At 39.5% G+C, this 57,671-nt stretch carries 51 protein-coding genes, 1 tRNA gene, 1 pseudogene and 1 other annotated feature (1 of these 54 running past the window's edge); of the genes and pseudogenes, 46 read left to right on the top strand and 7 right to left on the bottom strand.

What is annotated here, in order from left to right:
- The 15 genes and pseudogenes from QM917_RS06190 to pyk all read left to right on the top strand — a co-directional run.
- Positions 1 to 335, top strand: partial view of a bifunctional DnaQ family exonuclease/ATP-dependent helicase gene (locus QM917_RS06190; RefSeq protein WP_414285261.1) — the final stretch only. Its footprint begins 2,125 nt before the window's first position; 335 of the gene's 2,460 nt are visible here — the last part of the coding sequence; the start codon falls outside the window, past its left edge; it ends in the stop codon at positions 333 to 335.
- Positions 336 to 362: 27 nt separating this feature from the next.
- Positions 363 to 1,586, top strand: coding sequence for an FtsW/RodA/SpoVE family cell cycle protein (locus QM917_RS06185; protein WP_414285260.1), 1,224 nt, complete (start codon positions 363 to 365; stop codon positions 1,584 to 1,586).
- Positions 1,587 to 1,596: 10 nt separating this feature from the next.
- Positions 1,597 to 2,148 carry a DJ-1 family glyoxalase III gene (locus tag QM917_RS06180; protein WP_414285259.1) on the top strand — a complete coding sequence of 184 codons (552 nt, stop codon included), beginning with the start codon at positions 1,597 to 1,599 and terminating at the stop codon, positions 2,146 to 2,148.
- Positions 2,149 to 2,253: 105 nt separating this feature from the next.
- Complete coding sequence (locus QM917_RS06175; RefSeq protein ID WP_414285258.1) at positions 2,254 to 2,817, top strand: HAD family hydrolase; 564 nt, start codon at positions 2,254 to 2,256, stop codon at positions 2,815 to 2,817.
- A gap of 44 nt (positions 2,818 to 2,861) precedes the next feature.
- Positions 2,862 to 4,808 (top strand): DNA topoisomerase (ATP-hydrolyzing) subunit B, encoded by a 1,947-nt coding sequence (gene gyrB / locus QM917_RS06170; protein ID WP_414285257.1) that lies wholly within the window; start codon positions 2,862 to 2,864, stop codon positions 4,806 to 4,808.
- 81 nt (positions 4,809 to 4,889) lie between these two features.
- Entirely contained in the window at positions 4,890 to 6,617 is a 1,728-nt protein-coding gene (ezrA, locus tag QM917_RS06165; RefSeq protein ID WP_371607437.1) for a septation ring formation regulator EzrA, read from the top strand.
- Between the two features lie 262 nt (positions 6,618 to 6,879).
- Positions 6,880 to 8,271 (top strand): peptidoglycan-N-acetylglucosamine deacetylase PgdA, encoded by a 1,392-nt coding sequence (gene pgdA / locus QM917_RS06160; protein WP_414285256.1) that lies wholly within the window; start codon positions 6,880 to 6,882, stop codon positions 8,269 to 8,271.
- 88 nt (positions 8,272 to 8,359) lie between these two features.
- Positions 8,360 to 8,490, top strand: a sequence feature (ribosomal protein L20 leader region).
- A gap of 15 nt (positions 8,491 to 8,505) precedes the next feature.
- On the top strand, positions 8,506 to 9,036 hold the full coding sequence (gene infC, locus QM917_RS06155) for a translation initiation factor IF-3 (protein ID WP_000848177.1): 531 nt from the start codon (positions 8,506 to 8,508) through the stop codon (positions 9,034 to 9,036).
- A 32-nt stretch (positions 9,037 to 9,068) separates the two neighbouring features.
- Positions 9,069 to 9,269 carry a 50S ribosomal protein L35 gene (gene rpmI / locus QM917_RS06150; protein ID WP_001125942.1) on the top strand — a complete coding sequence of 67 codons (201 nt, stop codon included), beginning with the start codon at positions 9,069 to 9,071 and terminating at the stop codon, positions 9,267 to 9,269.
- Positions 9,270 to 9,320: 51 nt separating this feature from the next.
- Positions 9,321 to 9,680, top strand: coding sequence for a 50S ribosomal protein L20 (gene rplT, locus QM917_RS06145; protein WP_000124830.1), 360 nt, complete (start codon positions 9,321 to 9,323; stop codon positions 9,678 to 9,680).
- Positions 9,681 to 9,736: 56 nt separating this feature from the next.
- Positions 9,737 to 10,123: a VOC family protein gene (locus QM917_RS06140; protein ID WP_075231568.1), complete on the top strand. Its 387-nt coding sequence runs from the start codon at positions 9,737 to 9,739 to the stop codon at positions 10,121 to 10,123.
- A 58-nt stretch (positions 10,124 to 10,181) separates the two neighbouring features.
- Positions 10,182 to 10,700 (top strand): annotated as a pseudogene (locus QM917_RS06135) (B3/4 domain-containing protein); the annotation flags it as partial.
- 117 nt (positions 10,701 to 10,817) lie between these two features.
- The gene (locus QM917_RS06130) at positions 10,818 to 13,919 is read left to right on the top strand and encodes a DNA polymerase III subunit alpha (RefSeq protein WP_414285255.1); all 3,102 of its coding nucleotides are present in this window, start codon (positions 10,818 to 10,820) and stop codon (positions 13,917 to 13,919) included.
- An 81-nt stretch (positions 13,920 to 14,000) separates the two neighbouring features.
- Positions 14,001 to 15,008, top strand: coding sequence for a 6-phosphofructokinase (gene pfkA / locus QM917_RS06125; RefSeq protein WP_000820873.1), 1,008 nt, complete (start codon positions 14,001 to 14,003; stop codon positions 15,006 to 15,008).
- 66 nt (positions 15,009 to 15,074) lie between these two features.
- Positions 15,075 to 16,580: a pyruvate kinase gene (pyk, locus tag QM917_RS06120; RefSeq protein WP_414285254.1), complete on the top strand. Its 1,506-nt coding sequence runs from the start codon at positions 15,075 to 15,077 to the stop codon at positions 16,578 to 16,580.
- A 507-nt stretch (positions 16,581 to 17,087) separates the two neighbouring features.
- On the opposite strand, the gene QM917_RS06115 is transcribed toward pyk, so the two are convergent.
- Both QM917_RS06115 and QM917_RS06110 read right to left on the bottom strand, forming a co-directional pair.
- Positions 17,088 to 17,160: transfer RNA gene (locus QM917_RS06115), tRNA-Thr, on the bottom strand.
- 117 nt (positions 17,161 to 17,277) lie between these two features.
- A complete protein-coding gene (locus QM917_RS06110) occupies positions 17,278 to 18,027 on the bottom strand; it encodes a lysophospholipid acyltransferase family protein (protein WP_414285253.1) in 750 nt (249 codons plus the stop codon).
- Between the two features lie 131 nt (positions 18,028 to 18,158).
- On the opposite strand from QM917_RS06110, the gene QM917_RS06105 reads away from it, so the two are divergent.
- The 6 genes from QM917_RS06105 (at position 18,159) to QM917_RS06080 (ending at position 25,231) form a co-directional block, all read left to right on the top strand.
- Entirely contained in the window at positions 18,159 to 20,495 is a 2,337-nt protein-coding gene (locus tag QM917_RS06105; protein WP_414285252.1) for a cation-translocating P-type ATPase, read from the top strand.
- 100 nt (positions 20,496 to 20,595) lie between these two features.
- Positions 20,596 to 21,273, top strand: coding sequence for a tRNA (adenine(22)-N(1))-methyltransferase (locus QM917_RS06100; protein ID WP_414285251.1), 678 nt, complete (start codon positions 20,596 to 20,598; stop codon positions 21,271 to 21,273).
- A complete protein-coding gene (locus QM917_RS06095; RefSeq protein WP_414285250.1) occupies positions 21,260 to 22,057 on the top strand; it encodes a Nif3-like dinuclear metal center hexameric protein in 798 nt (265 codons plus the stop codon). The genes QM917_RS06100 and QM917_RS06095 overlap by 14 nt, the downstream gene beginning before the upstream one ends.
- A gap of 16 nt (positions 22,058 to 22,073) precedes the next feature.
- Positions 22,074 to 23,177 (top strand): NAD(P)/FAD-dependent oxidoreductase, encoded by a 1,104-nt coding sequence (locus QM917_RS06090; protein WP_414285249.1) that lies wholly within the window; start codon positions 22,074 to 22,076, stop codon positions 23,175 to 23,177.
- Positions 23,178 to 23,277: 100 nt separating this feature from the next.
- Positions 23,278 to 24,297 carry a UDP-glucose 4-epimerase GalE gene (galE, locus tag QM917_RS06085; RefSeq protein ID WP_414285248.1) on the top strand — a complete coding sequence of 340 codons (1,020 nt, stop codon included), beginning with the start codon at positions 23,278 to 23,280 and terminating at the stop codon, positions 24,295 to 24,297.
- The gene (locus tag QM917_RS06080; protein WP_414285247.1) at positions 24,281 to 25,231 is read left to right on the top strand and encodes a glycosyltransferase family 2 protein; all 951 of its coding nucleotides are present in this window, start codon (positions 24,281 to 24,283) and stop codon (positions 25,229 to 25,231) included. Before galE ends, QM917_RS06080 begins: the two co-directional genes overlap by 17 nt.
- A gap of 98 nt (positions 25,232 to 25,329) precedes the next feature.
- On the opposite strand, the gene QM917_RS06075 is transcribed toward QM917_RS06080, so the two are convergent.
- Complete coding sequence (locus tag QM917_RS06075; RefSeq protein WP_311522763.1) at positions 25,330 to 25,533, bottom strand: ferredoxin; 204 nt, start codon at positions 25,531 to 25,533, stop codon at positions 25,330 to 25,332.
- A gap of 45 nt (positions 25,534 to 25,578) precedes the next feature.
- Here QM917_RS06075 and QM917_RS06070 point away from each other — a divergent pair, with 45 nt between their 5' ends.
- The 6 genes from QM917_RS06070 to pdxT all read left to right on the top strand — a co-directional run bounded on the left by QM917_RS06070 (position 25,579) and on the right by pdxT (position 29,446).
- Positions 25,579 to 26,067, top strand: a complete 489-nt coding sequence (locus QM917_RS06070) for an SAG1386/EF1546 family surface-associated protein (protein ID WP_075230402.1) — start codon at positions 25,579 to 25,581, stop codon at positions 26,065 to 26,067.
- An 8-nt stretch (positions 26,068 to 26,075) separates the two neighbouring features.
- Positions 26,076 to 26,747, top strand: coding sequence for a (d)CMP kinase (gene cmk / locus QM917_RS06065; protein ID WP_414285246.1), 672 nt, complete (start codon positions 26,076 to 26,078; stop codon positions 26,745 to 26,747).
- A gap of 138 nt (positions 26,748 to 26,885) precedes the next feature.
- Positions 26,886 to 27,224, top strand: coding sequence for a zinc ribbon domain-containing protein YjdM (locus tag QM917_RS06060; RefSeq protein ID WP_414285245.1), 339 nt, complete (start codon positions 26,886 to 26,888; stop codon positions 27,222 to 27,224).
- Positions 27,225 to 27,226: 2 nt separating this feature from the next.
- Positions 27,227 to 27,859 carry a Pr6Pr family membrane protein gene (locus QM917_RS06055; RefSeq protein ID WP_414285244.1) on the top strand — a complete coding sequence of 211 codons (633 nt, stop codon included), beginning with the start codon at positions 27,227 to 27,229 and terminating at the stop codon, positions 27,857 to 27,859.
- Between the two features lie 138 nt (positions 27,860 to 27,997).
- Positions 27,998 to 28,873, top strand: coding sequence for a pyridoxal 5'-phosphate synthase lyase subunit PdxS (gene pdxS / locus QM917_RS06050; protein ID WP_250307433.1), 876 nt, complete (start codon positions 27,998 to 28,000; stop codon positions 28,871 to 28,873).
- Entirely contained in the window at positions 28,874 to 29,446 is a 573-nt protein-coding gene (gene pdxT, locus QM917_RS06045; protein ID WP_414285243.1) for a pyridoxal 5'-phosphate synthase glutaminase subunit PdxT, read from the top strand.
- Between the two features lie 29 nt (positions 29,447 to 29,475).
- Here the strand turns inward: pdxT and trhA are convergent, their stop codons facing one another.
- Together trhA and QM917_RS06035 are read right to left on the bottom strand one after the other, a co-directional pair.
- Complete coding sequence (gene trhA / locus QM917_RS06040) at positions 29,476 to 30,123, bottom strand: PAQR family membrane homeostasis protein TrhA (protein WP_001097751.1); 648 nt, start codon at positions 30,121 to 30,123, stop codon at positions 29,476 to 29,478.
- Positions 30,113 to 30,568 carry a DUF1836 domain-containing protein gene (locus QM917_RS06035; RefSeq protein WP_414285242.1) on the bottom strand — a complete coding sequence of 152 codons (456 nt, stop codon included), beginning with the start codon at positions 30,566 to 30,568 and terminating at the stop codon, positions 30,113 to 30,115. Before QM917_RS06035 ends, trhA begins: the two co-directional genes overlap by 11 nt.
- Before the next feature lie 134 nt (positions 30,569 to 30,702).
- Between QM917_RS06035 and QM917_RS06030 the strand changes: the two genes are divergently transcribed.
- The 7 genes from QM917_RS06030 to trxB all read left to right on the top strand — a co-directional run bounded on the left by QM917_RS06030 (position 30,703) and on the right by trxB (position 35,057).
- Complete coding sequence (locus tag QM917_RS06030) at positions 30,703 to 31,203, top strand: GNAT family N-acetyltransferase (RefSeq protein ID WP_075231795.1); 501 nt, start codon at positions 30,703 to 30,705, stop codon at positions 31,201 to 31,203.
- Positions 31,196 to 31,708, top strand: a complete 513-nt coding sequence (locus QM917_RS06025) for a methylated-DNA--[protein]-cysteine S-methyltransferase (RefSeq protein ID WP_075231796.1) — start codon at positions 31,196 to 31,198, stop codon at positions 31,706 to 31,708. Before QM917_RS06030 ends, QM917_RS06025 begins: the two co-directional genes overlap by 8 nt.
- 11 nt (positions 31,709 to 31,719) lie before the next feature.
- A complete protein-coding gene (locus QM917_RS06020) occupies positions 31,720 to 32,076 on the top strand; it encodes a Spx/MgsR family RNA polymerase-binding regulatory protein (protein WP_075231797.1) in 357 nt (118 codons plus the stop codon).
- Positions 32,077 to 32,232: 156 nt separating this feature from the next.
- Positions 32,233 to 33,033, top strand: coding sequence for an amino acid ABC transporter permease (locus QM917_RS06015; RefSeq protein ID WP_075231798.1), 801 nt, complete (start codon positions 32,233 to 32,235; stop codon positions 33,031 to 33,033).
- Positions 33,033 to 33,776, top strand: coding sequence for an amino acid ABC transporter ATP-binding protein (locus tag QM917_RS06010; RefSeq protein WP_045762917.1), 744 nt, complete (start codon positions 33,033 to 33,035; stop codon positions 33,774 to 33,776). The genes QM917_RS06015 and QM917_RS06010 overlap by 1 nt, the downstream gene beginning before the upstream one ends.
- 79 nt (positions 33,777 to 33,855) lie before the next feature.
- Positions 33,856 to 34,080 carry a DUF4059 family protein gene (locus tag QM917_RS06005; protein WP_000960970.1) on the top strand — a complete coding sequence of 75 codons (225 nt, stop codon included), beginning with the start codon at positions 33,856 to 33,858 and terminating at the stop codon, positions 34,078 to 34,080.
- 65 nt (positions 34,081 to 34,145) lie between these two features.
- Complete coding sequence (gene trxB, locus QM917_RS06000; protein ID WP_414285241.1) at positions 34,146 to 35,057, top strand: thioredoxin-disulfide reductase; 912 nt, start codon at positions 34,146 to 34,148, stop codon at positions 35,055 to 35,057.
- A 181-nt stretch (positions 35,058 to 35,238) separates the two neighbouring features.
- Here the strand turns inward: trxB and rlmB are convergent, their stop codons facing one another.
- Complete coding sequence (gene rlmB, locus QM917_RS05995) at positions 35,239 to 35,967, bottom strand: 23S rRNA (guanosine(2251)-2'-O)-methyltransferase RlmB (protein ID WP_414285240.1); 729 nt, start codon at positions 35,965 to 35,967, stop codon at positions 35,239 to 35,241.
- Positions 35,968 to 36,011: 44 nt separating this feature from the next.
- Positions 36,012 to 36,623 carry a peptide deformylase gene (gene def, locus QM917_RS05990; RefSeq protein ID WP_281334594.1) on the bottom strand — a complete coding sequence of 204 codons (612 nt, stop codon included), beginning with the start codon at positions 36,621 to 36,623 and terminating at the stop codon, positions 36,012 to 36,014.
- Positions 36,624 to 36,783: 160 nt separating this feature from the next.
- On the opposite strand from def, the gene QM917_RS05985 reads away from it, so the two are divergent.
- The 12 genes from QM917_RS05985 to QM917_RS05930 form a co-directional block, all read left to right on the top strand.
- Positions 36,784 to 38,103, top strand: coding sequence for a CapA family protein (locus tag QM917_RS05985; protein ID WP_414285239.1), 1,320 nt, complete (start codon positions 36,784 to 36,786; stop codon positions 38,101 to 38,103).
- Between the two features lie 24 nt (positions 38,104 to 38,127).
- Positions 38,128 to 38,955, top strand: a complete 828-nt coding sequence (locus QM917_RS05980) for an HAD family hydrolase (RefSeq protein WP_414285238.1) — start codon at positions 38,128 to 38,130, stop codon at positions 38,953 to 38,955.
- A 1-nt stretch (position 38,956) separates the two neighbouring features.
- Entirely contained in the window at positions 38,957 to 39,592 is a 636-nt protein-coding gene (locus QM917_RS05975) for an SGNH/GDSL hydrolase family protein (RefSeq protein WP_075231803.1), read from the top strand.
- Between the two features lie 523 nt (positions 39,593 to 40,115).
- Entirely contained in the window at positions 40,116 to 40,823 is a 708-nt protein-coding gene (locus QM917_RS05970; protein ID WP_049526994.1) for a glucosamine-6-phosphate deaminase, read from the top strand.
- A gap of 69 nt (positions 40,824 to 40,892) precedes the next feature.
- Positions 40,893 to 41,198 carry a hypothetical protein gene (locus QM917_RS05965; protein WP_075231804.1) on the top strand — a complete coding sequence of 102 codons (306 nt, stop codon included), beginning with the start codon at positions 40,893 to 40,895 and terminating at the stop codon, positions 41,196 to 41,198.
- A gap of 129 nt (positions 41,199 to 41,327) precedes the next feature.
- On the top strand, positions 41,328 to 41,504 hold the full coding sequence (gene rpsU, locus QM917_RS05960; RefSeq protein WP_000048054.1) for a 30S ribosomal protein S21: 177 nt from the start codon (positions 41,328 to 41,330) through the stop codon (positions 41,502 to 41,504).
- 129 nt (positions 41,505 to 41,633) lie between these two features.
- Positions 41,634 to 42,569, top strand: coding sequence for an HPr(Ser) kinase/phosphatase (gene hprK, locus QM917_RS05955; protein WP_414285237.1), 936 nt, complete (start codon positions 41,634 to 41,636; stop codon positions 42,567 to 42,569).
- Positions 42,562 to 43,350: a prolipoprotein diacylglyceryl transferase gene (gene lgt, locus QM917_RS05950; RefSeq protein WP_414285236.1), complete on the top strand. Its 789-nt coding sequence runs from the start codon at positions 42,562 to 42,564 to the stop codon at positions 43,348 to 43,350. Before hprK ends, lgt begins: the two co-directional genes overlap by 8 nt.
- Position 43,351: 1 nt before the next feature.
- Positions 43,352 to 43,735, top strand: coding sequence for a DUF948 domain-containing protein (locus tag QM917_RS05945; RefSeq protein WP_414285235.1), 384 nt, complete (start codon positions 43,352 to 43,354; stop codon positions 43,733 to 43,735).
- A gap of 15 nt (positions 43,736 to 43,750) precedes the next feature.
- Positions 43,751 to 44,146 carry a YtxH domain-containing protein gene (locus QM917_RS05940; RefSeq protein ID WP_049548284.1) on the top strand — a complete coding sequence of 132 codons (396 nt, stop codon included), beginning with the start codon at positions 43,751 to 43,753 and terminating at the stop codon, positions 44,144 to 44,146.
- Between the two features lie 469 nt (positions 44,147 to 44,615).
- The gene (locus tag QM917_RS05935) at positions 44,616 to 51,128 is read left to right on the top strand and encodes a G5 domain-containing protein (protein ID WP_414285234.1); all 6,513 of its coding nucleotides are present in this window, start codon (positions 44,616 to 44,618) and stop codon (positions 51,126 to 51,128) included.
- A gap of 518 nt (positions 51,129 to 51,646) precedes the next feature.
- Positions 51,647 to 57,671 (top strand): Rib/alpha-like domain-containing protein (locus QM917_RS05930; RefSeq protein WP_414285233.1); only part of this gene is annotated, 6,025 nt, incomplete at its 3' end.

Genomic DNA, 57,671 nt, shown 5'->3' with positions numbered 1-57,671 from the left:
CTCGAGTGATTGAAGTGGTAACACGCTTGCCCTTCCAAAATCCAGAAGATCCCTTTACGAAAAAAATGAATCAGGAACTTCGCCTTGAAGGGAAAAATCCTTTCTACGACTACCAACTGCCGATGGCTATTATTCGCCTTAAACAAGCGATTGGTAGAACCATGCGTCGTCTTGGACAGCGCTCATCTGTCCTTATCTTGGATAGCCGAATGACAAGCAAGCGATATGGAAAGCAGATTAGCAAGGCTTTGTCACAGACTAGTCGAGTGAGAGAAGTTGGCAAAGAGCAAGTATTTTCAAAAGTTCAAGAATTTTTACACAAAAAAATAAAATAAACATCTGAAAGAATGAAGGAGACCTTTATGAAACGTTCTCTCGACTCTCGAGTCGATTATAGTTTGATTTTACCAGTATTTTGTTTGCTGGTGATTGGAGTTGTGGCTATTTACATTGCTGTCAGTCATGACTATCCACATAATATTTGGCCTATTCTCGGTCAGCAACTAGCATGGATCGTCTTGGGAATTATCATCAGCTTTGTAGTCATGTTTTTTAATACAAAATTTTTATGGCAGGCGACTCCCTATCTCTACGCCCTAGGTCTAGTCCTAATGGTCTTACCCTTGGTTTTCTATAACCCTAGTTTAGTCGCAGCAACAGGGGCTAAAAACTGGGTGTCAATTGGAGGAGTGACACTTTTCCAACCTTCCGAATTCATGAAAATTTCCTATATTTTGATCTTGGCTCGGGTCATTGTTCAATTCACACAGAAACACAAGGAAAGTGAACGAACGATTCCTTTAGACTTCCTCTTGATACTGTGGATGATTATCTTTACACTACCAGTCTTAGGTTTACTGGCCCTGCAGAGTGACTTAGGAACGGCCTTGGTCTTTGTCGCAATCTTTGCGGGACTGGTCTTGCTTTCTGGAGTATCATGGAAAATCATCATTCCAATTTTTGTAACAGCTGTATCGGGAATCGCAGGATTTTTGGCAATTTTCATCACAAAAGATGGGCGTGCTTTCATGCATCAGATTGGGATGCCAACCTATCAGATTAACCGTATCCTTGCCTGGCTCAATCCCTTTGATTATGCTCAAACGACCACCTATCAACAGGCGCAAGGGCAAATCGCCATCGGTAGTGGAGGCTTGTTTGGTCAAGGATTTAATGTATCCAATCTCCTCATTCCCGTTCGTGAGAGTGATATGATTTTTACCGTCATTGCAGAAGATTTTGGTTTTATCGGCTCTGTCCTTGTAATTACACTTTATCTTCTACTTATCTATCGAATGCTAAAAATCACTCTCAAGTCCAATAACCAATTTTATACCTACATTTCAACTGGATTTATTATGATGCTCTTGTTCCATATCTTTGAAAATATCGGTGCAGTGACAGGCCTACTACCTCTGACAGGGATTCCTCTACCATTCATTTCCCAAGGGGGCTCAGCCATTATCAGTAATCTGATTGGTGTCGGTCTGCTTCTATCGATGAGTTATCAAACGCATCTAGCCGATGAAAAGAGCGGTAAGACAAGATTTAAACGGAAAAAAGTTGTTTTGAAAAAAGTTAAATAAGGAGTAAATCATGGTTAAAGTAGCAGTTATCTTAGCAGATGGTTTTGAAGAAATCGAAGCCCTAACAGTTGTGGACGTATTACGTCGTGCCAATATTACTTGTCATATGGTTGGTTTTGAAGCCCGAGTGACGGGATCACATGCCATCCAAGTACAAGCAGATCGTGTGTTTGATGGTGATTTATCTGAGTACGACATGATTGTCTTACCAGGGGGTATGCCAGGATCAACAAATTTACGCGATCATGAACTTTTGATTGCTGAACTTCAAAAATGTGAACAAGTCGGTAAAAAAGTAGCTGCCATCTGTGCAGCACCAATTGTACTGAATCGAGCCGGTCTCCTCAAGGACAAAGAGTTCACCTGCTATGATGGTGTCCAAGAGCAAATTGCTGATGGCCATTATCGCAAGGAAACAGTAGTTGTCGATGGTCACTTGACCACCAGTCGCGGTCCAGCAACTGCCCTTGCCTTTGCTTACAACTTAGTGGAACAACTTGGTGGCGATGCTGATGCTTTGAGAGAAGCCATGCTCTATCGTGATGTGTTTGGATTAGATTAACTAAAACGAGAGGAATCTATCAATGAGGGGATTCTTCTCGTTTTTTACTGTTAAAATAGAAGGAAATCGTCGCTTTTTTGATAAAAAAATGCTATAATGAAGGGTATGAAATATCACGATTACATCTGGGATTTAGGTGGAACTTTACTTGATAATTATGAGACTTCGACCGCTGCTTTTGTGGAAACATTAGCTCAATTTGGAATCGAAGAAGAACATGATAAAGTTTACAATGCTTTGAAAGTGTCAACTGCTTTTGCGATTGACCAATTTGCCCCAACAATAGAGAATTTTTTAGAAAAATACAAGGAAAACGAAGCGCGAGAGCTTGAACATCCTGCCTTGTTTGAGGGAGTACCTGCTTTATTGGAGGAAATCTCAGACCAGGGAGGACGGAACTTTTTAGTTTCGCATCGCAATGACCAAGTTTTGGAAATCCTTGAAAAGACTGGAATTGCTGCCTATTTTACAGAAGTAGTAACAGCTAGTTCTGGCTTCAAGAGAAAACCCAATCCAGAGTCAATGATTTATTTGCGAGATAAGTACAAGATAAGCTCTGGCATCGTTATTGGTGATCGACCTATAGACATTGAAGCTGGACAAGCAGCTGGCTTAGCGACGCATCTCTTTGAAAATATCGTGACATTGAGACAAGTATTAGACATGTAAGAAAAAGGAAAATAAGAAAAAGGAAAATAAGAAAAAGGGAAAAAATGACAGAAGAAATCAAAAACCAACAGGCACAGGATTATGATGCCAGTCAGATTCAAGTTTTGGAAGGTCTGGAAGCCGTTCGTATGCGTCCTGGAATGTATATCGGATCGACTTCAAAAGAAGGTCTTCACCACCTAGTCTGGGAAATCGTTGATAACTCTATCGATGAGGCCTTGGCGGGATTTGCTAGTCATATTCAGGTCTTTATTGAGCCAGATGACTCTATCACGGTTGTTGATGATGGACGTGGTATCCCTGTTGATATTCAAGAAAAGACAGGCCGTCCTGCCGTTGAAACTGTCTTTACCGTTCTTCACGCTGGAGGTAAATTTGGCGGTGGCGGTTACAAGGTTTCAGGTGGACTCCACGGTGTAGGTTCATCAGTTGTAAATGCCCTCTCAACTCAGTTGGATGTTCGTGTTCATAAAAACGGAAAAATCCATTACCAAGAATACCGTCGTGGACATGTTGTTGCTGACCTTGAGGTGATTGGAGATACAGATAAAACAGGTACAACAGTACACTTTATTCCAGACCCAGAGATTTTTACAGAAACAACAACCTTTGATTTCGATAAATTAAACAAACGTATCCAAGAACTCGCCTTTCTGAACCGTGGCCTTCAAATCTCCATCACTGACAAACGTGAGGGACTTGAACAAACAAAACACTACCACTACGAAGGTGGGATTGCGAGTTACGTTGAGTTTATCAATGAAAACAAGGATGTCATTTTTGAAAATCCAATTTACACTGATGGAGAAATGGATGACATCACAGTTGAAGTAGCCATGCAGTACACAACTGGTTACCATGAAAATGTCATGAGTTTCGCCAATAACATTCATACACATGAAGGTGGAACACATGAACAAGGTTTCCGTACAGCCCTAACTCGTGTCATCAATGACTACGCTCGTAAAAACAAACTCCTAAAAGATAACGAAGATAATCTGACAGGTGAGGATGTCCGTGAAGGATTGACCGCCGTTATCTCTGTGAAACATCCAAATCCTCAGTTTGAAGGACAAACGAAAACTAAACTTGGAAATAGTGAAGTTGTCAAGATTACTAATCGCCTCTTTAGTGAAGCATTTTCAGACTTCCTAATGGAAAATCCACAGATTGCTAAGCGTATCGTTGAAAAAGGGATTCTGGCGGCTAAGGCGCGTGTAGCAGCCAAGCGTGCGCGTGAGGTTACTCGGAAGAAATCTGGTTTAGAGATTTCAAACCTTCCAGGGAAATTAGCAGATTGTTCCTCAAACAATCCAGCTGAAACTGAACTTTTCATCGTCGAAGGAGATTCAGCGGGAGGTTCTGCAAAGTCTGGTCGTGACCGTGAATTCCAAGCGATTTTACCGATTCGCGGTAAAATCCTCAACGTTGAAAAGGCCAGCATGGATAAAATCCTTGCCAATGAAGAAATCCGTAGCCTTTTCACAGCTATGGGAACAGGCTTTGGTGCTGAATTTGATGTTAGCAAGGCCCGTTACCAAAAACTCGTTATCATGACGGATGCCGATGTCGATGGAGCTCACATCCGTACCCTCTTGTTAACCTTGATTTATCGTTATATGAAACCCGTTTTAGAAGCAGGTTATGTTTATATCGCTCAACCACCAATTTACGGTGTTAAGGTCGGCAGTGAAATTAAAGAATACATCCAACCAGGAGCAGATCAAGAAATCCGTCTACAGGAAGCCTTAGCTCGCTATAGTGAAGGACGTTCAAAACCAACTATTCAGCGTTATAAAGGTCTTGGAGAAATGGATGACCATCAACTTTGGGAAACAACTATGAACCCAGAACATCGTCTCATGGCGCGTGTATCAGTTGATGATGCTGCAGAAGCAGATAAAATCTTTGATATGCTCATGGGTGACCGCGTAGAACCACGTCGAGAATTTATTGAAGAAAATGCTGTTTACAGTACGCTTGACGTTTAAAAAAATTTGGAAATAGTTCCCATGGTTTGAAAAATATGATATAATCATTACAATTGTTTCAAGTATAAAAAGGAGTTTGATATGTCTGATAATCTGTTGATTATTATTATGATTGTAATCGCGACTCTTCTGATCATTGCTTATGTTGTAGCGATTTTGTTACGCAAACGAAATGAAAAGAGGCTCGCAGTACTAGAAGGAAGAAAGGAAGAGTTGTATAACCTTCCAGTTAACGATGAAGTAGAAGCTGTTAAGAATATGCATCTGATTGGTCAAAGTCAGATTGCATTTAGAGAGTGGAACCAAAAATGGGTAGACCTATCCCTCAACTCATTTGCAGATATTGAGAATAATCTGTTTGAAGCAGAAGGGTACAATAATTCATTTCGCTTCTTGAAAGCTCAACACAAAATTGATCAAATTGAAAGCCAGATTACCCTTATCGAAGAAGATATTGCTTCCATTCGAAATGCTTTGGCAGATCTAGAAAAACAAGAATCAAAAAATAGTGGTCGTGTCTTGCATGCTTTAGATTTATTTGAAAGCTTACAGAAGGCGGTCGCAGAAGATTCTGAGAAATATGGTCAAGCACTTCCTGAAATTGAAAAACAATTGGAGAACATCCAATCTGAATTTTCTCAATTTGTGACGCTAAACTCTTCAGGAGATCCAGTTGAAGCAGCAGGAATTTTGGATAATGCTGAAAACCATATTCTCGCTTTGACACATATCGTAGAGAGAATTCCAGCAATTGTTACTAAACTAACGACAGAACTCCCTGATCAACTTGAAGATCTGGAGGTTGGCTATCGTAAGTTGCTTGATGCCAACTATCACTTTGTAGAAACTGACATTGAATCACGTTTGCAGTTGTTGTATGAAGCATTGAAAAATAACCAAGAAAATATTAAAAAATTGGAATTGGATAATGCTGAATATGAAAACACTCAGATTCAAGAAGAAATCAATGCTCTCTATAATATTTTCACACGAGAGATTGCTTCTCAAAAGGTTGTTGAAAACTTGTTGTCAACACTTCCAACCTATCTTGACCACTTAAAAGACAACAATCAGGTCTTGGTAAAAGATATTGAACGCTTGAGCAAAACTTACTTGATGTCTGAGAGTGATGTCAATCACGTCCGTCGTCTTCAAGTGGATTTGGATTCCCTAGAAGTTACAGTTAGTGATTTGACTTCAGAACAAGAGGAATATTCAGAAGCTTACTCTGTATTGGAAGAACGTTTAGAAAATGTTCAAGCTACATTAAAAGAAATTGAAGATGATCAAGTTTCAGTGAGCGAACGTCTGGTGCAAATTGAAAAAGATGATGTTAATGCTCGTCAAAAGGCAAATGTTTACGTCAATCGCCTCCACACGATCAAGCGCTACATGGAAAAGAGAAATCTTCCAGGAATCCCACAGAGCTTCTTGAAATTGTTCTTTGCAGCTAGCCACAGTACCGAAGACTTGATGGCAGAGTTAGAACAGTCGCAAGTCAACATTGAGTCTGTCAACCGTATTTTAGAAATTGCAACTCACGATATGGAAATTCTGGAAACAGAAACATACAGCATCGTACAACATGCTACCTTGACTGAACAATTACTTCAATACTCTAACCGCTACAGATCATTTGATGAAGGGATTCAACAAGCCTTCCATGAATCTTTAGAAATCTTTGAAAATGCCTTTGATTATCAAGCATCTTTCGAAAAGATTTCTCAAGCTTTGGAAGTTGCTGAGCCAGGTGTAACAAACCGCTTCGTTTCTTCTTATGAAAAAACAAGAGAAATCATTCGATTTTAATTAAGAAAAGGCGGTGGGACAGAAATCGGTAGACAAAGTCTCGATTTCGTAGTCCCAGCCCCGCGAAGATGATTAGGAGTTTTAGGAGTCTAAAAGACGAACAAAAAGTCCAATCAGCTACCGCGTCAAAGTTTGATTGCAAATAAAAAGTGAGGTCGGGATCTTTTGTCCCAACCTCTTTCTTTTACCTTTCTTTTCTTTAAAAATGGACATTTTCCTATTTATCATTGAAATTATAGGCCTGATTTGATATGATAAGACTATGACTAAAAAAAGAACAAATTGTAAAACAAATGACAAGAAGAAAAGAAATTTATGGATTATTGTGGGGCTTCTATTCTTCACAATCCTAACATTAGGTGCAGGTATTGCTTATAAAGTCTTGACCAAGCAAGCTTTTGAGCAAAAAATTGAAGCACTGAAAAAAGAAAAAGATGATGCCTATTCACAAGGAAGTCAGAAAGAGCATTTTCGTAAAGGGCAGGCAGAAATCATTACCTACTATCCTATGACGGGGGACAAGGTCATTACCTCTGTTCAGGATATCATTGTAAAAGATATCACGGATAAGGTAGAAGATAAAGAACATTTGATCTTTTACTACTTTGAAAAAGATTCTTCTTCCATCAAAGGTGTGGAGAGCCATCTTGTAAAAAAACAGGCCTATGACCTGAGTGATTCTACTGTGGTGGAATTAGAAAATACATCGTTAGATCAGCTTTATCTTAAGGAAGATGGGACTCTGTTTACGTTAGATCAGCTCTTTACAGATGCTAGCAAAGCCAAAGAAACATTTCTTGAGAATATCAAGTCAACGCTCCAAGATAAAAAGCTTGAACAAACTCTTGTTGATCAAGTAATAGCCGATTTTTCAGCTACCGATTTATCATCTTGGAAGTTTGCTTACAAAGATAGTCAATTGGTTCTTTATCCAATCAAAGCAACTGATAATGTAGAAGAAATAGCTTTGCCTATTTCAGACTTCTTTGATGTTATCCAATCGTCCTATCTAACTGAAAAGGATGCAGAACTTTATAAGAAGGCTCAGGCTGAGAAAAATAAAAAAGTAGTAGCTCTTACCTTTGATGATGGACCAGATGGAAAGACAACTCCACAAGCTTTAGATATTTTAGCCAAGTATAAAATCAAAGCAACCTTCTTTGTTCAAGGAAAGAATATTGCAGGCAATGAGTCAATCCTTAAACGTATGCAGTCTGAAGGTCATGAAGTTGGAAACCATAGTTGGAATCACCCGGTTTTAACAAAACTGTCATTGGCAGATGCTAAGAAACAAATTACGGATACCGAAGATGCTATTACAAAAGTACTTGGGAAAAGCTCTAAATTGATGCGACCACCATACGGTGCAATCTCAGATGATATTCGCAATAATCTTGATTTAAGCTTTATCATGTGGGATGTGGATAGTTTGGATTGGAAGAGTAAAAATGAAGCAGCAATTTTGACAGAAATTCAGCGTCAGGCAAGCAATGGATCTATCATTTTAATGCACGATATCCATCAGCCGTCAGTAAATTCGCTTCCAAAAGTAATTGAGTATTTACAGGAACAAGGCTATAGCTTTGTTACAGTCTCTGAATTACTAGGGAATCGTGTAAAACCACATGAGATTTACTATTCTCGTAACCAGTAAGGTCATTGTCGGCAACTATTTAGAAAAAATTAAAAAAAGATAGTTTTAATCTTGACAAGTAGGGGAAAACTTGATATCATATAAAAGTTGAGAAAAGCAGAAGTGAGAACTTCTCGCCTTGCGACTAACGTTGTCTGGCCCCTACGGATCAAATTTCAGAAATGAAATACAATCATGTAGTGCGGGTTTGCGTTAGCAAGTCCGCTCTTGTTTTTCTCTAAATTAAAAAAAGAGGTGAAAACCATAGCAAAGCAAGACTTATTCATCAATGATGAAATTCGTGTACGCGAAGTTCGCTTAATCGGTCTTGAAGGTGAGCAATTGGGTATCAAACCACTAAGCGAAGCGCAAGCACTTGCGGACGAAGCTAATGTGGACTTGGTTCTCATTCAACCTCAAGCTAAACCTCCTGTTGCGAAAATTATGGACTACGGTAAGTTCAAATTTGAGTACCAGAAGAAACAAAAAGAGCAACGCAAAAAACAAAGCGTTGTGACCGTGAAAGAAGTTCGTTTGAGCCCGGTTATTGACAAGGGTGACTTCGAAACTAAACTTCGCAATGCTCGCAAATTCCTTGAAAAAGGGAATAAAGTGAAGGTATCCATTCGCTTTAAGGGGCGTATGATCACCCATAAAGAGATTGGTGCAAAAGTTTTAGCCGAGTTCGCTGAAGCAACTCAAGATATTGCTATCATTGAACAACGTGCTAAAATGGATGGACGCCAAATGTTCATGCAATTGGCGCCAGCAACTGACAAAAAATAATTGTCAGAAAGTTAAATAAAGGAGAAAAAATTATGCCAAAACAAAAAACACACCGCGCATCAGCTAAACGTTTCAAACGTACAGGTTCTGGTGGACTTAAACGTTTCCGTGCTTACACATCTCACCGTTTCCACGGAAAAACTAAAAAACAACGTCGTCATCTTCGTAAAGCATCTATGGTGCATTCAGGAGATTTCAAACGTATCAAAGCAATGCTTACTCGCTTGAAATAATCGCGTATTTGTAAGTAAACAATTCTAGGAAATATTTGGAGGAAATAAAACATGGCACGTGTTAAAGGTGGCGTTGTATCACGCAAACGTCGTAAACGTATTCTTAAATTAGCAAAAGGTTACTATGGAGCTAAACACATCTTGTTCCGTACTGCAAAAGAACAAGTAATGAACTCTTACTACTATGCATACCGTGACCGTCGTCAAAAGAAACGTGACTTCCGTAAATTGTGGATCACACGTATCAATGCGGCAGCTCGTTTGAACGGACTTTCATACTCACAATTGATGCATGGTTTGAAATTGGCTGAGATCGAAGTTAACCGTAAAATGCTTGCTGACTTGGCTGTTAACGATGCAGCAGCTTTCACAGCTCTTGCAGATGCAGCTAAAGCAAAACTTGGTAAATAATTATTCATAAGACTGGTGCAAGTTTGTCCCAGTCTTTTTTAAACAAAGGAGAAAAAATGGCTTCAAAAATGCTACACACATGCTTGCGAGTAGAAAATCTTGAAAAATCAATTGCTTTTTATCAAGATGCTTTTGGATTTAAGGAATTGCGTCGTAGAGACTTTCCAGACTATGCTTTCACTATCGTTTATCTTGGACTTGAAGGTGATGATTATGAGTTGGAGTTGACTTACAACTATGATCACGGACCTTATGTTGTCGGTGACGGTTTTGCTCACATTGCCCTAAGCACACCTGACCTTGAGGCTCTTCACAAAGAACATAGCGAAAAAGGCTATGAAGTGACAGCACCTAATGGACTTCCAGGGACTCAACCAAACTATTACTTTATCAAAGATCCAGATGGATACAAGGTAGAAGTGATTCGTGAAAATTCATTATAGTTCTTATCGAGTAGCTTGTATGCTACTCTTTTTTTGAATTTGTAGTAGAATGAAAGAAAAAGAATGGCATCAGGCATTCACTTAATTCAAAACCAAAAAATGTGCTCGTTCTTCTATTGAAGCTTTATTAAAGCGTGTAAGTCAAGGAAGAGAATTTAATCCAATAAATCCTTTGGTAGATATTTATAATAGTGTTTCACTTTCTTACGCTGTTCCTTGTGGGGGAGAGGATTTAGCTAAGATTGTTGGTGACTTATGTCTCGGAAGAGCTCAAGGGAATGAATCCTTCTTTCCACTAGGGGCCGAAAGTGATGCTCCTGCATTAGCCGATGAAATTATTTATTTTGATGAACAAGGTGCGGTTTGTCGGTGTTTAAACTGGCGTGAAGCCCAAAGAACCATGTTAACAGAAGAAACCAAAGATGCTGTTTTAGTCATTGAAGCTATCAATGAAGAACAGGCATCAAGAGCTCGGGAAGCAATGCTAGAATTACATACTAAAATTGAGGAATATTTCGGTGTTAGTGGCAAGATCAGTCACTTGACAGCTACAAATCCTATCCTAGAGGTAGAATAATGAATGGGAATCACGGTTAATTCAACTATGGTTCTTTTTTCTACAAGGGGAGAAAGAAATTGTTTTTCTATTTTCTAAAATGGTATAATATAAGGAGAAAAAGGGAGGTGATAGCGAGTGATTGCACAACTTGATACAAAAACGGTTTATAGTTTCATGGAGAGTATGATTTCCATTCAGAAGTATGTTGACCAGGGGAAAGCATACGGCTACTCAGCACTTGGAATCATGGATATTGACAATCTCTATGGGGCTTATTATTTTATCAAAGAGTGCCAAAAGCAAGGGATCCAGCCCTTATTAGGTCTTGAGGTGACCGTTCATCATAAGGAGGAACTCGTCAACCTCCGATTTTTAGCCTTGTCAAATCGTGGTTATCGAAATCTCATGAAGATTTCGACTCTAAAAATGACAGGTAAAAAGGAATGGACTGATTTTTTCCCCTATCTAGAAGATGTTTGTGTTATTGTTCCCTATTATTCTGCAATTGATTCCTTGGACTTAGGGCATGACTATTATATCGGAGTATATCCAGATACACCTCAGTCGAATTTTTCTCACTCCATTCTCCCACTTTATCGTGTTAATTCCTTCGAATCTGAGGATTTAGAAACGCTTCAAATGCTCAAGGCGATTAAGGAAAATGTGACCTTGCGAGAGGTAGATGTTCAATCGCAACAAGGCTTGTTTTTACCTGCTGACCGTCTAGAACAGATTTTTGTAGAGAAGTTTCCGCAAGCTTTAGAAAATCTTTCTGGACTGATTGGAGCAACTACTTATGAGATTGATAGTAGTCTCAAGCTTCCACGCTTCAATCCAGAGAGACCAGCTGTTGAAGAGTTGCGCGAAAGAGCTATTAAGGGCTTGGAACTGAAAGGCTTACTAGATTCAGTTTATCAGGCTCGTTTAGAAGAAGAGCTATCTGTGATTCATGACATGGGATTCGATGACTATTTCTTGGTTGTCTGGGACCTCTTACGTTTTGGTCGTTCTCAAGGATATTATATGGGTATGGGACGTGGATCTGCAGTTGGAAGTCTAGTGGCCTATGCCTTAGATATCACTGGTATTGATCCTGTGGCTAAGAATCTCATCTTTGAACGCTTTTTGAATCGTGAACGCTATACCATGCCCGATATCGATATTGATATTCCTGATATCTATCGCCCAGAGTTTATTCGCTATGTTCGTGACCGCTATGGCAGTATTCACGCTGCTCAGATTGTCACCTACTCAACCTTTGGTGCTAAACAGGCCGTCAGAGATGTTTTTAAACGCTATGGTGTACCTGAGTATGAATTAACGGCTATTACCAAAAAAATCGGTTTCAAAGACACCTTAACAAGTGCCTATGAAGGTAATCTAGGATTTAGACAACTGATTCAAGGTAAGATTGAGTACCAAAAGGCTTTTGAAATTGCCAAGAAAATAGAAGGAGCACCACGTCAAACCTCCATCCATGCTGCGGGTGTCGTGATTAGTGACAAAAATCTAACGGACTATATTCCTCTTAAGTATGGTGAGGATATGCTCATTACCCAGTATGATGCTCATGGAGTTGAAGGAAATGGCTTGCTCAAGATGGATTTCTTGGGCTTGCGAAACCTAACCTTCGCTCAAAAAATGCAGGAGCTCTTACTTGAAACTCAAGGAATTCAGCTAAGGATTGAGGATATTGACCTTGAGGATAGGGAAACTTTGGCTCTTTTTGCAGCTGGGAAGACCAAGGGAATCTTTCAGTTTGAACAACCTGGTGCTATTCGCTTATTAAAGCGCGTGAAGCCTGAAAGCTTTGAAGAAGTAGTGGCAACGACTTCTCTTAACAGACCTGGAGCAAGCGACTATATCGATAACTTTGTTGCTAGAAAACATGGCAAAGAAAAGGTGACAGTTCTTGATCCTGTGCTAGAAGATATTTTAGCTCCTACCTATGGTATCATGCTCTATCAAGAGCAGGTTATGCAAGTAGCCCAACGCTACGCTGGCTTTAGTCTTGGAAAGGCCGATATTTTACGTCGGGCTATGGGGAAAAAGAATGCTGCGGAAATGCATCAAATGCAAGAGAGCTTCATTCAAGGTGCCCTTGAAAAAGGCCACGGAGCAGAGCAGGCTCAGCAGGTTTTTGCTGTCATGGAAAAATTTGCTGGTTATGGTTTTAACCGTTCCCATGCCTATGCTTATGCAGCTTTAGCCTTTCAGCTTGCCTACTTTAAGACACATTATCCAGCAATCTTCTATCAAGTAATGCTCAATTATGCAAGTGGAGACTATATCCTCGATGCTCTTGAGATGGGCTTTGAACTTGCGCCCTCATCTATCAATACGGTACCTTTTCAGGACAAGCTGGCAGAAAAAACAGTTCATTTGGGCTTAAAGAGTATCAAGGGAATGCCTCGTGATTTTGCCTATTGGATCTTAGACAATCGTCCTTTTACAAGTGTTGAAGATTTTGTCACACGCTTACCTAAAAATTATCAGAAATTAAGTCTATTGACACCTCTGGTCGAGATTGGTTTATTTGATAGTTTTGAAAAAAATCGCCAAAAAATCTTATCCAACTTACCTACTCTGTTCATTTTTGTGGAAGAACTAGGAAGTTTATTTGCTGATAGTAGTTACAATTGGATTGAGACTGAAGATTTTACAGAAGTTGAGAAGTTCCGTAAGGAGCAGGAGTGGCTAGGAGTTGGAATCAGTCAGCATCCTTTGGTACAGTTATCTAAGAATCCTTTATACCCCATTACAAGCTTAAGAGAGCTATCTGAGGGACAAGCGACTACTGTTCTTGTTGAGATCCAATCTATTCGTGTCATTCGGACAAAAAAAGGTGAAAATATGGCCTTCTTACAAGTCAGTGATAGTAAGACTAAGTTAGAAGTTACAGTATTTGCAGATCGATACCGGCAATTCAAAGATTTCCTACACGAAGGAAGCTTCTACTATCTAAATGGAAAAGTTCAGGCTAGAGATGGTCGTCTTCAACTAATCTTAAATAGTCTCAAAGAAGCAGTGAGTGAGCGTTTTTGGATTCAGGTAGCTAATCATGATTATGATTCTGAAATTTATCATATTTTAGATCAATATAAGGGACAAATTCCTGTCATTATTCGCTACGAAAATGAACAAAAAAATATTCTTTTGCCTGGTTATTTAGTTGCAAAAGACGCTGGCTTACAAGAATCTTTAAAACAGATTGTCATGAAAACGATTTATCGTTAAAAATCAATGAAAATAAAAGAATTTTAACTTTAAATATGGTATAATCAGTTAGAATGTTAAAAGAAAAAGGAGCAAAACCAAATGAAACGTATTGCTGTTTTGACTAGTGGTGGGGACGCCCCTGGTATGAATGCTGCCATTCGTGCAGTTGTTCGTCAAGCAATCTCAGAAGGAATGGAAGTTTTTGGTATCTATGATGGATACGCTGGTATGGTTGCTGGTGAAATTTATCCACTTGATGCTGCTTCAGTAGGAGACATCATTTCACGTGGTGGTACTTTCCTTCACTCAGCTCGTTACCCTGAGTTTGCAAAACTCGAAGGTCAACTTAAAGGGATTGAGCAATTGAAAAAACACGGTATCGAAGGTGTCGTGGTTATCGGTGGTGACGGTTCTTATCATGGAGCTATGCGCCTGACTGAGCATGGATTCCCTGCTATTGGACTTCCTGGAACAATCGATAACGATATCGTAGGTACTGACTTTACAATCGGATTTGACACTGCAGTAACAACTGCAATGGATGCAATCGATAAGATTCGTGATACATCATCAAGTCACCGTCGTACTTTCGTTGTTGAAGTAATGGGACGTAACGCAGGTGATATCGCTCTTTGGGCAGGTATTGCAACAGGTGCTGACGAAATCATCATCCCTGAAGAAGGCTTCAAGATGGAAGACATCGTAGCAAGTATCAAAGCTGGATATGAACACGGTAAGAAACACAACATTATCGTTTTGGCAGAAGGTGTTATGTCAGCGGCTGAATTTGGTCAAAAGCTAAAAGAAGCTGGAGATACAAGCGACCTTCGTGTAACTGAACTTGGTCATATCCAACGTGGTGGATCTCCAACTGCTCGTGACCGTGTATTGGCGTCACGTATGGGAGCACACGCTGTTAAACTTCTTAAACAAGGAATCGGTGGTGTCGCTGTTGGTATCCGTAACGAGAAAATGGTTGAAAATCCAATTCTTGGAACTGCAGAAGAAGGAGCTTTGTTTAGCCTAACAGCTGATGGTAAGATTGTTGTTAACAATCCTCATAAAGCTGACCTTGAACTTTCTGCTTTGAACAAGAGCTTGTCATAATCAACTTTAACTAAACTGGTAAAATGACCATAAAAGGTCAAATTATATAAAGGAGTCACAAAAATCATGAACAAACGTGTAAAAATCGTTGCAACTTTGGGTCCTGCGGTAGAAATCCGTGGTGGTAAAAAATTCGGTGATGACGGATACTGGGGTGAAAAACTTGACGTTGAAGCTTCAGCTAAAAACATTGCTCAATTGATTGAAGCAGGAGCTAACACTTTCCGTTTCAACTTCTCACACGGTGACCACCAAGAACAAGGTGACCGTATGGCAACTGTTAAACTTGCAGAAAAACTTGCAGGTAAAAAAGTTGGTTTCCTTCTAGATACAAAAGGACCAGAAATCCGTACTGAATTGTTCGAAGGTGAAGCTAAAGAGTACTCATACAAAACTGGTGAAAAAATCCGTGTTGCAACTAAACAAGGTATCCAATCAACTCGTGAAGTGATTGCTTTGAACGTTGCTGGAGCTCTTGACATCTATGATGACGTTGAAGTTGGTCGCCAAGTATTGGTTGACGATGGTAAACTTGGTCTTCGTGTTGTAGAAAAAGACGATGCAACTCGTGAATTTGTCGTTGAAGTTGAAAACGACGGTGTTATCGCTAAACAAAAAGGTGTAAACATCCCTAACACTAAAATTCCTTTCCCAGCTCTTGCTGAACGTGATAACGCTGATATCCGCTTCGGTCTTGAACAAGGTATCAACTTCATAGCGATCTCATTCGTACGTACTGCAAAAGACGTGAACGAAGTTCGTGCAATCTGTGAAGAAACTGGTAACGGTCACGTTCAATTGTTCGCTAAAATCGAAAACCAACAAGGTATCGATAACTTGGACGAAATCATTGAAGCTGCTGACGGTATCATGATCGCTCGTGGTGACATGGGTATCGAAGTACCGTTTGAAATGGTTCCAGTTTACCAAAAAATGATCATCACTAAAGTGAACGCTGCTGGTAAAGTTGTTATCACTGCAACAAACATGCTTGAAACAATGACTGAAAAACCACGTGCAACTCGTTCAGAAGTATCAGACGTATTTAACGCTGTTATCGACGGAACTGATGCTACAATGCTTTCAGGTGAGTCAGCAAATGGTAAATACCCACTTGAGTCTGTTCGTACAATGGCAACTATCGATAAGAACGCTCAAACTCTTCTTAACGAATACGGACGTTTGAACTCAGATTCATTTGAGCGTAACTCTAAGACAGAAGTTATGGCTTCAGCAGTTAAAGACGCTACAAACTCAATGGACATCAAATTGGTTGTAACTCTTACTAAGACTGGTCACACAGCACGTTTGATCTCTAAATATCGTCCAAATGCTGATATCTTGGCATTGACATTTGACGAATTGACAGAACGTGGATTGATGTTGAACTGGGGTGTTATCCCAATGTTGACAGAAGCTCCATCATCAACTGACGACATGTTTGAAATTGCTGAACGTAAAGCAGTTGAAGCAGGTCTTGTACAATCTGGTGACGATATCGTTATCGTTGCAGGTGTGCCACTTGGTGAAGCAGTTCGTACTAACACAATGCGTATCCGCACTGTACGTTAATCTAATATTAAAAAGCCTATCATATCAAGCTTTCTAGCTTGTGTGATAGGTCTTTTTTTGTGACGAGGGGCAAAATATATCATTTTTATTTCAATGCTAAGGTATATAATACAGTTTGCCCTGTAACTTTTGCTGTAATTAGAGATAGCAATGGTCATCTTTGTATCTTTACGACTAAACCTAGCTAAGATTTTTTGGATAATAAGTCTATCAGTGTATGATTGAGGTTTGAGCTTTTTGCTGTTTGTGCAGAAAGAATTGCTAAAAGATAGGATTTAGTAGTGTTTAGGAAAATAAAAAAAGCTCTCTGGAAAAACCAGAAAGCCTGAGAGGCATCTCCATGTGAGAAACCGGTTCACACAATTTCTCAAGGTCCGCTCCTGCGTTATGACCTCCTTTGCTCAATAGTAGCTCTCGCTACATATCGACTCATCGCAAGTTTTATTCTACTATAAGGTCGAAAAAAAGTCAATAAAAAAGTTCCTATAAAAAGGAACTGTTAAACAATGCTAATTGCCGGGATTGAACCGGCGACCTCATCCTTACCATGGATGCGCTCTGCCTACTGAGCTAAATCAGCTTACTTAAAAAGTATACTATAGAATCAAATCTTTGTCAATAAAATATTTTATTTAAAAGTAATCGGCTGTCAGTCAAATTAAAATAGCTTTAGGGAATGTCCTAAAACCATTTTCTTCTAACCTAATTGATTTTGTTTTTTTTCTGGATTCCAGATAAAACTTGCGATAAAGCTAAAGATGATGGTAATAATCGCAACTAAGACAGCAAGAATCAGTGCTGGTATGCGAATAAACCACCACAAAGGATTTGGTTTTTTGTTATCGTGCCATTGTTTCGTTTCCTCATCTAGACGTTGGAATTCTGATTGGATACGTTCAGCAACCATCTCAATTCCTTCATCATTCATCTTCTTAATGTCCGAGATATCGATAGGATTTCCGAAGTTCATATCGACACGTTCGCGACTGATGAGTCCTTTTAAGGTCATTGGACCAGTGTAAGTAACTGGCATGATGCGAACCTTAGCCATTTTAGCAATCAGAGCTACGCCACCTTTGACATCGTTAGAATGACGACTACCGCTTGGAAACATGATGAGAGATCGGTCGCTCTTTTTAAGAACATTGATAGGGTATTTAATAGCCGAAGCGCTAGGATTCTCCCGATCAATAGGAAAGGCACCACACATACGAATCCACCAACCAAAGATCCGATTAGTGAAAAGTTCCTTTTTAGCCATAAAAACAAACTGTTTCGGTTTGGTCGCAAATGCCATGTAGACAGGATCCCACCAAGTACGATGGGGAGCAACTAGGATATAGTTTTCATCCTGACTCGGAATTTTATTGGTATTATGATAATGAGCATTACCGTTGATAGACCAGAGAATCAACATAACCAGCCCACGAAGATAAGTATAAAACATGGTATCTCCTTCAATTTTCTTTCTTTTATTATACCTTATCATACTAGGACAAGCAAATGTTTTTTGTTTTGGAGGAATTGCTCTTCATATGAAATTAGAATTATTCAAAAAAAAATGATATGATAGAGATTATGGATAAAAATAAAATTATAGGCTTAAGCCAATCAGCAGTTAAAGAACGTCAGAAACAGGGACAGGTCAATGATTTCAAAGCATCAGCTAGTACCAGTACTTGGCAGATTGTAAAACGAAATGTCTTTACTCTCTTTAATGCTTTAAACTTTGCTATTGCATTAGCGCTAGCTTTTGTTCAAGCCTGGAGCAACTTGGTTTTCTTTGCGGTTATCTGTTTTAATGCTTTTTCAGGAATTGTAACCGAGCTACGTGCCAAGCATATGGTTGATAAACTCAATCTCTTAAATAAAGAAAAGATTACGACTATTCGTGATGGACAAGAGATTGCTTTAGACCCTGAAGAGCTTGTTTTGGATGATGTGATTCGCTTGTCTGCAGGGGATCAAATTCCAAGTGATGCGATTGTATTAGAAGGCTTTGCAGAAGTCAATGAAGCCATGTTAACGGGTGAGAGCGACTTGGTGCAAAAAGAAATAGAAGACTTAATGTTGTCAGGTAGCTTTCTTGCAAGTGGTTCTGTCCTCGCTCAGGTTCATCATGTAGGAGCAGATAACTATGCAGCCAAACTCATGCTTGAAGCTAAGACAGTTAAACCAATCAATTCTCGTATCATGAAATCGCTAGACCAGCTAGCAGGCTTTACTGGAAAAATCATCATTCCATTTGGAATTGCTCTCTTGCTTGAAGCCTTGGTCTTGAAAGGTTTACCACTGAAGTCTTCTGTAGTGAATTCCTCTACAGCTCTTTTGGGAATGTTGCCTAAGGGGATTGCCCTCTTGACCATTACCTCTCTCTTAACTGCTGTTATCAAGCTTGGTTTGAAAAAGGTTTTGGTGCAGGAGATGTACTCTGTTGAAACCCTAGCGCGCGTGGATATGCTCTGCTTGGATAAGACAGGTACCATCACCCAAGGTAAGATGCAGGTTGAGACTGTCCTTCCTCTTACTCAAGTTTATGATCAAAATGCTATTGCTGACATACTAACTAGCTATATGGCAAGCAGTGAAGATAAGAACCCAACAGCACAAGCTATTCGTCAACGTTTTCAAGGTCAAGTAACTTATCCGATGATTTCTAATCTTCCATTTTCAAGCGATCGTAAATGGGGAGCAATGGAGTTGGAAGGTCTTGGAACTGTTTTTCTAGGCGCACCAGAGATGTTGTTGGATGCTGAAGTTCCTGAGGCTAGAGAAGCTCTTGAACGAGGATCTCGTGTCTTAGTTCTGGCTCTTAGTCAAGAAAAACTTGATCACCACAAGCCACAAAAGCCATCTGATATTCAAGCCTTGGCTTTGCTTGAAATTCTAGATCCAATCCGAGAAGGGGCAGCTGAAACTCTAGACTATCTTCGTTCTCAGGAAGTGGGCTTGAAAATTATTTCTGGTGATAATCCAGTTACCGTTTCAAGTATTGCTCAAAAAGCTGGTTTTGCAGATTACCACAGCTATGTAGATTGTTCGAAGATCACGGACGAGGAATTGATTGCTATGGCTGAGGAGACAGCGATTTTCGGACGTGTCTCTCCTCATCAAAAGAAACTGATCATCCAAACGTTGAAAAAAGCAGGTCATACTACAGCCATGACAGGGGATGGTGTCAACGATATCCTTGCTCTCCGCGAGGCAGATTGTTCCATCGTGATGGCTGAAGGAGATCCAGCGACTCGTCAGATTGCAAATCTGGTTCTCTTGAACTCAGACTTTAATGATGTTCCTGAGATTCTCTTTGAAGGTCGTCGTGTGGTTAATAATATTGCTCACATTGCTCCAATTTTCTTGATTAAGACCATCTATTCCTTCTTGTTGGCAATCATCTGTATTGCAAGTGCATTGTTGGGTCGTACTGAATGGATTTTGATTTTCCCATTTATTCCGATTCAGATTACCATGATTGACCAGTTTGTCGAAGGTTTCCCGCCGTTCGTATTGACCTTTGAGCGAAATATTAAACCAGTAGAACAAAACTTCCTCAGAAAATCCATGCTCCGTGCACTACCAAGTGCCTTGATGGTAGTCTTTAGTGTTCTCTTTGTTAAAATTTTTGGAACAAGTCAAGGTTGGTCGGCCATTGAAATTTCAACACTTCTGTATTATCTACTGGCATCGATTGGTTTCATGTCTGTAGTTAGAGCTTGCTTGCCATTTAGTCTGTGGCGTATTCTCTTGATTATTTGGTCGGTTGGTGGCTTCCTTGGAACGGCTCTATTCCCAAGAATCCAAAAACTACTTGAAATTTCAACACTGACAGGACAAACATTACCTGTCTATGGCATCATGATGCTCATCTTTACTGTGATTTTCATCCTGACAAGTCGTTATCAAGCTAAAAGATAAAGAAAGGCTGCAATCCATGATTGCGGTCTTTTTAGGAGCAGGATTGCCAGATAAAATATGGTATAATAAAGGAAAATAGACTTTTGGAAAGTGAGAGAAGATGATTTCAAAGAGATTAGAAACGGTAGCTTCCTTTGTACCTCAAGGAGCGGTTTTACTGGACGTCGGAAGCGACCATGCTTATTTACCGATTGAACTAGTTGAAAAAGGTCACATTGAGCGTGCCATTGCAGGAGAGGTAGTGGTAGGTCCCTATCAATCTGCAGTTACAAATGTTGAAAGTCATGGTTTGACTGAGAAAATTCAGGTTCGTTTAGCCAATGGTTTAGCTGCTTTTGAAGAGGCTGACCAGGTCTCTGTTATCACTATTGCTGGAATGGGTGGCCGTTTGATTGCTACGATATTAGAAGAAGGATTAGACAAACTTGCCAATGTTGAGCGTTTGATTCTTCAACCCAATAATCGTGAAGATGAGTTGCGTTCTTGGTTACAAGAGCATGGTTTTCAAATCATAGCAGAAAGTATTCTAGGAGAAGCTGGGAAATTTTACGAGATCATAGTTGCAGAAGCTGGTAAAATGAATCTATCAGCAACTGATGTCCGCTTTGGACCCTTCTTGTCTAAAGAAGTCAGCCCCGTATTTGTTCAGAAATGGCAAAAAGAAGCAAGTAAGTTAGAATTTGCTCTAGCCCAAATCCCAGAAAAAAATCATGAAGAACGTCAAGTTTTAGTAGATAAAATTCAAGCCATCAAGGAGGTGCTCCATGAAAGCAAGTGAAGTGATAAATCGTTATGAAGCCTATTGCCCCCAAGAATTTTCTATGGAGGGTGATAGTCGTGGTTTACAGATTGGTACCTTAGACAAAGAAATCCAAAAGGTCATGGTTGCCCTCGATATTCGTGAAGAAACGGTTGCAGAAGCCATTGAAAAGGGAGTAGATTTGATTATCGTCAAGCACGCGCCTATCTTTCGTCCAATCAAGGACTTGGTAGTTAGCCGTCCTCAAAATCAGATTTACATCAATCTCATCAAGCACGATATTGCCGTCTACGTTAGTCATACTAATATTGATATCGTTGAAAATGGTCTCAATGACTGGTTCTGCCAACTGTTAGATATTAAGGATACAACTTATCTACAGGAAACAGGTCCTGAACGTGGGATTGGACGTATTGGCACGATTAGACCTCAAACATTTAAGGAATTTGCTGACCATGTTAAGGAAGTCTTTGGTCTAGATAGCCTTCGTATGGTGTATTATCAAGAGAAGGATTTGCAAAAGACAATCTCAAGAGTGGCTATCTGTGGTGGCAGTGGGCAATCTTTCTATTCTGATGCTTTAGCAAAAGGAGCAGATGTGTACATTACTGGTGACATCTATTACCACACAGCTCAGGATATGTTGTCAGATGGCTTGTTGGCTCTGGATCCAGGCCACTATATCGAAGTTCTCTTTGTTGAAAAAATTGCAGCGTTCCTGAATGAATGGAAGGAAGAGAATGCTTGGTCTCTAGAGGTTGTCGCAAGTCAGGCTTCTACTAATCCATTCCATCATATCTAGTTAGAAGGTAAAGACAATGAAAAAAGTTGCCATTGTAGGTGCAGGAATTGTAGGGGCCACAGCTGCCTACTATCTTTCTAAGGAAGCTGATATCGAAGTAACGGTTTTTGATTTTGGACACGGCCAAGCAACCAAGGCCGCGGCAGGAATTATTAGTCCCTGGTTTTCTAAACGACGCAATAAGGCTTGGTATAAGATGGCGCGCCTAGGAGCTGATTTCTATGTAGATTTATTAGCTGACCTAGAAAAATCGGGTCAAAAAGTTGATTTCTACCAGCGCTCAGGAGTCTTCCTTCTCAAAAAGGATGATTCCAAGCTAGAGGAACTCTATCAACTAGCCTTGCAACGTAGAGATGAATCTCCCTTAATTGGCGAATTAGCCATTCTGGATCAAACCGCTACAAATAAGTTGTTCCCTGAATTAGAGGGATTTGAAAGATTACTCTATGCTTCTGGAGGAGCTCGAGTAGACGGGCAACTTTTAGTCAGTCGTTTACTTGAAGCCAGTCAGGTTAAGGTCATAAAGAAAGAGGTCAGTCTAAAATCTCTATCATCGGGCTATCAAATAGACAATCAAGTTTTTGATCAAATCATATTGTCTACGGGAGCTTGGCTTGGTCACATTTTGGAACCTTTAGGCTATGAGGTGGATGTTCGTCCTCAAAAAGGTCAACTAAGAGATTATCAAGTGAAACAAGACATGGGAACATACCCTGTGGTTATGCCAGAAGGAGAGTGGGATTTGATACCATTTCCAGGCGGTAAATTATCTCTAGGAGCTACCCATGAAAATGACATGGGATTTGACCTAACAGTTGACGAGAATTTGCTCCAACAAATGGAGGAGGCAGCAAGTCCGTTTTATCCTAGCTTAAAGGATGCAATTTTATCTGGTGAACGTGTGGGGATTCGTGCTTATACAAGTGACTTCTCTCCGTTTTTCGGACAAGTGCCAAGCTTGTCAGGAGTATTTGCTGCGAGTGGATTAGGATCGTCAGGATTGACAACCGGTCCTATTATTGGTTATCATCTTGCTCAAATGCTTCAAGGGAGAAGTGGAGTATTGGATCCAGCGGATTATCCGATAGCAAAGTATGTCCAACGAAAAGAAATTGAGTAAATGTTTTACTTTATTTTACGTAATCTTTCGGGGTAGAAAATGACATTCCCCATCAAAAATGGTAAAATGAAAAAAATAATCCTAGAATTGAGGAAAAGAGATGCAAGAAAAGATTTTGGTAACAGGTGGTGCAGGATTTATCGGAACTCACACTGTCATTGAACTGGTCCAAGCTGGACACCAAGTAGTTGTCGTGGATAATTTGGTAAACAGTAGCCGTAAAAGTCTTGAAGTAGTCGAAAGAATCACAGGCGTAGAAATTCCTTTCTACGAAGCAGATATTCGTGACACAGATACACTTCGTGATATTTTCAAACATGAAGAACCAACAGGCGTCATCCATTTTGCTGGTTTGAAGGCAGTTGGTGAGTCAACTCGTATCCCACTTGCCTACTATGACAACAACATTGCTGGAACAGTTAGCCTTTTGAAGGCAATGGAAGAAAATAACTGTAAAAACATTATCTTCAGCTCTTCAGCAACAGTTTATGGAGATCCTCATACTGTTCCAATCCTAGAAAACTTCCCACTTTCAGCTACTAACCCATATGGCCGTACAAAACTGATGCTTGAAGAAATCTTGACAGATATTTATAAAGCAGACTCAGAATGGAACGTTGTGTTGCTTCGTTATTTCAACCCAATCGGTGCGCATGAGAGTGGAGATCTAGGAGAAAATCCAAACGGTATTCCAAATAACCTTTTGCCATATGTAACACAAGTCGCAGTTGGTAAGTTGGAACAAGTTCAAGTCTTTGGAGATGACTACGATACAGAAGATGGAACAGGTGTTCGTGACTATATCCACGTCGTTGACCTAGCAAAAGGACACGTTGCAGCCCTTAAGAAGCTTCAAAAAGATTCAGGACTAAACGTTTATAACCTTGGTACAGGAAAAGGTTACTCTGTCCTTGAAATTATCAAAAATATGGAGAAAGCAGTCGGACGTCCAATTCCTTACCGTATCGTTGAACGTCGTCCGGGTGATATCGCAGCCTGCTATTCTGACCCAGCAAAAGCTAAGGAAGAGCTCGGATGGGAAGCAGGACTTGGTATTACAGAAATGTGTGAAGATGCGTGGCGTTGGCAGAGCAAACATCCAAATGGATTTGAAGACTAAAATGATGATTTCAATCATAGTCCCATGTTTAAACGAAGAGGAAGTACTTCCTCTTTTTTATCAAACTCTTGAAGCCCTGATCCCAGATTTGGGAACAGAAATCGAATACATTTTTGTAGATGATGGTTCGACTGATAAGACTTTGGATGTTTTAAAGGTTTATCGAGAGAAAAATCCTGCAGTACATTATATCTCTTTCTCGCGAAATTTTGGGAAGGAAGCGGCCATATATGCAGGTTTACAACAAGCAACAGGAGATTTGGTGGTGGTTATGGATGCAGACCTTCAGGATCCACCAAGACTCTTGCTTGAGATGAAAGAACTACTAGATCAGAATCCAGACTTGGATTGTGTTGGAACTCGGAGAACTAGTCGAGAGGGTGAGCCCTTTTTACGTAGTTACTGCGCTGATCTTTTTTATCGTTTTATGCAAAAAATTAGCCCAGTAGCCCTTCCATCGGGTGTCCGTGATTTTCGGATGATGAGAAGATCAGTTGTGGATGCGGTGTTAGAATTGACAGAATACAATCGCTTTTCCAAAGGACTCTTTGCCTGGGTTGGTTTCCGTACTCACTATTTAGAATACCCTAATGTTGAAAGGCAGGCAGGTAAGACAAGTTGGAGTTTTAGACAACTCTTTTTCTACTCTATTGAAGGGATTGTGAATTTTTCAGATTTTCCTTTGATATTAGCTTTTGTTGCTGGTCTTTCGTCGTGTTTTCTGGCTTTAGTGATGACATTGTTTGTAGTTGTCCGTACTCTCGTACTGGGCAATCCAACTTCTGGTTGGACTTCTCTGATGGCTGTCATTCTATTTCTTGGTGGTGTCCAATTATTGACGATTGGGATTCTCGGAAAATATATCAGTAAAATTTATATGGAAACGAAAAAAAGACCCCTCTATCTGATAAAAGAACAGAGTGAGCCGAGATAGGCTTTGATAAAAATTAGTCCTTCAAAAGACTATAATTTTCTGGAAAAATATGCTAAACTAGAAGAAGCGGGATTTAGAAATATAATCTCCATTAACGATTAAAACTGGTCTTTGATGAGCGCACGAGTTGGGCAATTTTTGACAGCCTCTAAGACGTCTCGACTAGGAGAAATTTCTTTTTCTAGTTGATCAGGATCATCGTAAAAACGCACGATTCCATTATCGTGGTAATCAAATAAATCAGAATAAGTTTGGCAAAGCCCACAGGCAATGCATCGTTCAGGTATAAGTGTGATTTTCATATTTATATTGTAATAAGAAAATAGAAAAAAAACAAGGAGTAAGGTATGGAAAAGGAACCGTGGCAAGAAGATATCTATAACAATGAGGAAAGCCGTTCGGAGCGTAGAAGCAGAGGAAATAAGGGAACAGGAGTGGTAGCCAACCGTATTCTAACCATTTTAGCTTGTATTTTCTTTGTAATCGTGGTCGGTATGATTGCTGTTTTAATCTATCTATCTTCAGGTGGTAGTGATCGTACGGCAGCTTTGAAAGATTTCCATGATTCTTCTGCGCCTAAGGTAGAGGAAGTTTCTTCAACATCATCAAGTAGTTCAGTTGAAGCATCAAGTTCTGAAGCAGAATCAACTTCTTCAAGTAGTTCAGAGGGACATGCTAATGCCGAGGGAACTATTACTGTTCTTGCTGGTGAAGGTGAAGCGGCTATCGCAGCTAGAGCAGGAATTTCTATTGCCCAGCTTGAAGCCTTGAATCCTGGTCATATGTCTTCAGGTTCTTGGTTTGCAAATCCTGGCGATGTTCTTAAGACAAGATAGGAGTTAGAATGAAAACAATTCAGATTGCCATTGATGGACCAGCATCCAGTGGTAAGAGTACAGTAGCTAAGATTATCGCTAAGGACTTTGGATATACCTACTTGGATACAGGTGCCATGTATCGTGCTGCGACTTACATCGCTTTGAACAATCAAGTAAGTCCAGAAGAGTCTTCTCGACTTCTTGAGTTATTGGAACAATATCCGATTAGCTTTGGTCGTGCTGAAACAGGAGAACAGCTTGTTTTTGTTGGAGATGTTGATGTGACAAATCCAATTCGAGAAAATGAAGTAACCAATGCTGTATCTGCTTTTGCAGCCATTCCAGCTATTCGTGAAAAATTGGTATCCCTTCAGCAAGAAATTGCCCAACAAGGCGGAATCGTCATGGATGGTCGAGATATTGGTACAGTTGTATTACCTCAAGCTGAATTGAAGATTTTTCTTGTTGCTTCAGTGGATGAACGTGCGGAAAGACGTTATAAGGAAAATCTTTCAAAAGGGATCGAAACAGATTTGGAAACTTTGAAAGAAGAGATTGCTGCGCGTGATTATAAGGATAGTCATCGTGAAACTTCTCCTCTTAAGCAGGCAGACGATGCTATCTATTTGGACACAACAGGGCTAAGTATTTTAGAAGTTGTCGAAAAAATTAAGTCAGAAGCAGTCAAACATTTTTAATTGAAATTTAAACCGATTGACCACGATAGTGGTGAGTCGGTTTTTTAGCAATTTGTCAAATTTTTAATTTTAAGGTATAATAGATTCTGTTAACGAAAATTTGACAATCAAACCATCATGAAACTATAAGGAGATAAAATGAACAATCTACCAAATTGCCCAAAATGTAATTCAGAATATGTCTATGAAGACGGAGCCTTGCTAGTCTGCCCAGAGTGTGCTTATGAATGGAATCCTGCTGAGCAAGCAGAGGTTGAAGAAGGCCTTGTTGCTATCGACGCTAATGGAAATAAATTGGCTGACGGTGATACAGTAACCTTGATCAAAGACCTCAAAGTAAAAGGCGCACCAAAAGACCTTAAGCAAGGAACTCGTGTGAAAAACATCCGTATTGTTGAGAGTGACCACAACATCGATTGTAAGATTGATGGTTTTGGTGCTATGAAATTGAAATCAGAATTTGTTAAAAAGATTTAATCATGACTGCTTGGAATAAATTTATTTTTTTCAGTCGGACTCTCTTGTTTTTCGCAGCATTTACAGGGGTCTATCTGGAAATTACCAAACGTGGTGGTTTAGGGATGTTGCTTTACTATACAGTCCTTTCCAACCTTTTGGTTGTCATCTTTACAGCTTATCTTTTGTTAAAGATGCGTAGTGGCGGTGATAGTTGGCAAAGTCCAGGAATTCTACGTCTCAAAGGTGGTGTCACTATGAGTATCATGATTACTTGTGTCATCTATCATTTCATGCTAGCTCCCTTGACGACAGATTTTTACCGTTTGGAAAATTTCCTTTGCCATTATATTGTCCCTCTCTGGTTTTTAGCAGATACAATTATTTTTGATAAGAGTCGTCAATATAAGTTAGTTGATCCCATGCTTTGGACCAGCCTTCCTCTGCTTTATATGATTTTTGCCATCTTAAACGGTTTTGTTCTAAAGATGGCTGTCCCTAATGCTAAGGATAGTCCCTTCCCTTATTTCTTTTTGAATGCTCCCAAACACGGTTGGGGCTTTGTCTTTAAATGGGCAGCCACTATCTTTGTTGCCTACATGGTTTCAGGATATCTGTTTTATCTTGTTAAAAACATTAAAAAATCTAAGAAATAAAAGTACCCAATGTGGGTGCTTTTTTTGTGATAGAGATAATTGTACCCGGACAAAACTATTTATTTTATCTTGTTATGCAGTCTTTTATACCTTACAATAAAACTGTAGCTACCAATACAACTATTGAGGATGAAAAAAATGACTGAAAATCGTTATGAATTAAATAAGAATTTGGCACAGATGCTTAAAGGTGGCGTCATTATGGATGTTCAAAATCCTGAACAAGCAAGAATTGCAGAGGCTGCGGGTGCGGTAGCAGTTATGGCTTTGGAACGAATCCCAGCTGATATTCGTGCAGCGGGTGGTGTCTCTCGCATGAGTGATCCAAAGATGATTAAGGAAATCCAAGAAGCAGTCAGCATTCCAGTTATGGCCAAGGTTCGAATTGGGCATTTTGTCGAAGCACAGATTTTGGAAGCCATCGAAATTGACTATATCGATGAGAGTGAGGTGCTATCTCCAGCTGACGATCGTTTCCATGTGGATAAGAAAGAATTCCAAGTTCCTTTTGTTTGCGGTGCAAAAGATCTAGGAGAAGCCTTGCGTCGTATCGCTGAAGGAGCTTCAATGATTCGAACAAAAGGGGAACCTGGAACAGGAGATATCGTTCAGGCAGTCCGCCATATGCGTATGATGAATCAAGAAATTCGTCGCATTCAAAATCTCCGTGAAGATGAACTCTATGTCGCAGCAAAAGAACTCCAAGTTCCAGTAGAATTAGTTCAATACGTCCATGAACATGGGAAATTACCAGTTGTCAACTTTGCAGCTGGAGGAGTTGCAACACCAGCAGATGCTGCTCTCATGATGCAGCTAGGTGCAGAAGGAGTTTTTGTTGGCTCAGGGATTTTCAAGTCAGGTGATCCTGTTAAACGTGCAGCAGCCATTGTCAAGGCAGTCACAAACTATCAAAATCCTCAAATTTTGGCTCAAATCTCTGAAGATCTAGGGGAAGCCATGGTTGGTATCAATGAGAATGAAATTCAAATTCTTATGGCAGAGCGAGGAAAATAGATGAAAATCGGAATATTGGCCTTGCAAGGAGCCTTTGTAGAGCATGAGAAAGTCCTTGCAAAACTAGGAGTAGAAAGTATTGAACTGCGAAATCTTGAAGACTTTCAACAACATCAGAGTGACTTGTCAGGTTTGATTTTACCTGGAGGTGAGTCTACAGCTATGGGAAAACTCCTACGTGACCAGCAAATGCTACTCCCTCTAAGAGAGGCTATTCTCAATGGTTTACCAGTCTTTGGGACTTGTGCCGGTTTGATTTTGCTAGCGAGTCAAATCACTTCTCAAGAGGAAAGTCATCTAGCGACTATGGATATAATAGTTGAGCGCAATGCCTATGGACGTCAGCTAGGAAGCTTTTATACCGAAGCAGACTGTAAGGGTGTTGGCAAAATTCCCATGACCTTTATCCGTGGACCTATTATTAGTGAAGTTGGTAAGGGTGTTGATGTTCTGGCAGTAGTGAATCATCAAATCGTTGCAGCTCAAGAAAATAATATGCTAGTGACTTCCTTTCATCCGGAATTGACAAATGATCTTCGCTTGCATCAATACTTTATCAACATGTGCAAATAAAAATAGGTCGGGATTTTCCCGGCCTATTTTTACATGTAATAAACAATGGCAATGTATTGGAGAGCAGAAGCTGCTAGGATGAAGAGATGCCAGATCATGTGGAAGTATGGTTTCTTCTTAGCGTAAAATCCAGCACCAACTGTATAGCAAAGACCACCTGATACCATAAGAGTCCAAAAGATTGGATTTGTTTGACTGATGATTGCTGGTAGGATAGCCACAACTAACCAACCCATGATTAAGTAGAGAATTAGACTAAACTTTTCATTGACTTTTTTGGCAAAGATTTTATAAAGAATACCAAAAATAGTTGTTCCCCACTGGATGGCAATAATCAGATAACCAAACCAGTTGTTCATCAAAGTTAAAACCACAGGAGTATAAGATCCAGCGATTGCCACATAAATCATGGAATGGTCGATAATGCGCAAGACATACTTATGAGTGGAACCATACGCCATAGAATGATAAATGGTCGATGAAAGGAACATGAGAAAGAGGCTAATAACGAAAATCGACACCCCAATCGATGATAAAAATCCATGAGCTTCATAACTATATGTCGATGAGATAGGGAGCAAAATCAGCATGATAAGTGCCCCTACAGCATGGGTTACACTGTTTGCTATCTCTTCTCCAAAACTAAGGCGCTTGCTAAGTTTGAAACTAGTATTCATTTGTTTCCTCCTCTTCGGTTTCTATATAGACTAGTGCAAGTGTTTGATGATAGAGTTTGACCGTTTGGCAACTTGCTTGGATAATAGGATTGGCTGGGTCAATGTCTTCGTTCATGTAGTCCACAAAAGCGTTGTAAAGCTCTTCTGAGTTAGTCTCTGTGTGTAGGGTATTCAGGGTTTGAGCAATTTCCTGGATTGAAAAAACAGACTTGAGCGTTGTGATAGCAATCAATCGGGCGATTTGTTTGCGTTGGTATTTTTTCTTCTCAGGTTTGCTGATATAGCCGTGTTTGACATAGTTGTTCACCATTGATGCAGTTAAACCTTTCTCTTTAGCAAGAGAAATAGGGGAACAAACTTTATTCACATAAAGTAGGACCTGATCCAAATAGAGATCAATGTTTGGAATTTCGTTCCATTCTGGGTAGGAAAAAGTAGATTTCATTTCCAACTCCTGTTTATCTAGTTTTGATAACTAGATTATAAAATAATAGAAATCAAAAGTCAAGTTTTAACTGCTTGTAGAAAGCCTTAAATTATGCTATGATGAGAGAAACTAGTCAGAAAAGAGGAGATAAGATGGAAATTCGTTTAGCCTTTCCAAACGAAGTAGATGCAATTATGCAAGTGATTGAGGAAGCTAAAAAATGCTTGGCGGAAGCTGATAGCACCCAATGGCAAAATGGTTATCCAAATACTGATACGATTATCGAAGATATTATCTCAGGTCAGGCTTATGTAGCCCTGGAAGAAGGAGAGCTCTTAGCTTATGCAGCAGTAACCAAGAGTCCAGAAAAAGCCTATGAAGCCATTTATGATGGAAGCTGGGAAGGAAGAGAACCAGAATACCTTGTATTTCACCGGATTGCGGTTTCTAGAGATGTCCAAGGGCAAGGTGTTGCCCAGACCTTCTTGGAAGGCTTGATTGAAGGCTTTGATTACCTAGATTTTCGTTCAGATACGCACGCTAAAAACAAAGCCATGCAACATATTTTTGAGAAGCTAGGTTTTAAACAAGTTGGTAAAGTTCCAGTAGATGGGGAACGCTTGGCCTATCAAAAATTAAAATCCAATGCCTAAAAAGTATGTAAAAATGCTCTATGTTTCTCCTGTAGGGGAGCTCTCACTAGTTGCTGATGACCACTACTTGCTTGGCATTTGGTTTCAAGGTCAGAAACATTTTGAGAGAGGTTTGGAAGCTGGGTGTATCGTTGATGTTCCAAGCCATCCAGTTTTGAACCAAGTTGCTTCTTATTTAGATAGCTATTTCTCAGGACAAGACCAGGACCTATCTGAGCTTCCTCTGGCTCCGATTGGAAGTGAATTTGAAAAGAAAGTTTGGTCTTATCTACGGGAAATACCCTTTGGTCAGACTGTTACTTATGGACAAATAGCTAAGGACTTGCAAGTAGCTTCTGCCCAAGCAATCGGAGGAGCAGTAGGGCGCAATCCCTGGTCTATTCTTGTCCCCTGTCACCGTGTGCTAGGTGCTGGAGGACGTCTGACAGGCTATGCTTGGGGACTTGATAAGAAGGCTTGGCTCTTGAATCATGAAGGTGCAAGTTATCAAGAAAGTAAAAAATAGAAAGAGAAAAAATGTTAGAATTTATCGAATATCCAAAATGTACAACTTGTAAAAAAGCCAAAAAAGAGTTAGATCAACTCGGATTAGAGTATAAAGATGTTCATATTGTAGAAGAAACTCCGAGTGAAGAAGTCATTTTAAATTGGCTTGAAACTTCAGAATTTGAGTTGAAGCAATTTTTCAATACTAGTGGTATTAAATACCGTGAACTTGGTTTAAAAGACAAGGTTGGAACTTTATCAAATAAAGAAGCAGCCAAACTCTTGGCCAGTGATGGTATGTTATTAAAACGTCCAATATTAGTGGAGAATGGTGCTGTGAAGCAGATTGGTTATCGTAAAACCTATGACAACTTGGATTTGAAATAGTTTTTTTCTATCTCCTTGATAGGTAAAATATATAACCTCACGCTTTTAAAGTATGATAAACTAGTAGGTAGACAAAGTCTCTTCCGCTCGTAGCAAATATTTTAAATCTAGGCAGAAGTATGATAGAATGATTCATTATCAGGAGAGGATGTTTCTATGAATGTTACAACAATTTTAGCATCAGATTGGTACCAAAACTTGATGCAGTATATTCCAGACGGTAAACTGTTTAGTTTTCGTTCTGTCTTTGATGGGATTCCAAGAATTGTACAACAATTGCCAACAACATTGATGTTGACAGTATTTGGTGCTTTTTTTGGTATAATCTTGGCCTTGGTTTTTGCTATTGTAAAAATTAATCGCGTTAGAATTCTTTATCCATTACAAGCATTCTTTGTTAGTTTCTTAAAAGGGACACCAATCCTAGTGCAGCTGATGTTGACTTACTATGGAATTCCTCTAGCATTAAAAGCGTTGAATCAACAATGGGGAACTGCTTTTAATATAAATGCGATTCCAGCCGCAGCTTTTGCCATTGTAGCTTTTGCTTTTAACGAAGCAGCCTATGCCAGCGAGACCATTCGTGCAGCCATTCTTTCTGTAAATCCAGGGGAGATTGAAGCCGCTCGCAGTCTCGGTATGACGCGTGCGCAAGTCTATCGTCGTGTGATTATTCCCAATGCAGCAGTTGTTGCAACACCAACCTTGATTAATTCTCTAATCGGTTTGACTAAAGGAACTTCCCTAGCCTTTAGTGCAGGTGTTGTGGAAGTTTTTGCCCAAGCTCAGATTTTGGGTGGTGCAGACTATCGTTACTTTGAGCGTTTCATCTCGGTCGCCCTAGTTTATTGGGTAGTGAATATCGCCATTGAAAATCTTGGTCGCTTTATTGAGAAAAAGATGGCAATCGAAGCACCAGATAAAGTGGAAACAGATGTGAAAGGAGACCTTCGCTAATGATTAAGATTTCAAATTTAAGCAAATCCTTTTCAGGTCAAACCGTCTTGGATCATCTGAATTTAGATATTCAAAAAGGGGAAGTAGTTGCTTTGATTGGTTCATCTGGAGCAGGAAAATCTACCTTTCTTCGTAGCCTAAATTACCTGGAAACACCTGATAGCGGAAGTATTCAGATTGATGATTTCAAAGTGGATTTTTCTCAAATTACTCAAGATGAAATCTTGACTCTTCGTCGCAAGTTGTCCATGGTGTTCCAACAGTTCAACTTATTTGAACGTAGAACAGCCCTAGACAATGTCAAGGAAGGTTTAGTAGTTGTCAAGAAATTATCCGACGAAGAAGCAACTAAGATTGCCAAAGAAGAGCTAGCTAAGGTTGGTCTTTCAGATCGTCAACAGCACTATCCTCGCCACTTATCAGGTGGACAAAAACAACGGGTAGCTTTGGCGCGTGCTTTAGCCATGAAGCCAGCAATCTTGCTCTTGGATGAACCTACTTCAGCCCTTGATCCAGAATTAGTTGGTGAGGTAGAACGATCTATTGCTAATGCTGCCAAATCAGGTCAAACCATGATTTTAGTCAGTCACGATATGTCCTTTGTTTCTCAGGTAGCTGATAAGGTTTTGTTCTTGGATAAAGGAAAGATTATTGAGTCTGGAACACCAGATGAGATTATCAATCATCCTAAAGAAGAACGAACAAAAGAATTCTTTGCTAGTTACAAACGGACCTATATTTGATATAATAGAAGATAAGAAAGACTCAGTTGGCTAGGCTAACTGGGTTTGCTCTTTAAAATTAATAGAAATGAGAGAGAGCATGCTAGTTCAGCTATTTGCTTTGTATTTAGAGAGTTTAGTGTTGACAATTCTACTGGTCTTGATTATTTTGGGACTCTGGATTGGACTTAGAGCTCTGTCGGGGGTTGACAAAACTGCTAAAGCACGTCAAGCCCATCTCTACGATATGATTATGATTGGAGTTTTGACCATTCCAGTATTATCATTTGCAACCATGAGCATCTTGTTGGTTCTCAAGGCTTAATAGTTGTAAAATGGGATTTAATCCGTTAGAATAAAAATAGTTACAACAAGAAAGAAGGAAAGAGAATGTACGATACGATTATTATCGGTGCAGGCCCTGCTGGGATGACTGCAGCCTTGTATGCAGCACGCAGTAATCTGAAAGTGGCTTTGATTGAAGGTGGACTTCCAGGAGGTCAGATGAATAATACTTCTGACATTGAAAACTATCCAGGTTATGCTAATATCAGTGGCCCAGAATTAGCAGAAAAGATGTTTGAACCTCTTGAAAATTTGGGTGTTGAGCATCTCTATGGCTTCGTTGAAAATGTTGAGGACCATGGCGAATTAAAAAAAGTCGTAACAGACGACCAAGTTTATGAAACTCGCACAGTTATCGTAGCGACAGGTTCTAAGCACCGTCTATTGGATGTTCCAGGCGAAGAAGAACTCAATAGCCGTGGTGTTTCTTACTGTGCGGTTTGTGATGGCGCCTTTTTCCGCGACCAAGATTTGTTGGTCGTAGGTGGAGGTGACTCAGCAGTTGAAGAAGCAATCTTCTTAACACGATTTGCTAAGTCTGTAACTATCATTCACCGTCGTGATGAGCTTCGTGCTCAAAAAGTCTTGCAAGATAGAGCTTTTGCCAATGAAAAAATCAACTTTATTTGGGATTCGGTTGTCAAAGAAATCAAGGGTGAAAATCGTGTTGAGTCGGTTGCCATTGAAAATGTAAAAACAGGACAAGTGACAGAACAAGCCTTTGGTGGTGTCTTCATCTATGTTGGATTGGACCCTGTTAGTGACTTCGTCCAAGAGTTGCAGATTCGAGACCAAGCGGGTTGGATTGTGACAGATGATCACATGAAGACAAGTGTTGCAGGTATTTTTGCTGTTGGCGATGTTCGTCAAAAAGACCTTCGTCAAGTCACAACTGCAGTTGGAGATGGTGCTATTGCAGGTCAAGAGGCCTATAAATATATTACTGAACATAGTTAAAAAGGCGGTGGGACAGAAATCGATAGACAAAGTCTCGATTTCGTAGTCCCAGCCCCGCGAGGATGATTAGGAGCTTTTTGGAGTCTAAAAAACGAACAAAAAGTTCAATCAGCTACCGCGTCAAAGTTTGATTGCTAATAAAAAGTGAGGTTGGGATCTTTTGTCCCAACCTCACTTTTTATTAGAGTCGATTTCTAAAGACTTCGTACATGAGAATGGCAGCAGCAACACTGGCATTGAGGCTCTGTACGTGACCATTCATAGGAATGGTGATCATCTCGTCTACTTGTTTCTTGATGTTGCTAGAGATACCTTTGCCTTCATTTCCGATAATGAGAGCAATCTTTCCTTTGGTATTCCATTTGTTGCAAGGAGTTCCGTTCATATCAGTACCGAATGTCCAGAAGCCTTCATCCTTGAGTTTGTCCAAGGTTTGGCTGAGATTGGTCACGCGAGCGATAGGAACGTGTTCAATCGCACCTGTTGCTGTTTTTGCTACGACAGGAGTAACACCGACAGCTCGATGTTTGGGAATGATGACACCTGAAACATTGGTTGCATCTGCTGTTCTCAAGATAGAACCGAGATTATGTGGGTCCGTCAAACCATCAAGGATTAGTAGTAGTGGGTTTTCTTCCTGGCGTGTCTTAGCAAGAATCTGCTCAAGTTCAGTGTAGGCAAATTCAGAAACGCGCAAGACAAAACCTTGATGAACAGCTCCTTCAGTCATCTCAGAAAGTGATTTTTTGGAAGTCCAAGAAATGGATACTTTCTTTTCAGTAGCCAATTCCTTAACTTTTTCCACATTCTTTCCTCGTAAATCTTCCTGAAGGTAGAGTTTGTTTCCAGTATTTGCTAAAAGAGCTTCTGTGACGGCATGAATGCCATAGACAATATCGTTTGTTTTCATATCTTCATTATAACACAAAATCCCGTCTTGCAACGGGATTTTCTTTATTCAAGAATGAGCAGGCCATCTTTAACTTCAAATGGGTCTTTTTCATTGATACGATCATAGAACATAATGCCATTTAAGTGGTCAATTTCGTGTTGAACTACGATTGAGTTATAGCCCTTAAGTTTGATGCGGTGCTTTTCTCCATCCTTATCAAAATAGTCGACAGTTACTCGAGCGTGGCGGATAACATAACCTGGAACAGCACGGTCAACAGACAAGCAACCTTCTCCTTCGCCTAAGGCAGCATCTTGGACTGAATGTGAGATGATTTTAGGATTGTACATAACAGCTTGTAAGTCATAGGCTTCTTGAGGAGTTTCACCTTCCTCAGTGATATTTGGTACCAGTACGGCGATGATGCGTTTTGAGATGTCGAGCTGCGGTGCAGCAAGTCCAACTCCTCCACGTAGACCTAATTTTTCAGCCATAACAGGATCTTGCGAGTGTTTCAAAAATTGCATCATTTTTTCTCCAAGAATGATATCTTGATCACTCAAGGGGAAGCTGACTTCCTCGGCAACGGCACGAAGAGTAGGGTTCCCTTCGCGGATAATATCTTTCATATCAATTAAATGAGCAGCTTTGGTAATTCGTTCTATAGCAGACATATTCTTTCCTTTCCTTCTATTACAATTACATGATAACACAAAACAGATGAGAAAGAAAGTCACAGAAGTTGCTAAAAAATAATATAATAAAAGGAAATACTAATTTGTCTGTGGTATAATAAGGTAAGGAGACTTGCATCAAAAAGCAAGGAGAAAAAATATGGAACAACGTAATAGTAGAAGAAAAAATGGTCCTGTTTTACATGCTATTAGACATTCTGTTCGATTTTTCAGGAATTATAAGCAGTGGGATAATCGTACTTTTATTGTGGTCTTGTTAGCTTCGGTAGCTGTCTCGATGATGTTTACTTTATTAGTAGAAGGAACTCGAGGCATTTCTTTAAGCAGTAGTGATCCAAGTGCTGTGCAGAAAAAGTTAAATTCTCAGGAGAAGAATGCAGAGTCGGAACAGGAAACAAGTGCGCGCATTATGGCAAATGGGGATTTGCTCTATCATATTCCGATTTATAGAACTGCTCTAAAAGAAGATGGGACTTACGATTTTCATGAAAATTTTGAGTATGTAAAACCTTGGCTCAAGCAAGCTGACTTAGTCATCGGTGATTTTGAGGGGACGATAAGTCCTAGCCATTATTTAGCTGGCTACCCTTTGTTTAATGCGCCTGGAGAAGTCATGGATGCTATAAAGGATGCTGGTTATCAGGTTTTAGACTTGGCTCACAACCATATCTTGGATTCTCAGATTGAGGGAGTTTTTTCAACTGCAGATGCTATCGAAAAAGCTGGAATGACACCAATTGGTGTTTATACCCATGAACCACGAGAGAAAGCACCGATAGTTATCAAGGAAGTCAATGGAATTAAAATTGCCCTTTTAGCCTATTCTTATGGTTTTAATGGCATTGAAGAATACATTTCTAAAGAAGACTATGATAATCATCTTTCTGACCTAAATGAAGATAAGATGAAGACTGAAATTGAACGAGCAGAGAAAGAGGCGGATATTACGGTCATCATGCCTCAGATGGGAATTGAGTACCAATTGGAACCAACTGAAGAACAAAAGATTCTCTATCACAAGATGATTGATTGGGGAGCTGATATTATCTTTGGTGGCCATCCTCACGTAGTTGAGCCTGCTGAAACGGTTGAGAAAGATGGGGACAAGAAACTCATTATCTATTCTATGGGGAATTTCATCTCAAATCAGCGAATTGAGACTATGCAAGATGAGGAAAATGCAAAATGGACAGAACGTGGTGTTCTCATGGACGTGACCATTAAGAAAAAAGCAGGTAAGACTACGATTGAGACGGCTAAAGCACATCCCAGCTGGGTTAATAGGACACCAAAAGGAACTTATTCTCCAGAAGGCTATCCGCTCTATTTGTACCAGACCTACATTTTAGAAGATTTTATAGAGGGCGGGAAATACCGTAGTCAGTTAGATGAAGATACCAAGGAACGGATTGATACAGCCTATAAGGAAATGAATGAACATGTAGGGTTGAAGTGGTAGTGACTTGGAACACAAGGAGACACAATGGATATTAAGATAATAGCGACGGATATGGATGGTACCTTGTTGGACCCTAAAGGACAATTGGATCTAACACGCCTCGAAAAAATCTTGGACCGACTCGATCAACGTGGCGTTCGTTTTGTCATTGCAACGGGAAATGAAGTTCATCGAATGCGACAATTACTGGGACATCTAGCAGAAAGAGTGGTTCTTGTGGTTGCTAATGGTGCTCGTATATTCGAAAATGATCAATTGATTCAAGCTCAGACTTGGGATGATACTATGGTTGATAGAGCTTTAGCTCATTTTAAAGGTAGAGAATGCCAAGATCAATTTGTAGTGACCAGTATGAATGGTGGTTTTGTGAAAGAAGGCACCGTTTTTACTCAACTTGAAAATTTTATGACTCCGGAGATGATAGAGAAATTCTATCAACGAATGCACTTTGTTGATGAATTTGACTCAAGTCTCTTTGGAGGTGTCCTCAAGATGAGTATGGTTGTTGGAGAAGAACGATCAAATTCTGTTTTACAAGAAATCAATGAATTATTTGATGGTCAGGTTCGAGCTGTTTCTAGTGGCTACGGCTGTATTGATATTTTACAAGATGGGATTCATAAGGCATGGGGCTTAGAGGAGTTGCTCAAACGTTGGGATTTGAAACCTGAACAAATCATGGCTTTTGGAGACAGTGAAAATGACATCGAAATGTTAGAGTTGGCAGGAATTTCTTACGCGATGGAAAATGCTGAGGAGTCTGTCAAGAAAGTTGCGACAAAAGTGGCGCCAGCCAACAGTCAGGCAGGTGTTTACCAAGCTTTAGAAAACTGGCTAGAAGAAGGAGAATAACTTGGCAGTACAACTATTAGAGAACTGGCTCTTAAAAGAGCAAGAGAAAATCCAAACCAAGTATCGTGAACTCAATCAGATTTCTGTAATGGAACCAGATATCATTTTTATCGGGGATTCCATTATAGAGTATTATCCCTTGCAAGAATTATTGGGAACGTCAAAAACCATTGTGAACCGAGGGATTCGAGGCTACCAGACTGGACTTTTACAAGAAAATCTTGATGCCCATCTCTATGGCGATGCAGTGGATCAAATTGTGCTTTTGATTGGGACAAATGACATCGGAAAAGATGTTCCAATAAATGAAGCGCTAAACAATCTTGAGAGTGTGATTCAAACTATTTCACGCGACTATCCACTGTCACAGATAAAGCTAGTTTCAATCTTGCCGGTCAATGAGGGGGAGAATTTTAAACAGACAGTTTATATTCGTACCAATGAGAAAATCAATGCCTGGAACCAAGCCTATCAAGACCTTGCCTCTGCCTATATGCAGGTTGAATTTGTGCCTGTTTTTGAGAACTTACTCGATCAAGAGGGGCAACTCAAGGCAGACTATACAACGGATGGTCTTCATCTCAGTGTCGCTGGTTATCAAGCTTTATCAAATACTTTAAAAAAATATATTTTATAGATTCAGTATAGATGAACAAGATTTTTTATGATTAATATTTTTTGTAAAATAAATATGTTGCTAATATTATTAAAAAAATTCTTTCAATGCTAGCAATCTCATGTTAGTTGATGATACCATTCACTTGTCGGAGGATATACTAAATAATAGACCTTGAAAGTATAGTGAAGTGAAATAAAATCTGGATAAATTGATTAAGGAAGTCAAATCAATTTCTAGCAATGTTTTAGAAGTCACAGTGCACTATTCTGTATGCAATCTACTATCTGCTCTTCATTTGACAATTCGATACAATAAAAAGCTCCATAATATCTATAGGAATTTGCCTATTACAAATATTATCGAGCTTTTTTTGGCTCTTTCCTACCATTTGTCAAGTCTATCAAGGTTTTAAGAATCAAATGAGACAAGACAGTAGCTATTTTGAGGCTACTGTCATATTTTCAACAAAAATAAATCGTTTTCACTTGACAAAAATTGGTCTATACCATATAATAAAATAAAGAATATGGAGGACAAAATTATGAAAGTTATTCAAGTGGAAAATCCAATTGAAGGTGGAAAAGTTGCTTTTGATATCTTAAAAGAAAAATTGGAAAACGGTGCACAAACATTGGGACTTGCAACAGGAAGCAGTCCTTTGGAGTTTTACCAACAAATCGTTGAGAGCGATCTTGATTTTTCAAATCTTACAAGTGTGAATTTGGATGAGTACGTAGGCCTTGATGGGGACAATCCTCAATCATACCGTTACTTTATGCAAGAAAATTTATTCAACAAGAAACCATTTAAAGAAAGTTTCTTGCCACGTGGTGTCAAGGATAATGCAGAAGCAGAAGTAGAACGCTACAACCAAATTCTTGCTGACCATCCAGTTGACCTACAAATCTTAGGAATTGGTCGCAATGGCCATATTGGCTTTAATGAACCAGGCACACCATTTGACAGTCAAACTCATCTTGTAGAACTTGACCAGTCTACTATCGAAGCTAACGCACGTTTCTTTGAGAAGATTGAAGATGTTCCAACCCAAGCTATTTCAATGGGGATTAAGAACATTTTGGATGCTAAGTCCATCCTTCTATTTGCTTATGGTGAATCAAAAGCAGAAGCTATCGCTGGAACTGTTGAAGGCCCTGTGACAGAAAGTCTACCGGCAAGTAGCCTACAAAACCATCCAGATGTGACCATTATCGCAGATGCAGCAGCACTCAGCTTGTTAAAAAAATAAGATTTTAATCATTAAAAACCATTCGATCCTATGGATTGGGTGGTTTTTTGCTCTGAATATATTTCAAATATGATAAGGGTTGAAAATCAAAATTTTTTGTATTTTTTACATGAAGAAGACAAATTTGATTGTTCTTCACTTTCTGCTTTATGTCAGTATTTAGCAAAGCTGGAAGCTATTAGTTTAGGTCAAGTAAAGGATTTATATTTTATTCGAGAGCAAATACTGAAACATCTTGTTGATCACGTTGACAGCAAGGACTTATATACCATTTTTGATCTACCGTCAGATTATTGGGAGTACCTAGACCACATGGGGTTAGAAATTAAAAAATTAAGTGTTCGTTTAGAACAAACTTTAGAAGTGGAGAACTAGGCTAGATATAATGGTAAAATCTTATAAATTTTAAATTGAATGATTTGGGAGAATTTCATTTTTTTCTTGACAATTTTCTTTATTCCGTGTAAAATAGAATAGATCTTGAACTTGAAGGGAGTGAAAAAAATGTCTAAAACAGTAGTACGTAAGAATGAATCTCTTGACGATGCTCTTCGTCGTTTCAAACGTGCAGTTACTAAAGCTGGTACTCTTCAAGAAACACGCAAACGTGAATTCTATGAAAAACCTTCTGTAAAACGTAAACGTAAATCAGAAGCAGCTCGTAAACGTAAAAAATTCTAATTAATAAGAAAGGCTAGACTTGTCTAGTCTTTTTTGTTTTAAATAAATCCTATAAATCCTGCAAAATTCTGAAACTTCCTCCTACAATTTGATATAATAGAGGGAAGAACTTGATTGAAGGAGAAAATTATGTCGGTTTTAGTCAAAGAAGTGATAGATAAGCTCAGACTAGACATTGTCTATGGTGAGCCAGAATTACTTGAAAAGAAAATCAATACTGCGGATATTACGCGACCAGGGCTTGAAATGACGGGGTATTTTGACTACTATACTCCAGAGCGGATTCAGTTACTGGGAATGAAAGAGTGGTCTTATCTGATTAGTATGTCTTCTCATAACCGCTACCAGGTTTTGAAAAAGATGTTTCAACCAGAAACACCTGCAGTTATTGTTGCGCGTGGTTTAGTAGTTCCAGAGGAAATGTTAAAGGCCGCTAGAGAATGTAAAATCGCTATTTTAACGAGTCGTACAGCAACAAGTCGTCTGTCTGGTGAATTGTCAAGTTACCTAGATTCTCGTTTGGCTGAGCGTGAAAGTGTACATGGTGTCTTGATGGACATCTATGGTATGGGTGTGTTAATCCAGGGCGACAGTGGTATTGGTAAGAGTGAGACAGGTCTAGAACTCGTGAAACGAGGACACCGTTTGGTAGCGGATGACCGTGTAGATATCTTTGCTAAGGATGAAATGACTCTCTGGGGTGAACCAGCTGAAATCTTGAAGCATTTACTTGAGATTCGTGGTGTTGGTATTATAGATGTGATGAGTCTTTATGGTGCCAGTGCAGTTAAGGATTCTTCACAAGTTCAGTTAGCTGTCTATCTAGAAAATTATGACACGCAAAAGACTTTTGATCGTCTAGGCAATAATGCTGAAGAGTTGGAAATTTCAGGTGTCTCTATTCCGCGTATTCGAATTCCTGTAAAAACAGGGCGCAATATTTCTGTAGTTATCGAAGCTGCTGCCATGAACTATCGTTCTAAGGAAATGGGCTTTGATGCGACGCGTCTGTTTGAAGAAAGATTGACGAAATTAATTGAAAAGAACGAGGTGCAAAATGATTGATCCAGTTGCTTTTCAAATAGGTCCATTTGCCATTAGATGGTATGCACTTTGTATCGTTTCCGGCCTTATCTTAGCGGTATATTTGGCAAGTAAAGAAGCTCCTAAAAAGAAAATCTTATCAGAAGATATTCTGGACTTTATCTTAGTGGCTTTCCCTTTGTCAATCATCGGCGCGAGACTTTACTATGTTATTTTTAAATTTGACTATTATAGCCAACATTTAGGGGAGATATTTGCTGTCTGGAATGGTGGTCTTGCGATATACGGCGGTCTAATTACCGGAGCGATTGTACTTTATATTTTCGCAGACCGTAAATTAATCAATACCTGGGATTTCTTAGATATTGCAGCTCCGAGTGTAATGATTGCTCAGAGTCTAGGACGTTGGGGGAACTTCTTTAACCAAGAAGCTTACGGAGCAGTTGTAGAAAACCTTGATTATTTACCTGGTTTTATTAAGAATCAGATGTATATTGATGGTTCTTATCGTCAACCAACCTTCCTATACGAATCTATCTGGAATCTGATTGGTTTTGCCTTAATTATCATTTTTAGACGTCGGTTAAAATGGATTCGTCGTGGTCATATCACTGCCTTTTATCTAATTTGGTACGGATTTGGACGTATGATTATTGAGGGCATGCGTACAGATAGTCTCATGTTCTTTGGGCTTCGAGTATCTCAATGGTTGTCTGCCCTATTGATTGGCCTTGGTATTTATATCATCTTTTATCAAAATCGGAAAAAAGCACCATTTTATAATGTAAAAAAGGAGAATTAAAATGTTAGAAGCGGCTTATATTATTGTGGCGATTGCCTTGGTTGTATTTTTAGTTTATTTGATTATTACCCTTCAAAAAGTTGGTCGTGTAATCGATGAAACTGAAAAAACTGTTAAAACTTTAACATCAGATGTAGATGTAACTCTTCATCAAACAAATGAATTGCTTACAAAGGTCAATGTTCTGGTTGATGATATCAACGTTAAAGTGGCAACGATTGCCCCCCTCTTTACAGCAGTGGCTGATTTGTCTGTTTCTGTATCAGACCTTAATGATCAAGCGCGTGTTTTGAGTAAAAAGGCATCATCTGCTGGTTCAAAAACACTCAAGACTGGTGCAAGTCTGTCAGCTCTTCGTCTTGCAAGTAAATTTTTCAAAAAATAAAAAAGGAGTAAGCTAATGGGTAAACTATCATCTATCTTTCTAGGAACTGTTTCAGGTGTTGCTGCAGCCTTGTTTCTAACAAGTGACAAAGGAAAACAAGTTAGAAGCCAAGCACAAGAATTTTTAGAAGATCTAAAAGAAGATCCTGAGTATGCTAAAGAGCAGGTTTGTGAAAAATTAACGGATGTCAAAGAACAAACCAAAGAATTTGTTCTTAAAACAAAAGAGCAGATTGAATCTGGGGAAATTACTCTTGACACTGTTCTTGATAAAGCAAAATATCATGCTCAACAAGCGACTGAAGCTTCAAAAGAAACCTTGAATCATTTTAAATCACAACTGGAAGAGAAAGTAGTTGTGGAAGAAAAAGAAAATGGTCAAGAAATTGTCATCGAGCTTCAAGAAAATTAACATAGAATCACCATTTCTTGGTTTTCTAGAAAATCAAGAATGGTGATTTTTTTCTTTTAATGAACTCTTTGTGATATAATGGCAGTATAGAAAGTGCAATATTTAGATTTCTTTCTTAATTTACTGAAATTTTAACAGCAAGTTATTGATCTTCATATGGACGGGGAAATGTACCTAGGTGATAAAATAGAAAAAGATAACCTTGTACTTTTTTACAGAGTTTTTTGGAAGTCTAAAATTAGCGGTTCTGTCCGTAACCTAAATAACCCGCCTGATTAACAGGGGGACTGGGTTTAGCTATTACAACAAATAGTTATTTAAAGATTGAAAGGATTTAAAATGTGATGTATTAAAGTAGAGTAAAGTTCCTAAATTTTAGGAAAATAAAAAAGTATGATTTTGTTAACAGAAAATGTTGACACCTTCTATATTATATATAGAAATGATAGTTAAAAAGGAATTGGGTAACATGAAAGATATCTTTAATAAACGACAACGTTTTTCGATTCGAAAGTTTTCTGTTGGAGTGGCATCTGTACTAATAGGGGTTTCCTTATTTGCTCCAACTCAAGGAGTCTTAGCTTCTACGGAAAATAATAATGATAATAATACAGGGATAGAAGTTAATTCTGAAACTGACAATTCTCTGCCGACTGTGGAGATCAAAGAAGAAGCTCAAAGTATCTCAGAACATCGAAACAATGCTTCTTCTGAGATAGATGCTAAAGAGATTTCAACAGTAGCTACAAAAGAGACAGTTCTAGATACTTCCGGTGGTAAGGAAAATATCAATTCGACGGCAACTACTTTGGTGGCTGGTGAAGACAGATCAAGTGCTCCAGAGGTTAGAGCAGCATCAAATCCTACTGAGATTAAAAAATATGAATTGACTGAGGAAGATGCTAAAAAAATCAAAGCAGGAATAATCGGTTCAGAAGGGGATAAGTATGATAGCCTATTACTAGATGGAGAACAGTTAAAACCGAATGGTTATACAGATAACGATTATTTGAGTGATAAAGAAGAACTCTATATTTATGAAAAAAATGGTAAAAAGTATGTAGGTTATAATAGTCATCCGTTACTAGAGGATACTGATGGTGATGGGATTATTGATAGTGACGAAAAGCCAGATGAAAAATTAAAATGGAATGTAAGTGAACGTGATATGATTATGTTCATGGAATTGGCTTACCGTGACGATAAGTACATTGACAGAGTACTGGATCATAAGAGACCTTTAACAGAAGCAGAGTTATACAAAAAGAAAGGTGAAAGTAAACCACGCTATGAATATATGATGATGAATAGGGAATTGGGACCTTATTGGGAAAGAAAGAAAAGTTATCATACATCCAGTGGACTTGATGCTGTATTATTTGAGACTAAGAGCGATTTCTTATATTTACCAAATGGAACTGCCCAGGTACTAGCATTTCGTGGGACTAGTGATTCTAAAGATATAGGTGCTGATATAACACTTGGAACAGGGAGTAATCCTAAACAGGCGATAGAAGCAGAAGAAATTATGCGTGAATTAGCTAAGGATAAGAGTATCACCAACCTTTATCTAACAGGACATTCTCTGGGAGGATATTTAGTACAACGGGCAATGGTTGAAGCCTATCAGTTGGCATATTCTGACAGCAGAGTCATGTCTACTAAAGAACAGCTGGCTTATAGAAACTTTTATAATAATGTATTAAAAAAAGGAACAACATTTAATGCTCCAAAAGTGAGGACAGGTCTTCTCTCATCATCTGCGTTTTGGCAAAAAGGTTTAGATAGTAAAAAAATAGCTAAGTCAGGTAAACTGACCCATTATATAGTTAATAACGATTCTACTATAGGAAAAAGTGTCAGTAATGATAGTGATGTTGTTATAAATGTTGGGGATACAAAAGGAGGGCATAGTTCCCGTTCTTATTTTGAAAATGATATGATTAATAGGGAACCGAAATTCATATCAGGAAAACGTGTTTCTTTAGATGGGATAGGTTTTCAAAATCCTAAGATTACTACAGCCAAGTCTCTAGAAAAAGTTGGAGAAACTGTTGTATATAGCAAACTCGGAAATGACATCATTAAGTCAACAACTGTTAGTATCAAGGATCCTGATACAGGACAGATTACTAAAAATGCACTTGATCAAGTGTTCAAGGAAAATGGTGCGAAGGACAAAGTAGAAACAACAGAAATCCCATCACCTAAGAAATACGTGAAAGATGATACACGCGAAAAAGGACAAGCTAATGTTGAAGTACCTGGAAAAATCGGGAAACAGACGGTAACAACAACTTATAGTGTAAATCCTAAAACTGGAGTTCTTATTGAACATGTAGGACAACCAGTAGTTAAGCAACCGGCAACAGAAACAGTTGTCAAAGTCGCAGCCAAGGATGAAGTAGAATACATTAAAAAAGGAGACGACGTTGTTAAGAAGACAACAAGCTACACAGTAGACCCCAAAATTGGCAGTCTTACTTCGGCTGAGAAGGAAGAAGTAGTCAATAGAGGTGGCGCGAGGGATATAGTTGAGTATAATTCAGTTGAACCCAAACCAGTTTATTTAAAAGATGAGAACAGTCCAAAAGGTACTGTTACCGTTCAATTTCCAGGGAAAGCAGGACAAACTAAAGTCACCACAACATATAGCGTAAACCCAGTAAATGGAACCCTAACTCCATCAAAAGGCAAACCAGAAGTCGTAACTATACCAATAGCTAGAGTTGTAAAAGTGGGAGCTAAGGACAAAGTAGTAGAAACACCGATTGAACCTGAAGTAGAGTATGTTAGAGATGGTGAACGAGATGTTGACACACCTAATGAACGCGTTGAAGGAGCTAAAGGTAAAATAGTTACTACAACCACTTACGATGTAGATTCACACGACGGTCATATCACAGAACACGTTGGTACCCCAGTCGTCACCCCAGCAGGTAAGACAATCGTTAAAGTAGGTGCGAAAACTAAGGTTGAACAATCTAAAGATTCCGAAGGTCGTGATGTGATTGATACCACTACCTATGAAGTTGATTCAAAAACAGGTAAGGTAACTCCAACAACCGTTCGAACTTATGGAAAAACAAAAGCACCAACAGTTGATAAGAGAGTAGTGCCATCCCCAGTCGTTTATGAAAAAGATGATACGAAAGAAAAAGGTACAGCCCCAACTACTGTTAAAGGTGAAGATGGTGAAGACACTATCACAACAACTTATATTGTGGACACTAATACTGGAAAGATTACAGCAAGTGAAGGTAAACCAGTTCGTACGAAAGAACCAACGAATACAGTCGTTAAAGTCGCAGCGAAGGATAAAGTAGAAACAACCGAAATCCCATCACCTAAAAAATACGTAAAAGATGATACGCGGGAAAAAGGCCAAGACAATGTAGAAGAAGCAGGCCAAGCAGGTTCACGCACAGTAACAACTACTTACGAAGTAAATCCAGCAGATGGAACCATTACAGAAAGAGTAGGAGAACCAGTAGTAGTAAATCCAACAGAAACAATTGTCAAAGTCGCAGCCAAGGACAAAGTAGTAGAAACCCCAATTGAACCTGAAGTTGAATATGTTAGAGATGGTGAACGAGAAGTTGACACACCTAATGAACGTATTGAAGGAGCTAAAGGTAAAATAGTTACTACAACCATTTACGATGTAGATTCAAACGACGGTCATATCACAGAACACGTTGGCAACCCAGACGTTACCCCAGCAGGTAAGACAATCGTTAAAGTAGGAGCTAAAACTAAGGTTGAACAATCTAAAGATTCTGAAGGTCGCGATGTGATTGATACCACTACCTATGAAGTTGATCCAAAAACAGGTAAGGTAACTCCAACAACAGTTCGAACTTATGGAACAACAAAAGCACCAACAGTTGAGAAGAGAGTAGTACCGTCTCCAGTAGTTTATGAAAAAGATGGTACGAAAGAAAAAGGTACAGCCCCAACTACTGTTAAAGGTGAAGATGGTGAAGACACTATCACAACAACTTACACTGTGGATCCTAATACTGGAAAAATTATAGCAAGTGAAGGTCAACCAGTTCGTACGAAAGAACCAACGAATACTATTGTCAAAGTTCCAGCGAAGGATAAAGTAGAAACAACAGAACTCCCATCACCTAAGAAATATGTAAAAGATGATACACGCGACAAAGATCAACCAAATGTGGAAGAAGCAGGACAAGCAGGTTCAAGCACTACCACAACAACATATAGTGTTGATCCTAGTACAGGCGCTATTACAGAAACAGTAGGAAAACCAGTAGTAGTGAATCCAACAGAAACAATTGTCAAAGTCGCAGCGAAGGACAAAGTAGTAGAAACCCCGATTGAACCAGAAGTTGAGTATGTTAGAGATGGTGAACGAGAAGTTGACACACCTAATGAACGCGTTGAAGGAGCTAAAGGTAAAACAGTTACTACCACTACTTACGATGTGGATTCAACCGACGGTCATATCACAGAACACGTTGGTAATCCAGTCGTCACCCCAGCAGGTAAGACAATCGTTAAAGTTGGTGCGAAAACTAAGGTTGAACAATCTAAAGATTCTGAAGGTCATGATGTGATTGATACCACTACCTATGAAGTTGATCCAAAAACAGGTAAGGTAACTCCAACAACCGTTCGAACTTATGGAAAAACGAAAGCACCAACAGTTGAGAAGAGAGTAGTACCGTCTCCAGTCGTTTATGAAAAAGATGATACGAAAGAAAAAGGTACAGCCCCAACTACTGTTAAAGGTGAAGATGGTGAAGACACTATCACAACAACTTACACTGTGGATCCTAATACTGGAAAAATTACAGCAAGTGAAGGTCAACCAGTTCGTACGAAAGAAGCAACGAATACTATTGTCAAAGTTCCAGCGAAGGATAAAGTGGAGACAACCAAACTCCCATCACCTAAGAAATATGTGAAAGATGATACACGCGACAAAGATCAACCAAATGTGGAAGAAGCAGGACAAGCAGGTTCAAGCACTATCACAACAACATATAGTGTTGATCCTAGTACAGGCGCTATTACAGAAACAGTAGGAAAACCAGTAGTAGTGAATCCAACAGAAACAATTGTCAAAGTCGCGGCGAAGGACAAAGTAGTAGAAACCCTGATTGAACCAGAAGTTGAGTATGTTAGAGATGGTGAACGAGAAGTTGACACACCTAATGAACGCGTTGAAGGAGCTAAAGGTAAAACAGTTACAACAACCACTTACGATGTAGATTCAACCGACGGTCATATCACAGAACACGTTGGCAATCCAGTCGTCACCCCAGCAGGTAAGACAATCGTTAAAGTTGGTGCGAAAACTAAGGTTGAACAATCTAAAGATTCTGAAGGTCATGATGTGATTGATACCACTACCTATGAAGTTGATCCAAAAACAGGTAAGGTAACTCCAACAACCGTTCGAACTTATGGAACAACAAAAGAACCAACAGTTGAGAAGAGAGTAGTACCATCACTTGTTGTCTATGAAAAAGATGATACGAAAGAAAAAGGTACAGCCCCAACTACTGTTAAAGGTGAAGATGGTGAAGACACTATCACAACAACTTACACTGTGGATCCTAATACTGGAAAAATTACAGCAAGTGAAGGTCAACCAGTTCGTACGAAAGAAGCAACGAATACTATTGTCAAAGTTCCAGCGAAGGATAAAGTGGAGACAACCAAACTCCCATCACCTAAGAAATATGTGAAAGATGATACACGCGACAAAGATCAACCAAATGTGGAGGAAGCAGGTCAAACAGGTTCAAGCACTATCACAACAACATATAGTGTTGATCCTACTACAGGTGCTATTACAGAAACAGTAGGAAAACCAGTAGTAGTGAATCCAACAGAAACAATTGTCAAAGTCGCAGCGAAGGACAAAGTAGTAGAAGCATCAATTGAACCTGAAGTTGAGTATGTTAGAGATGGTGAACGAGAAGTTGACACACCTAACGAACGCGTTGAAGGAGCTAAAGGTAAAACAGTTACAACAACCACTTACGATGTAGATTCAAATGACGGTCATATCACAGAACACGTTGGCACCCCAGTAGTCAGCCCAGCAGGTAAGACAATCGTTAAAGTTGGTGCGAAAACTAAGGTTGAACAATCTAAAGATTCTGAAGGTCGCGATGTGATTGATATCACTACCTATGAAGTTGATCCAAAAACAGGTAAGGTAACTCCAACAACCGTTCGAACTTATGGGAAAACGAAAGAACCAAAAGTAGAGTTAGAACAGGATCCTAAGACAGGTGATGTTACAGTGACACCGAAGAAGCCAGATGGGTCAACATATCCACCAGGAACTAAGGTAGAAATCTCAGGTAAAGATGGTAATCCAATCGTCGTTACAATCGATGAAGATGGTAAAGGTAAAGTACCAAACAGTGATCTACCAAACGTAGAAAAAACAGGTACAGGTAAGATTACTGAACCAGGTAAATCATCTGTGGAAGTTCCTAAGGTAACAACTTTTGAAAACGATGCATTATCGGGTTCAATTGCATTGCCAGAGCTAATGATTGAGGTTAGATGGAATGATGAGGATGGGAATGTCTTGAAATCATCAGTTAAGACAGGAGATGCAGGAGCAGCTGGTCATGGAGTAATTCCGAGATATGAATTTTTAAGAACTGAAGTCGATGATAAAGAACCTATAATCACACATATTTTCAGAAAAGTAAGTTCAAATACAATTCAAGTTCTTCCAGTAACACCTGATACTAATGGTGATTCTAGTCAATCCACAGATCCACTAGCTACTCCAATTCAAGATGCTGTTAGTCCGAATGCAAATCACAGATCTACTACAGCTACTATTGATAAGGAATCTAAGTCAAATGGTTCTCAAAATGTATTGCCAAGACTTGGAACAGAGTCAAGTATGACTCTTGCATCTTTAGGGCTTCTTGGTATGCTAAGTGGTCTCGGACTTGCGTTTGGAAAGAAAAAAGAAGACTAAAATAAGCATTTCGTTAAAGATTGAACTACTCACTGTTAAGTGAACGATGAAATAATAAAAGATCAAAAAACGACCTTGTTACTCATTTGAAGAAGTACAAGGTCGTTTTTGTATTCTTGAAAAAAGTAGGCGTCAATATTCGTACCAAGCCCCTCTCAAAATATTGTATGTCTTTAATCCTAGTGCTCAGTTTTGAAATGTTCCCAAAAGTTCTCAACCGGTGAGCGATTAGTACACTTGCCAATCTGATATATAGAGAATGTCATCAGAAAGGAGAATCTTTCTGTTTTATTTAAACAAAATATATATTAATGTATTATAGACATTCGAATATGTTTGCGCTTTATTCGAGAGATTGAATGGCTTTATGCTTGTTTAAATCAATTTAAAATGGTATAATTTGCCTGAAATAGCTATGATGTGTTAAGAGATGGTCATCATAGTAATTTTTATTGTATTATTCCCCAGAGGGAATATTGCTTCTCAATTTGATTTTGTCTTTAATATAAGGAGGAACGATGGAAAAAAAATCAAATTCACTAAGTAGAGTAAAGCGTCGACAACAGGAAAAAGTCTTACGCTTCTCTATTCGTAAGTATAGCTTTGGTGCGGCTTCAGTTGCTGTTGCAGCGCTGATGTTTTTGGGTGCGCGCGTCGTTAGTGCGGATAGCGTAACACCTGTCGACCAACCTCATGTAGAGGCTTTAACTCAAGATACTAGTCCGCTAGCATCGCAGGCTAAGGAAGAGCCTACTAGTTCTGTGAAAGTGGATACAGCTGTTGCAAGTCAGCTTGTGACACAGCTCAAAGATCAGCTCAAGGTCAAGGAAACGGCTAAGACAGACCTTTTGGTTGTTGCCAAGGAAGAACTTGTTAAGGCTGAACAGACTCTCGCTAATTCAAAAGTGAGTCAAGAAGAAGTGGATGCTTTGGTAGCTCGCTTGACCAATGTTTTGGACCAGCTACGAGCAGTGGAAACTCCTAAAGTCAAAGAAGAGGAGAAAAACGATAGAAGTGCACAGGATGTAACTCCGGAAATCAAGCCAGAAGTAGCGAAGCCAACTTCAGAAATTTCAGCTAAGTCTGAGGAAACTTCAGAAAATACTAATGCTGAGCAACTGGAAAAAGCTAAAGCTAGTCTCAAATTATCTATTGATCGTTTGGAGCAGGCTATCGCCCAAACACCTGAGAATGACTTGACACGTGAAATCTTGGAAAAAGCTAACGCCCAAGTTGCCGTAGCCAAGTCTGCATTTGGTGGTGTAGAAGTTAGCCTTCGTGATGTTGAGGATATGAATCGTGTCATCAAACGTAACGAAAGCTCTGTTATGATTGCGCGTAATCGTTTGACTTCTGGGCATAATGACGTCCGTAATCGCGCAGCTATCCCAGTTGGTACAAGATTTCGTGCTGATGAAGGAGTAAGTTATGACGATGCTGTCGGTCTCTACTTCACAAAGGAAGGAGATGGCTCAGGTTATCCAGCTGGCACCATGCTCTTTAGAGACCGTAACCAAAATACTCCTGATAACCAAAAAGTTAGTGATGTCAAGAATGTCGTTAAGGTTGATGTCACTAAAAACGGAGATACATACGATTGGGTCATTGAGTTTGAAGGTAATCCTGAAAACCACCAAAATGCCCATGCTTGGTTTACCATTCCAACTGGTCATACCTTGGTAGACGACGGTTCGGCATCATTTGGTAGTTACTGGGGTGGTTCTGGTGGAAAACGACGTATTGAAACTCAAGGAAGATTACCACGAAACTTATACGACATCTTTAAAGATCAGGTTAGCTCTACGTCTAAGGATGTTAACATTGGTACCCCTGGTGGAGCTATCGAGCAGGCTTGGGGCAAAGCCGCCACTACCGATGCTTTCTGGAAAGGTGCTGATGGAGAGATTAAAACATTTGAAGAAATCATTTCAAAACCTGATACACTCTATTTTAATCGTACAGGTGGTGCCCGTACGACAACGGAGAAGGATGTTCTGGTATCAGATTATTTGAAGGATTGGTTGATCCAGCATACGCAAAGAGTTTATCATTTTGATATTGATTATCGTGGTAGAACTAAGGATAGTGCATCAAACTATATCTTTCGTTTCAAAACCAAGGCTGCTGAGGGGACTCCACTCATGTATGCAGCAGGGATGCGCTCCTATGAGTTCAGCACCCACCGAAATGATATGCAATGGTATGGTTTGCCATCTCCTAAGGTGACGGGGGCTGATCAAACTATCGAAAAAGGTAAGGAAATTCGACTTGAATTTACAACTAAAGATAATCTAGCAGGATTTTCACTTGGTGATCCAAAACTAGGTTATAATCCAGCTGATTCTATCAAGTTAGTGGATAGTAAGCTGGAACTTAAAGATCAAAAAGTTGAAGTTCAAAAAGTGAGTGATTATGAGCACAAGCTTATTATCACAGGTCGTGTTGCTTCAGATCCTGGCGACTATAAGGTCAAGGTCAAGTCTGTCAATAACGTTGGACAAAGTGCGGAGTTTACATCAACTGTCAAGGTTACACAATCTATTACACCAACATTAGAGTTGAATCAAGATCCTAAGACAGGTGACGTTACAGTAACACCGAAGAAACCAGATGGCTCAACATACCCACCAGAAACTAAGGTAGAAATCCCAGGTAAAGGTGACAAGCCAATCCCAGTCACAATCGGTAAAGACGGTAAAGGTAAAGTACCTAATAGTGATTTACCTGAAGGTAATGTCCCAGGTATAGGTAAGATTACAGAACCAGGTCAACCAACTGTTGAAGTTCCTGATGTAACAACACCAGCTAAGATAACACCAGCTGACCAGGTAGCACCAACAATTACTAAATTAACTGATAATCGTAATGCAGAAATTGATAGTAAAAACCCACGTAAGATTATCGTTTATCGTGAAGAAGAGTTTAGCGTTGATGTGAACTTAACTGATAACAGTGGTCGCTTGGATAAGATTAAGGTTCACGACAATGCTCAAGCAGTAGCACCATCAGGTAATTTCGAAGTTACAAATGGTGGTCGTCTTGAACTTCCTGCTAATGGTACAAGTATTAACTTCACGGATAAGACAAGTAATTTAGGTCAAGCTGGCAATGCGACAGATACTAACCCATATAAAGTTAATATTTCAGGTCATGTTGGTAAAAATCAGGAAGTCAAAGCTGATGCTAGCAAAAATATCTGGAATCGTTATATTAGTGGATATGACCAAGGAGGTCTGACAAATAACAACACAAACAATAACACTGCTAATAACGCCAATATTCAGATTGAGTTCCGTAAGCAAGCTGATAAATATACACCAACAGCAGTAACAGGCTCTAAAATCGATGTAGCGACAGATGGTACAATCAGTGGTTATGACTCACCAGAGACTTATATTGCCAACAAGTCTGACTTGCCAACTGAAGGTACAACGCCAGGTGCAAGAACGACTTATACATGGAAAGATGGAGAAACTCCAACTGTTAACAATGGTCAAGTCACACGTACAGCGGTAGTTACTTATCCAGATGGTTCAACAGATGAAGTGCCTGTAACCTTCACAGTTCGTGACACAGTAGCTCCAACAATTACTAGCTTAACTCCTATTAGTAATGCAGAAATTGATGGCACTAACCCACATAAGATTATCGTTTATCGTGAAGAAGAGTTTAGCGTTGATGTGAACTTAACTGATAACAGTGGTCGCTTGGATAAGATTAAGGTCCACGACAATGCTCAAGCAGTAGCACCATCAGGTAATTTCGAAGTTACAAATGGTGGTCGTCTTGAAATTCCTGCTAATGGTACAAAGATTAACTTTACGGATAAGACAAGTAATTTAGGTCAAGCTGGCAATGCGACAGATACTAATCCGTACAAGGTAAATATTTCAGGGTATGTAGGTAAAGGTCAGACAATTAATCCTGACGCTAGCAAAAATATCTGGAATCGTTATATTAGTGGATATGACCAAGAAGGTCTGACAAATAACAACACAAACAATGGCTCTGCTAATAACGCCAATATTCAGATTGAGTTCCGTAAGCAAGCTGATAAATATACACCAACAGCTACAAATCCTACAGTGAATCTGACTTCAAATGGAACTGTTCCAGATTTGGGATCACCAGAGACTTATATTGCCAACAAGTCTGACTTGCCAGATAAAGGAACAACACCAGGTACGACAACGACTTACGCATGGAAAGCTGGAGAAACTCCAACTGTTAACAATGGTAAAGTCACACGTACAGTTATAGTAACTTATCCAGATGGTTCGACAGATGAAGTTCCAGTAACTGTTAAGGTAGTAGATCCACGTACAGATGCAGAGAAGAACAATCCAACACCTAAAGACCAAACTGTTAATGTAGGTAAAACTCCAGATCCTAAAGGATCAATCGGTAATGTAGACGATCTTCCAAAAGGAACTACGTTCGAATACAAGACCCCAGTAGACACTACAACACCAGGCGATAAGAAAACAACAGTCGTTGTCACTTACCCAGATGGTTCTAAGGATGAAGTTCCAGCAACTGTTAAGGTAGTAGATCCACGTACAGATGCAGAGAAGAACAATCCAACACCTAAAGACCAAACTGTTAATGTAGGTAAAACCCCAGATCCTAAAGGATCAATCGGTAATGTAGACGATCTTCCAAAAGGAACTACGTTCGAATACAAGACTCCAGTAGACACTACAACACCAGGCGATAAGAAAACAACAGTCGTTGTCACTTACCCAGATGGTTCTAAGGATGAAGTTCCAGCAACTGTTAAGGTAGTAGATCCACGTACAGATGCAGAGAAGAACAATCCAACAGTAGAGTTGGAACAAGATCCTAAGACAGGTGACGTAACAGTAACACCTAAGAAACCAGATGGAACTCCATACAAACCAGGAACTAAGGTAGAAATCCCAGGTAAGGATAAAGATCACCCAATTACTGTTACAACTGATGAAAACGGTAAAGCTAAAGTACCAAACGCTGACTTACCAGAAGGAAAAGTTCCAGGTACAGGTAAGATTACTGAACCAGGTAAACCAGCAGTGGAAGTTCCAGTAGAAACTCCAGCTAAGGTAACACCAGAAACACCAACAACTGAAACACCAAGTGAGATTGAAATCACACGCAAACCAAATGGTGATGCAGTTGTAACGCCTAAGAAACCAGATGGAAAACCATACCTACCAGGAACTAAGGTAGAAATTCCAAGTAAAGATAAAGATGGAAACCCAACTACAATCACAGTAACAGTTGGCGACAACGGTTCAGGTGAAGTGCCAAATGACAACCTTCCTAAGAAAGATGTCCCAGGTACAGGAACAGTAACAGAACCGAACAAGAAACCATCACAACCAGTAGATGTAACAACACCAGCTCGTAAGACACCAACAGTAGAGTTGGAACAAGATCCTAAGACAGGTGACGTTACAGTAACACCTAAGAAACCAGATGGCTCAACATTCCCACCAGGAACTAAGGTAGAAATCCCAGGTGAAAATGGAAATCCAATCGAAGTTACAATCGGTGAAGACGGTAAAGGTAAAGTACCAAACAGTGACCTACCAGATAATAAAGTTCCAGGTACAGGTAAGATTACAGAACCAGGTCAACCAGCTGTAGAAGTTCCAGTAACAACACCAGCTAAGGTAACACCAGAAACACCAGCTCAAAAGACACCAACACTAGATGTTGAACAAGATCCTAAGACAGGTGACGTTACGGTAACACCGAAGAAACCAGACGGCTCAACATACAAACCAGGAACTAAGGTAGAAATCCCAGGTAAAGATGGTAAGCCAATCCCAGTCACAATCGGTGAAGATGGTAAAGGTAAAGTACCAAACAGCGAATTACCAGACGATAAAGTTCCAGGTACAGGTAAGATTACAGAACCAGGTCAACCAGCTGTAGAAGTTCCAGTAACAACACCAGCTAAGGTAACACCAGAAACACCAGCTCGTAAGACACCAACAGTAGATGTTGAACAAGATCCTAAGACAGGTGACGTTACAGTAACACCTAAGAAACCAGATGGCTCAACATTCCCACCAGGAACTAAGGTAGAAATCCCAGGTAAAGATGGTAACCCAATCACCGTAACAATCGGTGAAGACGGTAAAGGTAAAGTACCAAACAGTGAATTACCAGACGGTAAAGTTCCAGGTACAGGTAAGATTACAGAACCAGGTAAACCAGCTGTTGAAGTTCCAGTAACAACACCAGGTAAGGTAACACCAAATACCCCAACAACTGAAACACCAAGTGAGATTGAAATCACACGCAAACCAAATGGTGATGCAGTAGTAACGCCTAAGAAACCAGATGGCTCAACTTACCCATCAGGCAGCAAGGTAGTGATTCCAGGTGAAAACAACACACCAATCGAAGTCACAATCGGCGACAACGGTTCAGGTGAAGTACCAAATGACAAGCTTCCTAAGAAAGATGTCCCAGGTACAGGAACAGTAACCGAACCGAACAAGAAACCATCACAACCAGTGGATGTAACAACACCAGCTCGTAAGACACCAACAG

Source organism: Streptococcus infantis (assembly GCF_047460685.1).
Taxonomy (GTDB): domain Bacteria; phylum Bacillota; class Bacilli; order Lactobacillales; family Streptococcaceae; genus Streptococcus; species Streptococcus infantis_AD.
Note: the sequence above shows the minus strand (reverse complement) of the source record. Positions and strands in the feature narration are given on the sequence as shown.

What these genes read in the sequence shown, in the direction of transcription:
- QM917_RS06185 (WP_414285260.1), top strand. Translation starts at nt 363, where the DNA reads ATGAAACGTTCTCTCGACTCTCGAGTCGATTATAGTTTGATTTTACCA.
- QM917_RS06180 (WP_414285259.1), top strand. Translation starts at nt 1,597, where the DNA reads ATGGTTAAAGTAGCAGTTATCTTAGCAGATGGTTTTGAAGAAATCGAA.
- QM917_RS06175 (WP_414285258.1), top strand. Translation starts at nt 2,254, where the DNA reads ATGAAATATCACGATTACATCTGGGATTTAGGTGGAACTTTACTTGAT.
- gyrB (WP_414285257.1), top strand. Translation starts at nt 2,862, where the DNA reads ATGACAGAAGAAATCAAAAACCAACAGGCACAGGATTATGATGCCAGT.
- ezrA (WP_371607437.1), top strand. Translation starts at nt 4,890, where the DNA reads ATGTCTGATAATCTGTTGATTATTATTATGATTGTAATCGCGACTCTT.
- pgdA (WP_414285256.1), top strand. Translation starts at nt 6,880, where the DNA reads ATGACTAAAAAAAGAACAAATTGTAAAACAAATGACAAGAAGAAAAGA.
- rpmI (WP_001125942.1), top strand. Translation starts at nt 9,069, where the DNA reads ATGCCAAAACAAAAAACACACCGCGCATCAGCTAAACGTTTCAAACGT.
- rplT (WP_000124830.1), top strand. Translation starts at nt 9,321, where the DNA reads ATGGCACGTGTTAAAGGTGGCGTTGTATCACGCAAACGTCGTAAACGT.
- QM917_RS06140 (WP_075231568.1), top strand. Translation starts at nt 9,737, where the DNA reads ATGGCTTCAAAAATGCTACACACATGCTTGCGAGTAGAAAATCTTGAA.
- pfkA (WP_000820873.1), top strand. Translation starts at nt 14,001, where the DNA reads ATGAAACGTATTGCTGTTTTGACTAGTGGTGGGGACGCCCCTGGTATG.
- pyk (WP_414285254.1), top strand. Translation starts at nt 15,075, where the DNA reads ATGAACAAACGTGTAAAAATCGTTGCAACTTTGGGTCCTGCGGTAGAA.
- QM917_RS06110 (WP_414285253.1), bottom strand. Translation starts at nt 18,027, where the DNA reads ATGTTTTATACTTATCTTCGTGGGCTGGTTATGTTGATTCTCTGGTCT.
- QM917_RS06105 (WP_414285252.1), top strand. Translation starts at nt 18,159, where the DNA reads ATGGATAAAAATAAAATTATAGGCTTAAGCCAATCAGCAGTTAAAGAA.
- QM917_RS06100 (WP_414285251.1), top strand. Translation starts at nt 20,596, where the DNA reads ATGATTTCAAAGAGATTAGAAACGGTAGCTTCCTTTGTACCTCAAGGA.
- QM917_RS06095 (WP_414285250.1), top strand. Translation starts at nt 21,260, where the DNA reads ATGAAAGCAAGTGAAGTGATAAATCGTTATGAAGCCTATTGCCCCCAA.
- QM917_RS06090 (WP_414285249.1), top strand. Translation starts at nt 22,074, where the DNA reads ATGAAAAAAGTTGCCATTGTAGGTGCAGGAATTGTAGGGGCCACAGCT.
- galE (WP_414285248.1), top strand. Translation starts at nt 23,278, where the DNA reads ATGCAAGAAAAGATTTTGGTAACAGGTGGTGCAGGATTTATCGGAACT.
- QM917_RS06080 (WP_414285247.1), top strand. Translation starts at nt 24,281, where the DNA reads ATGGATTTGAAGACTAAAATGATGATTTCAATCATAGTCCCATGTTTA.
- QM917_RS06075 (WP_311522763.1), bottom strand. Translation starts at nt 25,533, where the DNA reads ATGAAAATCACACTTATACCTGAACGATGCATTGCCTGTGGGCTTTGC.
- QM917_RS06070 (WP_075230402.1), top strand. Translation starts at nt 25,579, where the DNA reads ATGGAAAAGGAACCGTGGCAAGAAGATATCTATAACAATGAGGAAAGC.
- cmk (WP_414285246.1), top strand. Translation starts at nt 26,076, where the DNA reads ATGAAAACAATTCAGATTGCCATTGATGGACCAGCATCCAGTGGTAAG.
- QM917_RS06060 (WP_414285245.1), top strand. Translation starts at nt 26,886, where the DNA reads ATGAACAATCTACCAAATTGCCCAAAATGTAATTCAGAATATGTCTAT.
- QM917_RS06055 (WP_414285244.1), top strand. Translation starts at nt 27,227, where the DNA reads ATGACTGCTTGGAATAAATTTATTTTTTTCAGTCGGACTCTCTTGTTT.
- pdxS (WP_250307433.1), top strand. Translation starts at nt 27,998, where the DNA reads ATGACTGAAAATCGTTATGAATTAAATAAGAATTTGGCACAGATGCTT.
- pdxT (WP_414285243.1), top strand. Translation starts at nt 28,874, where the DNA reads ATGAAAATCGGAATATTGGCCTTGCAAGGAGCCTTTGTAGAGCATGAG.
- trhA (WP_001097751.1), bottom strand. Translation starts at nt 30,123, where the DNA reads ATGAATACTAGTTTCAAACTTAGCAAGCGCCTTAGTTTTGGAGAAGAG.
- QM917_RS06035 (WP_414285242.1), bottom strand. Translation starts at nt 30,568, where the DNA reads ATGAAATCTACTTTTTCCTACCCAGAATGGAACGAAATTCCAAACATT.
- QM917_RS06030 (WP_075231795.1), top strand. Translation starts at nt 30,703, where the DNA reads ATGGAAATTCGTTTAGCCTTTCCAAACGAAGTAGATGCAATTATGCAA.
- QM917_RS06025 (WP_075231796.1), top strand. Translation starts at nt 31,196, where the DNA reads ATGCCTAAAAAGTATGTAAAAATGCTCTATGTTTCTCCTGTAGGGGAG.
- QM917_RS06020 (WP_075231797.1), top strand. Translation starts at nt 31,720, where the DNA reads ATGTTAGAATTTATCGAATATCCAAAATGTACAACTTGTAAAAAAGCC.
- QM917_RS06015 (WP_075231798.1), top strand. Translation starts at nt 32,233, where the DNA reads ATGAATGTTACAACAATTTTAGCATCAGATTGGTACCAAAACTTGATG.
- QM917_RS06010 (WP_045762917.1), top strand. Translation starts at nt 33,033, where the DNA reads ATGATTAAGATTTCAAATTTAAGCAAATCCTTTTCAGGTCAAACCGTC.
- QM917_RS06005 (WP_000960970.1), top strand. Translation starts at nt 33,856, where the DNA reads ATGCTAGTTCAGCTATTTGCTTTGTATTTAGAGAGTTTAGTGTTGACA.
- trxB (WP_414285241.1), top strand. Translation starts at nt 34,146, where the DNA reads ATGTACGATACGATTATTATCGGTGCAGGCCCTGCTGGGATGACTGCA.
- rlmB (WP_414285240.1), bottom strand. Translation starts at nt 35,967, where the DNA reads ATGAAAACAAACGATATTGTCTATGGCATTCATGCCGTCACAGAAGCT.
- def (WP_281334594.1), bottom strand. Translation starts at nt 36,623, where the DNA reads ATGTCTGCTATAGAACGAATTACCAAAGCTGCTCATTTAATTGATATG.
- QM917_RS05985 (WP_414285239.1), top strand. Translation starts at nt 36,784, where the DNA reads ATGGAACAACGTAATAGTAGAAGAAAAAATGGTCCTGTTTTACATGCT.
- QM917_RS05980 (WP_414285238.1), top strand. Translation starts at nt 38,128, where the DNA reads ATGGATATTAAGATAATAGCGACGGATATGGATGGTACCTTGTTGGAC.
- QM917_RS05970 (WP_049526994.1), top strand. Translation starts at nt 40,116, where the DNA reads ATGAAAGTTATTCAAGTGGAAAATCCAATTGAAGGTGGAAAAGTTGCT.
- QM917_RS05965 (WP_075231804.1), top strand. Translation starts at nt 40,893, where the DNA reads ATGATAAGGGTTGAAAATCAAAATTTTTTGTATTTTTTACATGAAGAA.
- rpsU (WP_000048054.1), top strand. Translation starts at nt 41,328, where the DNA reads ATGTCTAAAACAGTAGTACGTAAGAATGAATCTCTTGACGATGCTCTT.
- hprK (WP_414285237.1), top strand. Translation starts at nt 41,634, where the DNA reads ATGTCGGTTTTAGTCAAAGAAGTGATAGATAAGCTCAGACTAGACATT.
- lgt (WP_414285236.1), top strand. Translation starts at nt 42,562, where the DNA reads ATGATTGATCCAGTTGCTTTTCAAATAGGTCCATTTGCCATTAGATGG.
- QM917_RS05945 (WP_414285235.1), top strand. Translation starts at nt 43,352, where the DNA reads ATGTTAGAAGCGGCTTATATTATTGTGGCGATTGCCTTGGTTGTATTT.
- QM917_RS05940 (WP_049548284.1), top strand. Translation starts at nt 43,751, where the DNA reads ATGGGTAAACTATCATCTATCTTTCTAGGAACTGTTTCAGGTGTTGCT.
- QM917_RS05935 (WP_414285234.1), top strand. Translation starts at nt 44,616, where the DNA reads ATGAAAGATATCTTTAATAAACGACAACGTTTTTCGATTCGAAAGTTT.